This is a genomic window from Gordonia polyisoprenivorans NBRC 16320 = JCM 10675 (assembly GCF_000241325.1).
Lineage (GTDB): Bacteria > Actinomycetota > Actinomycetes > Mycobacteriales > Mycobacteriaceae > Gordonia > Gordonia polyisoprenivorans.
Genome location: NZ_BAEI01000093.1, coordinates 1 through 52,975, shown reverse-complemented (window position 1 = coordinate 52,975; position 52,975 = coordinate 1). Strand labels below are relative to the sequence as shown.

Below are 52,975 nucleotides of genomic sequence, written 5' to 3'. Positions count from 1 at the left end.
TATAGGTGCGTTCGCCGATCTCGAGAACAGATCCCGTGATCAGCCGTCCGTGCTCGGCCAGGAAATTCTCGATGTAGTACCGGTCGACGGGACGTCCACGCGCCGAACCGTATTCGCGACAGATCGGTTGGGTTCGGCGCAGATCACCGAAGCGCACACGGCCGACCCGCGGGCGTTGCCGGCGCTCGTTGAGCACCCGGATGGCACGTCGATAATTGTCCTCGCCGAGTACCGCACGCGCCATCGACGTCCTGGTGGTCTGCTGCACCATCTCCGTGTCCGTTCCATGGGTGTCGGGGCGGAGCCGCGTCGTGGCGGACATGCCACACCGAACCACCCGCCCTGTGAGTTAGGTTAGGGTATCCTGTGAACCACGCGGTGGTGGCGTCGGGCCCGGGATCGGACGAAACACCCGTCGTCGGCACCAAGCCGAGCGAACGCTCCCGCGGCATCCGTGCCGCGCTCTACTGTGTGATGGGAACACCAAGCGCGACCGGGGCGCACGCGGAGTTGGCGTGGACGTGCGCACCCATGATCACAGGGAGAGTGCGTATGACCGCGACCACCGAGCCCCTGCGTTCGCGACGCAACCATTGGAACAACCAGGTCCGCAGGCACGCCTTCATGACCCCCGACCGCCCGGCGCTGCGGTTCCTGGGCCAAACCACCACCTGGCGGCAACTCGATGAGCGTTCCCGGGCCTTCGGTGCGGCGCTGGCCCGGCGGGGCGTCGGCTTCGGCGACCGCGTACTGATGGCACTGCTCAATCGCACCGAGTACGTCGAGGCGGTGTTGGGCGCCAACCTGATCGGCGCGATTCCGGTGCCGGTCAACATCCGGATGAGCCCCGCCGAGGTGGGGTACCTCATCACCGACAGTGGCGCACGGGTGATCGTCACCGAAACCCTGCTCGCGCCCCTGACCCAGGCGGCCGCCGCCTCCACCGGCGGCATCGACCACACGATCGTCGTCGGCGGCAGCGAGGTTCCCGACCACCTCGACTATGCCGATCTGATCGCCGAGGACTCCGCCGATCTCCCCGAGATCGATGTGCCCGAGGACACCGTGGCACTGATCATGTACACCTCGGGAACCACCGGAAAACCCAAGGGCGCCATGCTGACCCATCAGAACCTGCAGGCGCAGGCGGTGACGACGATCGCCGCGGCCCAGGACCATTCCGACGCCGACGTCGCCTCGGTGGTCCCACCCATCTTCCACATCGCCGGCATCGCCGCGTTCGCGCCGGTGTTCTACCGGGGAGTTCCCGCCGTGATCCACCCGCTCGGCGCGTTCGACCCCGACGACATGCTCGACACCCTCGAACGGGAGGGCACGACGTCGGTCTTCATGGTGCCGGCCCAGTGGCAGGCGGTGTGTGCCGCCCAACGTGTACGGCCGCGAAACCTCAAGTTGCGCACCATCAGTTGGGGTGCTGCACCCGCTTCGGACACGGTGCTCAACGCGATGAACGAGTCGTTCCCGCAGGCGCTGAACATGACGGCTTTCGGGCAGACCGAGATGTCGCCGGTCACGTGCGTCCTCGAGGGCAAGGACGCGCTGCGCAAGATCGGGTCGATCGGCAAGGTGGTGCCCGCGGTGACCGCCCGGATCGTCGATCCGATGATGAACGACGTCGCCCCCGGCGAGGTCGGCGAGATCGTCTACCGCGGACCCAATCTGATGAAGGGGTACTGGCAGAACCCGCAGGCAACCGCGGATGCCTTCCGCGGCGGCTGGTTTCACTCCGGAGACCTCGTCCGTCAGGACGAGGACGGCTTCCTCTTTGTCGTCGACCGGGCCAAGGACATGATCATCTCCGGCGGTGAGAACGTGTACTGCGCGGAGGTGGAGAACGTGCTCTATGGCCATGAGAAGATCGCCGAGGCCGCCGTCATCGGCCGCGCCCACGAAAAGTGGGGCGAGGTCCCGGTGGCCGTCGTCGTGCTCGCCGAGGGCGCCGACGACCTCACCCTCGACGAGCTCGAGCCCTATCTGAACGAGAACCTGGCCCGCTTCAAGCAGCCCAAGGACCTCGTCATCGTTGACGAACTACCGCGCAACGCCGGCGGCAAGGTCGTCAAACCGCGCCTGCGTGAGGCCTACGGCAGCAAGGACACCGGCCTGCACTGACCACCGGCTCCTCCGGCGAGCGGGTGGTCAGCCGGCGTAGTCGTAGAAGCCCTTGCCGCTCTTCTTGCCGAGATAGCCGGCCTCGACCATGCGCGAGAGCAGCGGCGGCGGCGCGAGGTGCGGCTCGCGGAACTCCTGATAGAGCGATTCGGCCACGTCGAGAACGACGTCGAGACCGACGGTGTCGCTCAGCGTCAGCGGGCCCATCGGGTGAGCGCAGCCGTTGACCATGCCGGCGTCGATGTCCTCCTTGGAGGCGTAGCCGCTCTCGTACATGCGGATGGCGCTCACCAGGTACGGGATCAGCAGGGCGTTGACGACGAAGCCGCCGCGATCACCGGCCGCGATCGTGCGCTTGCCCAGGTGATCGCGGGCGTAGACGGTGACGGTCTCGATGGCCTGCGGTGAGCTCGCGAGACTCGAGATGATCTCTACCAGGGGCATCACGGGAACCGGATTGAAGAAGTGGACGCCCACCACGCGCGAGGGGTCGGCGACGTCCTTGGCGATCCGGATGATGGGGATCGACGAGGTGTTGGTGGCCAGGATCGCCTCGGGCGCGGTGACCTTGTCGAGTTCGGCGAAGAAGCCGATTTTGAGCGACTCGACCTCGGGAAGCGCTTCGATCACCAGCTCACGATCCGCGAAATCGCCGACGGTGGTCGTCAGGGTCAGTCGGGACAGTGCCGCGGTGGCATCGTCCTCGGAGATCTTGCCCTTGCTGACGCCACGGCCCAGAGACTTCTCGATGCGGGCGCGTGCCGCATCGGCGGCGGTCTCGTCGCGCTCGAGTACGAGTACGTCATCGCCGGCGCGAATCGCGACCTCCGCGATCCCCGCACCCATGGTGCCGCCGCCGACCACTCCGAGCTGTGTCATGAAAACCTCCACGTAGGCAGTAGTGAACCGACGCCAAGCGTAGTGCGATGCGCGCCGGCGCAACGGGCACCCTGCTTCATGCGTCGTGTGGCGGGCGCTGGCAAGCTGGGGGAGGCACCGCCGGAGGAATCGAGCAGAGGGAGAATGCACCGTGGCCACCGTGTCGTACGTCATCGCAGGTTCCGAGGCAACCGGGGGCGCGGGATTGCAGGCAGATCTGCGCACATTCACCCAGCTCGGCACCTACGGCGTCGGGACCATCACGTGCATCGTCTCCTTCGATCCGAAAGCCGGATGGGGACACCGCTTCGTGCCGATCGCCGCACCGGTCATCGCCGACCAGATCGAGGCGGCGACCATTGCTCATGAGCCCGAGGTCGTCAAGATCGGGATGTTGGGCACCCCGGAGACGATCACCACCGTCGCCGAGGGCTTGCGGGCCCGACCCTGGCGACACGTCGTTGTCGACCCGGTCCTGATCTGCAAGGGTCAAGAACCCGGAGCCGCCCTCGACACCGACAACGCGCTACGGGAACACATCCTGCCGCTGGCCACCGTCGTGACCCCCAACCTGTTCGAGGCAGCGACACTGGCCGGGATGGACGAACTCGCCGACGTCGAGGATCTCGCCGAGGCGGCCCGGCGGATCGCCGATCAGGGTCCGGCGGTGGTCATCGTCAAGGGTGGCGTAGGTCTACCCGGCGACGACGCCGTCGATGTGGTCTACGACGGTTCGGAGATCACCGTGCTGCGCGCGCCCAAGGTCGGCGAGGAGCGGGCGTCAGGTGCCGGCTGCGTCTTCGCCGCGGCGACCACGGCCGAATTGGCCAAGGGCGCAGACGTTCTCGATGCGATTCACACCGCCAAGGAGTTCACTCACGCCGGGATCGAAACCCGGATCTCCTCGACCGCCCCGTTCGACGCGGTCTGTCCACGGCTCTAGTCGGCCGGCCGGTGACCCCGAATCTCCGATTCCTCCCATGGAACGGATCGGCCGATTAGTCTCATCGCATGCATTGTGTGGTGATCGGTGGCGGATTGGCGGGACTGGCGTCGTTGGTGTGGCTGAGTGAGGCCGGACACCGGGTGACCCTGCTCGAACGCCGGGGATCGCTGGGCGGACGAACGATCTCGATGCCGGTCGCCGCGGTCGACGACGTCCCGGACAACGGTCAGCACGTCTTCGCCAGTGGCTATGAGCATCTGATGCGCTACCTCGACAGCGTCGGCACCCGTCAGCACGTGGCCTTTCCCCGCCACATGACGATCCGGATGCCCGGTGGCGCGACGCGCCGCTCGGCCTTCGGCGGGATCGCTGGGCTGCGTGCGGCACTGGGTGATCTGCCGGGCGTGCGCGGACTCGACCGGCTCCGGACCGCGCGTGCGCAAGCGCTGCTGATCCGGCAGGCGCTGCGCCAACCCGAGTGGCTCGATCAGATCACCGCCGACGAATGGTTCCGCCGACTGCGGATGCCCACGTCTGCGCGAGAGGCGTTGTGGGACGGCATCGTCATCGGTCTGACCGGCGACAAGCCGGACATCTCCTCGGCCAAGGTGCCCGCCGACCTCCTGGTGACCGGTATCCGCAGGGCGCGGGAAACCCGGACGCCGATCTCCATCGGTTATCCGACGGTGGATCTCGACACCCTGTTCGTCACCGGTGCACAGAAGGTCTTCGCCGATGCCGGCGTCGAGGTCCGCCATCGCGCGGTGGTCCGGACGGTCGAGATCGTTGACGAGGCCGTCACCGGGGTCACGCTCACCGATGGCGAGTTCCTCTCGGCGGACGCGGTCATCTGCGCGGTCCCGGTGTGGAGTATCGGCAGCCTGCTCGATCAAATGCCCGGTCACGACGAGATCTATTCGGCGAGCCGGCATTTGACGCCAGTGCCCATCGTCAGCGTCAACCTCTACCTGGATCGCCCCATCGGCATGGACGATTGGGGCGAGATCCTGCTCGGTGGTGAGGGCGTCCTCGAACAGGTATGGGATCGCCAACGGATGCACGGTCGGGATGCGGCGCGCGGCTATCTGTATTCGACCACCGTCTCGGCAGCCTACGATCTCATCGGCAAGTCCAATGCCGACATCACCGACCTCCAGATGCAGATGCTGCGGCGTTACTACCCGGGCGCCCGGCGCGCCGAACTGATCCTCGGGCACGTGGTGCGGATGCCGAAATCGACGTTCGCCCAACGGCCCGGGACCGCCGACATCCGGCCCGATCAACGCACGTCGGTGCGCGGTCTGGCGTTGGCGGGGGACTGGACGCGCACCGATTGGACGACGACCATGGAGGGCGCATGCCAAAGCGCCGCCCGCGCAGTGGATGTGATTCTCGAACTCGCCGGATCGCACTGACCCGCCCCGCGCGCGGATCGGTCGGTGCACTGTCAGCTGTCGGGGTCGCTTCCCGATCCGTCGCTGCCCGATCGATCGCTGCCGGCTTGGTCGTCGGGGGATTCCTCGTCACCGGATCGGCTGTCGGCGGAGCGTTTGTCGAATCGCACCTGGATCTCCTGAAAACCTTTGTGCCGCTGCGCCTTGGCTTGTGCCACGTAGGCCGCCTTGTCGCCGGAGGTGAGCACCACGTTGTCGGTGAAGGGGGTGAGCATCGAGCGGGGATAGAGCTTGTCGACCCGCACGGCGTTGGCCTCGAGGCAGAACACGACGAGAATCGCCGCGATGTAGAGAAAGGCGAGCAGACCCAGCACCACGGCGAACACACCTGTCGTCGCACTCGCGTTGGCGATGACATGTTGGACGTAGATGCTGCCGAAGCTCTGCAGAGCCTGCCATCCGATCGCGGCGGCGATCGCGCCGGGCAGCACGTCTCGGACACCGAGCTCACGCACCGTACCGATGCGGAAAGCCACCACGAACAGGACCGCGGTCAACACCAGTGATCCCGCGATCGACAGCCATTTCCCCGTGGTGCCGAGATCGACGGCCGCGATCGCGCCGTTGACCACGGTCAACCCGATGATCGCGGTTCCCACCGTCGACAGCAGCAGCATTCCGCGCAAACGCACGCGGATCGGATCGGGACGGTCGTTGCGTGGCACCGCCCACACGACGTTCATCGCGTTCTGAATGGCCACGGCGACGCCCAGCCCACCGTAGAGGGCGCCGACCACACCGATCGTCACCGCGACCGTCCCTCCGCTGAGCTGCCCCGGCTGACCGAGCTCGGAACCGATCACCGGGATCTGCGACATCGCCGAGTCCACGATTCGCTCCCGCAGTTCGGGATTGTCGCGCAGAACAAACTCCAGCACGGTCGTCAACAGCAACAGCAGCGGAAACAGCGAGATGAAACCGTAGTAGGCGAGCAGTGCCGCGAGGTAGCCACCCTGATCGTCGAAGAACTTGTACGCCACCGCGAGGGGATAGCCGCTCAGCGGATGGCGACGCTGGAAACGGTCGATACCGGCGCTCAACGACATCGCACTCCACCTCGCTCGACTGTTCCGGCTCTCATCACTTCGCCCACGATCATCACCGACGGCACGGCAACGGCGACGGAGGACGGGCGAACGACGGCGTGTTGGCCCGTCAGGCCCCGAGCACGGTCGCCACGTATTGACAACGTACAACCAACTGGTTGTATATTGGAGGAGTGATCGAGGACGACGAGGACCGCGCCGATGCGATGTTCCACGCCTTGGCCGACCGCACCCGCCGCGACATCATGCGACGGGTACTCGCCGGCGAACACTCGGTCTCGGCGCTCGCGGCGAACTACGACATGAGTTTCGCCGCAGTGCAAAAGCACGTTGCCGTGCTCGAACGAGCGGGGCTGTTGACCAAGCGACGCCACGGTCGCGAGCAATTGGCCACCGGTGACGTGCACGCGGTGCGCTCGGTGGCGACGATGCTGACCGACCTCGAACAGATCTGGCGCGGCCGGATCGGGCGGATCGATGACCTCATCGCCCACACCGCGGACAGAGAAGTACACACCAATGACACCGAAGTTGTTCGACACCAGGAGGATTGACCCATGCCCGTCACCGACGTCACCCACGACCTCGATTCCCGAACACTGACCATCACCGCGGAGTTCGCCGCACCACCGTCGCGGATCTGGCAGATCTACGCCGATCCCCGTCAGCTGGAACGTATCTGGGGTCCGCCGAGCCATCCGGCCACCTTCGTCGACCACGATTTCACGCCCGGCGGACGGGTCACGTATTTCATGACCGGACCGGAGGGGGAGAAGTACGCCGGTTACTGGATCATCGATTCCCTCGACGAACCGCACGGATTCACCTTCCGCGACGGATTCGCCGACGAGGACTTCACCCCGGTGGACTCGTTGCCGGTGTCGGTCAACGAGTATAGCTTCGCCGAGAAGGACGGTCGTACCGTGGCGACCTTCCTGAGCACATACGAGACCGCCGAGGCGTTGCAGAAGGTCCTCGACATGGGCGTCGTCGAAGGGGCCTCGGGGGCGATCAATCAGATCGACGATTTCCTCGTCGCCAAGTAGTGGGACGCGTCGCATCGAGCATCGCGCACACCTGCTCGTCGGTGAGTTGGGCGAAATCGTCGTAAGCGCCGCCCACACCGCGAAAGTGCTGTGGGGTCATCGGACAGATCACGACATCGGCCTCGGGGAAGTCGCGGGCGACACCTTCGGGGCCGACCGGGACGGCGACGATCAGCTCGGCCGCGCCCTGGCGGCGCAGCGTGCTCAGGGCGGCGCGCATCGTTGCGCCGGTGGCGACGCCGTCGTCGACGAGCACGACCGTCCTGCCCGCCACGTCCACCATGGGCGCACCCCCGCGATAAACGCGCTCTCGGCGGCCGAGTTCTTTTGTCTCCTTGGCGATCACCGCATCGAGATCGCGCGAGGTGGTGTGGGTGCGCGCGATGATCTCGTCGTTGGTGACGATCGTCGAATCGGCGGCGATCGCGCCGGCGGCCAGCTCGGGTTGCCCGGGAACCCCCAGTTTGCGGACCAGGCAGATGTCGAACGGACACCCGAGGTCGGCGGCCACCGGAAGCCCGACGGGGACCCCTCCGCGCGGCAGGGCCAACACCACGAGACCGGTGCGCCCGCGCAGGTGTGACAGCGACGCGCACAAGCGGCGGCCGGCGTCGATGCGGTCACGGTACGGGCGGGCGGATGTCATCGTCCCCAGCATCCACCCACAGCGCCCCGGCGTCCGTCGAACCGGCCGAAATGACCGCAGGCGCAGCGCAGGATGTAACGATGGACGGTGGTGTCGACACGGGTCGGCGCCGGTGACCAGAGGAGCGTGGCCATGACGACGATCACCCGATTGCCTTCCGATCTGTCGCGGCTCGGGCGCGAATTCGACATGCTCGACACCATTGTGACGATGATGGGCGATGAGCGTTTCGAGGCGTCGGCCGACAATGGTCTGCCGCGCCGCGAGGTGATCGCACGACTGGCGCACTCGGGTGTCGAGCTGACCGCGGCGGTATGGGCCGCCCTCGACTCACCGCGCACCGCTGCGCAGCCCGGCACCCACGCCACGGGCGCCGGTGAGAGTCCGGATGAGGTGCGTCGGCGACTGCGGGAGTCCCAGCGCGTGTTCCTCGACGCCGCAACACATCTCGAGGAGTGCTCGCCGGATGCGGTGATCAACTGTCGCAGCGTCGACCTGCGACCGCGGGACGTGGTACCTCAGCGCATCGCAGACATCGTCCTCGCCAACGACGCCGTCAGCTCGGTGTGGTCGCTCGATGAGGCCGATCCCGACTCGGTGCTCGATGCGCTCGACGCCATGGTGCGCCGCCTCGAGATCCGCGCCGATGTCGCGCCCCTGACGATCACCACCATCGAGGGTGACGAGTGGACCGTGCACGGTGGTGGTGCACTCGTACACGGCACCCGCGAATTCGTCGCATCCTGGCTGGCGCGTGGCGCCGACGACGAGGGCTCGCTGCCTCGCGTGCCTCGGTGGGGCTGACGCCCCGTCTTCTTACGTCACTCTTTTCTCGTGTCACCGAAGGTCGGGTAGGCCGATCGCGGCTCGTACCGTGCGGACCACACCGTTCTCGGCATTCGAGGGTGCGAGGTAGGCGGCGGCCGAGAGGATCTCGGGATGGGCATTGGCCATGGCATAGGAATACTCGGCGGTGCCGAGCATGGCCAGATCGTTGAGATAATCGCCGAAAACCATGGTCTGGGCGGGGGTGATCCCCAGTCGCTGCTGCACGGCGCGCACCGCCACCGCCTTGTCCACCCCCGGGGCCATCACGTCGACCCAGTTGCGGCCCGAGACGACCACCTGCATCGCGCCCTCGAGCGAGGTCATCCGTGGCGCGGTGTCCTTCTCGACGTCGACGAAATCGTAGACCGCGACCTTGACGAAGGGGCCATCGACACGGCGGAGATCCTCGACGATCTCATGCGAGTGATAGTAGGGACGCACCTGTGCGAGAAAGGGGTCATCGGATCGCTCGACGAACGCGGTATCGGGTCCGCACAACACCACGCCCAGGTCGATCCCCGCTGTCGCGAGTTCCTGCGCCGCATCGAGGACCTCGCGCACCGCGGACGCGTCCAGTGGTGTGACACTGAGCTTTTCGGACCCTCGCGCGACCACCGCACCGTTCTCCGCGATCACCACCAGCTCGGGTAGGGCGTGACCGAGTTGATCGAGCAACGTTGCCGCCTGCCGCCCGCTCGCCGGGCTGAAGACGATACCGCGGCGATCGAGATCGGTGAGCAACGGCCACAGCGACTCCGGGATGCGCTTGTGCTCGTCGAGAAGTGTGCCGTCCATGTCGGTGACCACCAGCCGGAGGTCGGTGGGCACCGGCGGAAGGTTCGTCGTCACTCGCTCCGGCGAGGCCATGTCGTCTCCGGTCACGCGATACGGTAACCCGCGCCCGGCCGGCGGGCCAAGGCGATACCAGGTGAGCCTTGCACGGTCGGGGCGGACTGGGCTGCGCCCCAATCGGTTCGACCGGTCGGGGCGCAGCATCCACGCTCGGTCTACGACGCCGGAACGACCTTGCCGTCCACCGTGACCTCGACCTTGTCGGTCGCGGAGTCCCAGGTGATCTTGCCGTGTTCGAAGGTGGAGGTCCGAAGCGTGCCGGACTCGCTCTCATCGCTCGTTGCGGTACCGAGCGGCCCCTGCGAGCCACCCTTCCCGTCGGTGGCTGGTTGACCGGCGGCGTTGCGCGGCACATTCCATGCGTCGCGGATCTTGCCCCACGTGATGTACGCCGGCGTACCGGCCTCGGCGTTCTTGGCGCTGATGACCCCGCCGTCGAACTGCTGGAACACCACGCCGTTGGCGCCCGTTCCGGACGCGTCCGCCCCTGTCTTCGGCTTACCCAGGTCGGTCTTCTGTTTGGCGGTCGCGGCCTCGTACTTCGTCGCGATGGGTCCGGTCAGGGTGACCGTCGTGCCGTCGGCTGCGGTCAGTGCGACCGAGGCGCCCTGCGCCTGGGCACCACTGGAGGCGGACGCGCTGCCCTCGGCCATCATCGACGATGCGGCCGACGACGAGGATGTCGCCGAATCGCTGTTGTCGTCACTACATCCTGCTGCGGTCAACACAGCCACGGACACCGCGGCGACACCGACTGCCATTCGCATGGTCTTCTTCATGATTTCCCTTCGGTTCTCACTGTTCTCGGCCAAGCGGATGGGCCCATCGAAAACGACCCATTCGGCAGGCTAACGAAGTTGTCATCATGAATCCAGGGTTCGCGAAGAACAGCATCCGGCGTGTCGACGGGCGATCATCCGGACCCCCGTGCTCGAAGCGGTGGCGCCCGGACGCATTACGCTCGTCTGCACCACCCGAGGAAAGGACGTCGCACGCGTGGCGAAACGACCACAGATCGAGACCCTGACCCTGACCTCCGCGGAGGTGGGCGATACCCACCAACTCGAACCGTATGCGTCTGTCGAACTCGTCCGGCTCACCGACGTCGACCTCTCCGGCCGTGACCTGAGCGGGCTCGAACTGTCCGGGTGCCGGCTGACCTCGGTGTCGCTGGACGACACCGATCTGACCGGCGCCCGACTTGTCGAGACCCGGCTCGAGGGAATCAACGCGCCACGGATGTCGATGCCGCGCAGCTTCATACGGCAGGCCGAGATCTGCGCGAGCCGCGTCGGGGCACTTGATCTCTTCGAATCCCGGATTCGGTCACTGGTGGTCGATTCGGCGAAGATCGAGCTGGCCAACTTCCGCGGCAGCGACGTCCGGGACGTGCTGTTCCGGGGGTGCATCATCGGCGAACTCGACCTCGTCGACGCCACCGTTGCGCGTATGGCATTCGAGGACTGCACGGTGACGACACTCGATGTCCATCAGGCGACGCTGTCCGACGTCGACCTGCGCGGACTCGACATCGGTACGATCCATCACCTCGACGGGCTGCGGGGATGCACCATCGACGGCGAGCAGGCTCTCGGGCTCACCGGACACTTCGCGGCGCACCTCGGCATCGTCATCGACTGACGCACTCGGGTGATACCGTCGCTGCCCGTGCACGGCGACCTCGGGGGAGATCAGTGAGCCATCCGACACAGGGCAATCCACCGGACCCGAATCAGCCGCCTGATCATCAACATTCCGGCTTCGTGCCGCCCGGCTACCAGCAACCGGGCCATCAACAACCGGGGTACCAACAACCAGGGTTCCAACAATCGGAGTATCCGACCCAACCACATTGGTACCCGGGTGCCGTGCCACCGGGTTCGGCGTATCCGGGTCACCCCATGGCGCAGCAACCACAAGCTTGGGACGCCGGAACGCCGGGCGGACCCGGCGGGCCGCCGCGCGGTGGGGGCAGCGGCAAGGCACTCGCGGTCATCGCGGCGGGAGTGATCCTGATCGTCGTCGTGGCCGTCGCTGCGGTGGTGCTGGTGGTGCGCTCCACGCATGACGGTCACGACACCTCCGCAAGCGCAGCGCAGTCGTCGTCGGTACTCCCGAGCACCACCACTCCCACGCCGTCCGGGTCTCCTTCGACAACGGCTCCGGCAGCTGCGCAATGTCCGCCGGCCACCGCCGCCCCCGATACCCCCGCCGGATGGCGCACCGTCGCAGGCAAACGCGGTCTGGCCTATGACGTCCCACCCAACTGGACGGTGGCGAGCTGCGGCACACTCGTCGGCTGGGAGAAACGGTGCAACGACGGTCCTTTCGGCTATTGCGCGATCCGAACCATGAGCGGTGCGGCCACCCTCGACGTACCCGGTTGCGGCGACAACTCGGTCGCGGTCTCCGGGCTGCCGGGTGCATCGAACACCACCGACATCAACGACGCTGTACGTGACGAGGCGGCGCTGGTGGCCGACATCTACACCTCGGACTCCGGACACGTCCCGACGGTACAGCTCAGCCCACCCCGACAACTCACCGTCGGCGGGGCACCCGCGGTGCAGATCGTCGCATCGGTGACCAACATCGCGACCTCGAACTGTGTCGGCCCCACCGCCATTCATTCCATGGTGGCCACGACGGTGCCCGGACAGCAGGGGTGCGTACTCTTCGTCATCTCGGCTCCGCAGGGCGTTCCCGACGCGGTCAGTCCCGCCGTCGTCGCCGAGATGGTCTCGACGCTGCGCCGGGCGAGCTGAGCGGTGTGCTCACCGACCACCGGCGGTGTGGAAGTCGTACGCCGACTCGGCATGTTGTGCGTCGTCGATGCCGTCGACCTCGTGCTGGCGATCGGCACGTAGGCCCATCGTGTACTTGAGTGCGAGACCGATGATCCCGGTGACGACGACGGCGTAGGACAGTACCGCCACCACAGCCACCGCCTGGCGCCACAACTGATCGAATCCGCCCCCGTAGAACAGCCCGTCCACGCCGGCCGGTGCAGAGCTCGAGGCGACCAGGCCGATCATCAGGGTGCCGACGACACCACTGACGAAATGCACCCCGACCACGTCCAGGGAATCGTCATAGCGCCAGCGGAATTTCAGTTCGATGGCGTACGAGCTGAGCGCACCGGCGACCGCACCGATCGCCAGCGCTCCGAGTGGTGTCACCGCCGAACACGAGGGCGTGATCGCCACCAGGCCGGCGATCACCCCGGAGGCCGCACCAAAAGAGGTGGGCCGGCCATGCCGGGCGTATTCGACGACGAGCCACGACACCATCGACGCCGCACCCGCCCCGAGGGTGTTGACCGCGATGATCGCCGCGGACCCGTTGGCCGCCAACGCCGGTCCGGCGTTGAACCCGAACCAGCCGAACCACAACAGGCCGGCACCGAGCATGACGAACGGCAGATTGTGCGGCCGCATCGGATCCTTGGGCCAGCCGCGCCGCCGCCCCAGGAGGATGGCGAGCACCAGCGCCGACGCACCCGAGTTGATCTCGACCGCGGTGCCACCGGCGAAGTCGATGGCCTTGAGGTGGGCGACGATCCAGCCACCGTGCTCTTCGGTCAATCCGGGTGCACTGAACACCCAGTGCGCGATCGGGATGTACACCAGCAGCGACCAAATGGTCGCGAACACCACCCACGAGACGAAGCGCATCCGGTCGGCGACCGCACCGGCGATCAGGGCCACGGTGACCATCGCGAACCCGGCCTGGAACGCGACGAAGAGAATCGCGGGAATGGTGCCGACGAGCGGGATCGTCGTCGGATGTGCCGCATCATGACCGAAGGTGTGTTCGAGGCCCGGGAACGAGCCCAAACTCCCGATCAGTCCTGCGTGATCGTCACCGAAGGCCAACGAGTACCCGACGACGACCCACAGAATCCAGACGATGGGGATCGCCGACAGACACATCATCATCATGTTCAGGACACTCTTGGACCGGACCATCCCGCCGTAGAACAGTGCGAGAGCGGGTGTCATGAGCAGGACGAGCGCGAATGCCACCAGCATCCACGCCGTGTCGGCACCGTCGGGAATACCGTACTTGGGGAACATGGCCGCCTTCCGTTGCGTCCGGGCGACGAAAGTCTATCGGCTCAATATTCTTCGGCAGCAGGGGATTCGACTATCGATGCAAACCGGCATTCCGGACTTTCGAGGCGCCGTCACACCACGTCGTCGACGACCCGGCCCGCCTCCACCCGCCACCGGCGATCGAGGCGGACGGTCGCGATCATCCGCCGGTCGTGGGTCACCAACAGCAACGCCCCGTCATAGGCGTCGAGCGCCTTCTCCAACTGTTCGATCGCGGGCAGGTCGAGATGGTTGGTCGGTTCGTCGAGTACCAGCACGTTGGTGCCCCGCGCCTGCAGGAGCGCCATCGCGGCCCGGGTTCGTTCACCGGGAGAGAGTTCGGTGGCCGGGCGTTCGACGTGGCCGGCCCGTAACCCGAATTTCGCCACCAGCGTTCGGATCTCGGCCACCGAGAAGTCCGGCAACAACTCTTCGAAGCGCTCGACGAGCGCACTGCTGCCCCCACCGAGCTGGGCGCGCGCCTGGTCGATCTCACCGATCGCCACACTCGCGCCCAGCGACGCCCGCCCGGAGTCGGGTTCGACGCGGCCGAGCAGCGCGCGCAGCAGGGTGGATTTGCCCGCCCCATTGGGACCGACGATGCCGATCCGTTCGCCGGCGTCGACCTGCAACGAGACCGGGCCGAGGACGAAATCACCCTGCCGGACCACGACCTCGTCCAAGGTGGCGACCACCGAACTCGACCGCGGTGCCGACCCGATGGAGAAGTCGAGGATCCACTCCTTGCGCGGCTCGGCGACCTCCTCGAGGCGTGCGATGCGGCTCTCCATCTGCCGTACCTTCTGGGCTTGCTTCTCGCTGGAATCGGCGGCCGCCTTGCGGCGCAGCTTGTCGTTGTCGGGCGCCTTCTTGATCGCATTGCGCACACCGTGACTCGACCACTCCCGCTGAACACGCGCACGGGCGACGAGATCGGCCTTCTTGTCAGCGAATTCGTCGTAGGCCTCACGCTTATGGCGACGTAATACCTCCCGCTCCTCGAGGTAGGCGTCGTAGCCGCCACCGTAAATCGTGGTGGTGTGTTGCGCGAGGTCGAGTTCGAGAACTCGGGTCACCGTGCGCGCCAGGAATTCTCGGTCATGACTGACGAGGACGACCGCAGCGCGCAGGCCGTCGACGAAGGTTTCCAGACGTTCGATTCCGTCGAGGTCGAGATCGTTGGTCGGTTCGTCGAGGAGCACGATGTCAAAGCGTGACGCCAGCAGGGCGGCGAGTCCGACTCGCGCCGCCTGTCCGCCGGACAGTGAGGTCATCAGCGTCGACCCGGGGTCGAGGTCCCCGGTGTGCCCGGCGCCGTGCAGACCCAGGTCGGCCAGGATCGCCGGTAGGCGCTCGTCGAGGTCTGCGGCTCCGGTGGCCAACCAATGATCCAGTGCCGCAGCGTAAGTGTCGGCGGGATCGGGTGCACCGGGAGGCCGAGTCGACGACAACATCTCGGCGGCCGTATTCATCGCCTCGGTCGCCTGCGCACATCCCGTGCGGCGCGCCACATACTGCGCGACGGTCTCGCCCGGAACGCGTACATGCTCCTGCGGCAGCCATCCGACGAAACCATCGGCCGGCGCCAGGGACACCTCACCCCCGAGTGGATCGAGATCCCCGGCAAGGATCCGCAGCAGCGTCGTCTTGCCGGCACCGTTGGCGCCGACCACACCCACCACGTCGCCGGGCGCCACGGTGAGGTCGAGTCCCTCGAACAGGGTGCGGGGGCCGTGGCCACCGGCGAGGTCCTTGGCGACGAGAGTTGCGGTCATGCCCTCATGATTCCCCACCCTGCCGGTCCGCGGTCTGCCGGTATCCGGGATGTCGTAACGCCGAACAGTCCGCGATCAGGCCGGTGCCAGGACGATGTCGAAACGTACCTGCGACCAGGGGCCCTCGACCACACGGCCGTCGGGCGTCGGGCTTCCGGCCTCGTGAAACTCGAAGCGTTTGATCAGGGAGTCGGTGACACCGAAGACGCTGTCGGCGTCGAGCAGCGGATCACCGTCGACGAAGATGTGGGTGACCAGTGTCCGCAGCCCGGCGGCTTGGGCCATGAAGTGCAGATGAGACGCTCGCATCGGCGATCGGTGGACCGCGCTGAGCAGTTCGCCGACGGGGCCGTCGTGGGGAATCGGATACGGCGTCGGTGTCAGCGCCCAGAACCGGTATTCGCCGTTGGCGTCGGTCACCAGGAAACCACGCGCCGCGGTCCGGTCGTCGGTGTACTGGACGTCGTAGAACCCGTCGTCGTCGGCTTCCCACACATCGAGTCGCGCGTCGGCAACCGGCGAGCCATCGATGGAGGTGACCCGCCCCTGAACCCAACAGGGCTGTCCGGGAGCGCCGTTGGCGATATCGCCGCCGTTCTCGACGAACGGTGCATCGGCCACGAAGAACGGACCGAACACCGTCGCCTCGGTGGCGTCGGCCCGAGCCTCGTTGTTTACCTGCACCGTCTGCATCGAGATGCCGAACACGTCGGACAAGAGGATGAATTCCTGCCGCCGGTCGTCGGTGATGTGCCCGACGGCGGTGAGGAAGTCGATGGCACGCTGCCACTCGGTCTCGGTGGGTCGGACCTCCCGCACGAACGCATGCAGGTGGCGGGTCAGGGACTGCATGAGGGTGCGCAGCCGCTCGTCGGGGGTGTCGTCGAACGACGCGACGACCCGGTCGACGAGAGCCTGTTCACGGGCGGACTGTTCACGCGCGGACGGTTCGGCGCCGACGCCTGTGGGTTGGGCGCCGGCCGGAATTGGTTGTGTCATGAGAGGTCCTTTCCTATCCAGGCGTCACGCAGCAACGCGCCGATCGCCTCGGGGGTGACGGGGCTGGGGTTCCCCGGCGGCGCGGCCTCGATGATCGGCGCGACGGCTTCGGTGAGACCGGATTCGGGCATTCCGATGTCGCGCAACGCCGTCGGACCGCCGACCGCTTCGCGAAGCGACACGAGCCCGGCCAACGCGGTGCCGGCACCGAGCGCCGCCGCGAGCGCCTTCTCGGCATCGGGCGCGTGCGGTGCGTTGAATGCGACCACATGCGGCAACACGACGGCATGGGTGTCGGCGTGCGGAAGGTCGAACATGCCGCCGAGCACGTGACAGATCTTGTGGTGCAGGCCCGATCCGGCAGAGGCGAATGCCACTGCGGCGAGGTACGCGCCGTAGAGCATGTGTTCGTGGGCAACGGTCGTCGGGTCCGTGGTCATCATGCGCAGACCCTCGTCGAGAGTCCTGAGCGCGTCGCACGCCATCGCCCGGTTGATCGGATCGGTACGGGGCGCCCAGAGCGCGTCGACACAGTGCGCCACGGCGTTGAGCCCCGACGACGTGGCCACCGCGACGGGCAGGCCCGCGACGAGTGTGGTGTCGTAGATGACTGTGCGGGGCAACACCACCGGATCCGTACCCGTGCGTTTGCGGCCCGCGACGGTCATTCCCCACACCGGCGTCGCTTCGGAGCCGGCGTAGGTCGTGGGGATGGCGATGATCGGCAGTCCACTGGTCAATGCCACGGCTTTGGCCAGTCCGGTCGCCGAGCCGCCCCCGACACTGATCAGTCCGTCGGCGCGGTGATCGGCGGCGGCATCACGCGCAGCGACGGCCACGGCCTCGGGGACGTGCATCGCGACCGTGTCGTGGTGATGGATGATCGGCACTGCAGCGCCGATCGCGTCGACGAGGCGCCGATCACGTTGTGAGGCAATCAGCATCGGGGCTGTGATGCCGGCCGCCGCGGATTCCTCGGCGATGGCCTCGACCGCGGTGTCCGGAGCGAACCGGACTCTCTGTGCGAGCCAGTCATGGGTGAATCGCAGCGTCATGAGCCCACCGTCATCCGGCCGAGAAGCCCCGCCAGCGCGTCGCGCAACGCCGCAACGGGGTCGTCGGGGAGTGTCATTGCGCGCCAACCGATGTGCTTGTCGGGGCGGACGAGCACCGCTCCGGACTCGTCGACCTCGCGCAGCCGGGTCCAATCGTCGTAGAGGTCGGTGACCTCGCGGCCGGGGCCGATGACGACGGCCTCGAGCGAAATGGCGAGTTCGTCGGCGACCTGGTGCGCCGCCGATACCCACACGTCACCACCAACTCCGGTGAGCAGCGTGAAGCGGGTCATCGGCGCGACGTCATGGGTCGAGACCCGATGGCCGGTGCGGCCCAGCCAGGCGTGCGGAAGGCGTGATCCGGGAACCGTCGAGGGTTGGTAGTACAACTCGGGATCCCGGTCGGGCGTGGGCCGTTCGGCACCCTCGGCGACGATCGCCGAGGACTGATAGAACTGGCCCAATTCGACGCCGTGCGCATTGAATTCGTAGTTCTTGAGCTCCATGGCCCGGGTGATGGCGGCACGTTTGGCGGCGCCGGTGGGGGAGTTGTCCTTGCGCTCCTCGATCGCGGCGCGCATCGCGTCCTCGCCCACGGCGTCGGAAACACCGAGCGCATCGAAGAGGTCGCCGAACTCGCGGCTGGATTTGTTGGCGCGCTTGACGATCTGCTCGGCGACCGGCGCTCTCTCGGCCGTGTAGGTGTCGAGCAACGTCGGGTCGGCCTGACCCCGCAGTACCGCGGCCGGCTTCCAGCCGAGATTGTAGGAATCCTGAATGGAGGTGTTGGAGCTGAGTCCGTTGCTGGGCGGATGCCGGTGTATCGCATCGCCGACGCAGAACACGCGAACCCTCTGCAGCTCGGTGGCGTACATCTCGTTGTTGCCCCACAACGATGTTCCGGTGATCTCGACGTGGAGATCGGGTACGCCGATGAGGCTTCGGACGATCTCGATCGCAGCTGCCTCGTCGACCACAGGTGGCGGGGAGTCGATGTCGTAGCCCCAGACGATCAGCCACTCGTTCCACGGCCGCACCATCCGCACGAGGCCCGCACCGATGCCCCCGACGTTCGCTCCGGGAGCTATCACCCAGTACAACACCGACTTTCGGTCCTGTACGAGTGCTGCGATGTCAGCCTTGAAGGTGATGTTCATGGAGCCAGCAATGTCCATACGCCCCTCGAAGGGCAGGTTCGCCTCGGCGGCGATCCGTGATCGCGCGCCGTCGGCGCCGATCAGATACCGCGCGCGGATGGTGTAAGTGTGCCCGCTGAGACGGTCGAGAACCAGGGCGTCGACATGATCCTTGTGCTGGGTGTGCGAGACGTACTCGGTGGAGAATCGGGTCTACGCACCCCGTTTGGCCGCATTCGCGACCAGGATCGGTTCCAGCAGCGTCTGCGGGATGTCGACGGTGTAGGCGGGTGAGGCAAGTCGGTGATCGGCCGCTCTGGCCGGATGGGTGCCCCAGGTGAGGATGCGCCCGATCTCCTCACCGGCCAAAGACGTACAGAACACCGTGTCGCCGATGATCTCGTTGGGGGAGGCCTGGCTCATCACCTCCTCCTCGATTCCGGCGTCGCGCAGGATCTCCATCGTGCGCTGGTTGGTGATGTGCGCTCGTGGGGTGTTGGCCGTCCACCGGTACTTGGTGATCATGATGGTGGGCACCCCGAGAGACGCGAGGAACAGCGCGGCGCCACCGCCGGCCGGGCCCGAGCCGACGACGAGGACGTCGGTGGTCACGAGGTCGGACTCGGGGATCGCGGTGGCGGTGTGGCCGTCGTCGAAGGCGGGCATGGCAACTCCTGGAGGACGATATGAGATGAAGTCCTCACCACACTCGCACCGCCACGTGAGCCACGTCACGTGTTGTGCGCGAGGTTGTCCGATCTCCGCATCGGTGGCGGATTTCGGCACGTGTTCGCAGACTCTCAGCTGTTCACCGACTCGTCTGGGCCGATCGTCGGAATTCGGCGGGTCCCATCCCGAACCGCCGCGTGAAGCTTCGCGAGAAGTGCGACGGCGAGGCGATGCCGGCGTGCCGGGCCGCCTGCGACACCGTCATCGTCGCGCCGGCGGGGCTGCCCAGCAGCCGGGCGGCGTGCTCGAGTCGCCGGTCCAGGACGTACTCGGGAACGCTCGTTCCCGCTGCGGCGAACACACGTGAGAGTTGGCGTTCGCTCAGCGCGATCCCGGAGGCGATCGTTGCAGCCGACATCCCGGGATCGGCCAGGTGTGTTTCCACATATGCGCGGGCCGCAGCCAGGTGCGCCGAAGGCGCTCCGACGCCGCCCATCAGTGTTGCGACGAGACCGACGACAGTGGCCTCGGCCGATTCCCGAGTGGTGGGGTCGTCGGTGCTGCGCTCGAGCGTCGTTGACTCGATGATCGCCGCCAGCGCCCGGACGCGGGCTTCCCGTGGTCCGCCCCCGATCACCAGTGGTCGGCGTAGATCGGGTAGGTGGCCGCCGGCGAGCTCGGCGAGTGCGTCACGAGGTACCTGGACGACCAGCTCGTCGAGCCCGGAGTTGAAGCCACGGAAGAAGGGGCGATCGGCGTCGCAGACAACGAGCTGCCCCGGCGCGAGCACGACTGTCCCGTGTTCGTGATGGAAGAAGGACTCACCACCGCGCCCGAGATAGAGGACAACCGATTCCGTTGGGGTACGGCGGATGTCAGCGCCACTGCGTTCAACGAGATGCGGGGTGCCGGTGACCCTGGCCAGCCGGACGCGGCCACGTTCGGCCTGCACCTCGGTGGCCAGAAACGGGCCCGAATCCAGTGTGCGACAACGCAATCCGATCAGGTGCTCGTCCTGGTACTCCTCCCACAGGCCGATCCGGTCGGCCTGCGGGAGATCCGCGGTACTGAACGTCGCCGACGAGTCGTCACCGACTCGTCGACGTCGCTCGAGGGGCGGATCATTCACAGATCGCGCCTCGTGACGCCGAGGTGACCAGCTTGGCGTACTTCGCGAGGACACCACGGGTGTAGCGCGGCGGCAATGGGCTGAATGTTTGTGCACGCGAGGCCAATTCGCCGTCGTCGACGAGTAGGTCGAGGGTGCCCGATCCGACGTCGAGGCGGATCCGGTCCCCGTCGCGCACCAGGGCGATCGGTCCGCCGTCGACGGCCTCGGGAGCCACGTGCCCGACGCAGAGTCCGGTCGTGCCCCCGGAGAAGCGGCCATCGGTCATCAGCAGCACGTCCTTGCCGAGGCCGGCGCCCTTGATCGCGCCGGTGATGGCCAACATCTCGCGCATACCCGGCCCACCCTTGGGGCCCTCGTAGCGGATGACGACAACATCGCCCGCGGTGATGGTGCCGTCCTCGAGGGCGTCCATCGCCGCGCGCTCCCGATCGAAGACGCGTGCCACCCCCTCGAACACATCGGAATCGAATCCTGCGGATTTCACCACCGCCCCGCCCGGCGCCAGAGATCCGTTGAGGATGGTGATCCCGCCTGTGGGATGAATCGGAGAATCCAGGGCGCGCAACACTTTTCCGTCCGGATCCGGCGGTGCGATGTGGGCGAGGTTCTCAGCCATGGTGGCCCCGGTGACGGTGAGACAGTCGCCGTGCATCAATCCGGCGTCGAGGAGTGCCTTCATCACGACCGGGAGGCCGCCGATGCGGTCGACGTCGGTCATGACGTGGCGGCCGAACGGCTTGACGTCGGCGAGATGCGGTACCCGCGAACCGATCCGGGCGAAATCGTCGAGAGAGAGTTCGACGTCGGCCTCGTGTGCGATCGCGAGCAGATGCAGGACGGCGTTGGTCGACCCGCCCAATGCCATCACCACGGCGATCGCGTTCTCGAATGCCTCGCGGGTCATGATGTCGCGCGCGGTGATGCCGCGGCGCAGGAGTTCGACGACCGCGACTCCGCTCTTGCGCGCGAACTCGTCTCGCCGGCGATCCGGTGCCGGTGGGGCAGCGCTGCCCGGCAACGACATCCCGAGGGCTTCGGCGACCGCGGCCATCGTGTTGGCGGTGTACATCCCGCCGCAGGCGCCCTCACCGGGGCAGATGGCACGTTCGATGGTGTCGACGTCGGCGCGACTCATCAGACCGCGCGCACACGCGCCGACCGCCTCGAAGGCGTCGATGATCGTCACCTGATGTTCGGAGCCGTCGGCCAGTATCGCGTAGCCGGGCAGCGTCGAACCGGCGTAGAGGAACACGTTGGCGAGGTCGAGTCGCGCTGCTGCCATCAGCATGCCGGGTAGCGACTTGTCACAGCCGGCGAGCAGCACCGAGCCGTCGAGGCGCTCGGCGCTCATCACCGTCTCCACGCTGTCGGCGATCACCTCACGTGAGACCAGCGAGAAGTGCATGCCCTCGTGGCCCATCGAGATGCCGTCGGAGACCGAGATGGTGCCGAACTGCAGCGGATAGCCACCGGCGGAGAACACGCCCTCCTTCACCGCGGTGGCCAGGCGGTCCAGCGACAGATTGCAGGGGGTGATCTCGTTCCACGAGGAGCCGACCCCGATTTGTGGTTTGACCCAGTCGTCATCGCCCATCCCGACCGCACGCAACATGCCTCGGGCTGCGGTTCTCTCCAAGCCGTCGGTGACGTCGCGGCTGCGGGGCTTGATGTCCACCTCGGGTGTGGACTCGGTCTCGGGACTCATGGTGCCCACCCTAGAACCGTTGGCGTGGCAAGGCGGGTTGTTGGTCGACGAGTCCGGATGTGGTGACGGGATCGCGACTTCAGACCGCCTGGCCACGAGCGGTTTTACGCTGACCGGATGAGCGTGCACACCCACGACACCGCGGTGAGACATCGTGACGACCTGCGCCTCCCGCGGTGGGTGGTCGCGTGGTTCACCGTCACCGCGCTGATCCAGACCTACGACGCCTGCTACGAACTGCTCGGCTCGATCTCACACCGGGGTGGGCCTCTGGCGTGGCTGTGGCCGGGGCACGTCTACTACTCGACCTTCGACCATCGCTATGCCGGGTTCGACGCATTCGGCAGCGCACAGAGCTGGGCCAATCTCCTCGAGGTGATCGCTCTGGTCTGGGTTCTGACACATCGGCGACGATTCTCGGCCGTCGTGGTCGGGCTCGTGGTCAGCGTCGCCACCTTCTGGAAGACCGTGCTGTATTTCCTGGTGGAGATCTGCAGCGGACTCGACATGACCCGACAATCACTGGAGCGCGGCGATCTCGGCGGCTTCCTGATGGTGGCGGTACTGCCGAACCTGATCTGGATCGTCGTTCCGGGAGTGGTCATCGTCGTTCTCGGGAGGCAGGTGCTACGAGTGGGTGCTACACCGCCCCACCCGTAGTCGCCGACCGCGTGTCGGAACTGCGTCTAACCGGTGGTCTCGGCGGCCAGCCGGCCCAGGGTGTCCTCGAGTTGATCGGCCGACACGAGCGGGAACTTGACCTGCTGCAACAGGTCTTTGTCGGTGACCTTCGACCAGTCGTAGGTGTGGCGCACGAGCGTGGCGTCGGGACCCTGGGATTCCAACTCCCACACCCATTCCCATCCGGGAGGCTCGGTGCCGGCGGGTGCGGTCTGCCAGGCCAGCAACTTGTCCTTGGCGTAGCCGGTGACGTGGTTGTCGGTCTTGTACTCACCACCCATGTGCGGGCCGTCCATGTTCATGGTGAACACGTCGCCGACCTGCTGGATACGGTCGGCGTGCTCGACGCCGCGAATGAATCCGGAGCCGTCGAGTTTCTGATGGCGCTGCGGATTGCTCAGGACGTCGAAGACCGTATCCACCGGTGCGTCGATGACCCGTTCCACTGTGACACTCGTTTGTTCACTCATCACTCCACCGTGCCCAAGGGGCGTCGACTTGGCAACCAGCCATCGGGGGACAGCCGTCGGATCGTCGGCTACTGCCCGTAGGTGTGGCGCAGGTTCGCGTTGATCAGGGTACCGATGCGCTGGCACAGGTGACGGAACTGCCGGTCGTCGGGTGCAGGCGGTTCCACCAGCAGGGTCCAGCGCAGATCGGTGCCCCCATCGGCGCGCGCCGTGAGGTCGAAGGCGATCCGGGCGTCGGGGCGCTTGAGCCACAGCGACGACCAGACGACGTGGGAGGACCGCTCGGATTCGAGCACCACCGGCGCGATCTCGTCGTCCTCGAGGTGTAGCCACGGGCGACGTGGCTGACGATCGGGGCCGACCAGATCGTCGAAGATCACCCAGGGCGGTGCCGGCTGAGAACGGCGCTTCGAGGCGATGGCATCCACCCGGTGAGAGTAGATGACCAGCAGTGACGCAGGCACGCATCCGCTGCGACAGAGTGCGACAGCAGGCGACAGGTCACGACAGAGCCACGACAGAACCGCTACCTAGCGTTGTCGGTAATCGAACCCCGGCTGTCCGCTAGGAGGACCTCATGACCAACGTCACCACCGCGCCGACGACCTCGTCGCGCACCTACACCTCACTCGGAGCGGCATGGATACCGCTCGCCGCACTCTGTCTCGCGTTCTTCGTCGAGATGGTCGACAACACTCTGTTGTCGATCGCTCTGCCCACCATCGGCCGCGACCTCGGCAGCGACACCGTCGCGCTGCAATGGGTCACCGGCGCCTACTCGCTGACCTTCGGCGGCCTGCTGCTGACCGCGGGCTCCATCGCCGACAGATTCGGCCGACGGCGAGTGTTGCTCATCGGCCTCACCGTCTTCGGGCTGCTGAGCCTGCTCGTCGTGTTCGTCTCCACGACAGGCGAACTCATCGCCTTACGCGCCGCACTCGGTATCGCCGCCGCCGCGATGGCACCGATCACCAATTCGCTCGTGTTCCGCCTCTTCGACGACGAGACCCTGCGGATGCGTGCGATGACCGTCATGATCGTGGTCGGCATGGCCGGGTTCGTCCTCGGTCCGGTCCTCGGCGGCACCGCCCTGGCACACGTCCGCTGGGAATGGCTGCTCGTCGTCAACGCACCGATCGCACTGATCGCCGGCATCGGTGTCCGGCTCGGCGTCGCCGCCGACCGCTCCGACGGTCTGACCAAAGATCGACTCGACCTGCCGGGCGCACTGTTGAGCACCGTCACGATCGGCCTCGCATGCTGGTCACTGACCAGCGGCGTCGAGCACGGTTGGGTGTCGTGGCCCACCATCGCCTCCATCGGCGGCGCGGTGCTCGCCGCAGCGGCCTTCATCTGGCACGAACTTCGTTCGGCCGCTCCGATGCTCGACGTCCGGCTGTTCAAGGTCGGGACGATCCGCGGTGCCACCATCGCCCAGATCGGCACGTCGATCGCGATGGCCAGCGTGATGTTCGGACTGATCCTGCACTTCCAGTACGCCTACGGCTGGAGTCCGGTCAAGGCCGGTCTGGCCAACCTGCCGATCATCGTCACGATGCTCGTCGCGACGCCGATTTCGGAGTGGTTGGCCGGCCGGTTCGGCCACCGCATCGCCTGCCTCGTCGGCGCAGCCTGCCTGGCCGGATCGCTCGGCGGCCTGGCATGGGGTGTCGAGCACGGCTACCTCGTCATCGCGCTCTCGATGGTCGTGATGACCATCGGCCTGCGCACGGTGATGACCATCTGTGCCATCGCCCTCGTCGAGGCGATGCCGGCCAACCGCACGTCCATCGGCACCGCGCTCAACGACACCGCCCAGGAGGTCGGCACGAGCCTGGGGACCGCCGTCATCGGCACCATCATCGCCGCGGTGGTCACCACTCAGCTCCCGGTCGGCACCTGGGGCGCCGACCTCGTCGAGTCGTTCTTCCACGGAGAGCGGCTGACCTACGGCATCCTCGCGGTCGTCGTGGGGGTCGTCACCGCGGTCGGCGCGATGGCGCTGACCAACTCACGTAGCACGCAGGAGTGATGGCTCGACGCTTCGAGGGCACCGCATGCCCGGCCCTCCAGGCCGGGCATGCGGTGTTTTCAGATCATGTTCTTGCGGGTCATCCAGTGCATCACCGGCCACCCGATGAAGACCGGTAACCAACAGGTCAGGACCCGATAGAGCAGCACCGCGGGTACCGCCACCGCCGAGGGAAGGCCGAAGGCGGCCAGTCCACCGATCAGCGCGGCCTCGACGGCGCCGACACCGCCGGGCGTCGGGGCGGCCGATGCCAGGGTTCCGCCGATCATCGTCACCACGGTGACGGTGACGAACGAGGTCTGCCCACCAAAGGCGTACACGCTGGCCCACAGTGCCAGCGCTCCGCCGAGAGTCGTGGTGGCACAACCCAAGACGATGGTGCCGAGCCGCTTGGGCTCACGTGCCACGTCGAGGATGTCGGTCAGCAACTCGATCACCTTGGGCCGCAACGACGTTCCCAGCCAATGCCGAAGCTTCGGAACGAGGAGGAACACACCGACGACGCCGAGTAGAGCGCCGGCGACCAGGTAGAGCACCGTCGTGGAGGGAACGAAATGTTCGAGGTTGGTCGATGTGCCGGCCAGCGTGGTGAATACGATCAAGAGCGCTACATGGACGATCACCTGCACACTCTGTTGCAGGGCGACCGCCGTGGTCGCGCGGACTCCGCCGAGACCGCCCTTCTGCAGGAACCGGGTACTCAGGGCGAGCCCGCCGACACCCGCCGGGGTGGTGGTGGCGGCAAAGGTGTTGCCGAACTGCATGATCACGAGGTTGCGGAAGCTGACCACGCCGTCGGCGCACGCCCACAACGCCGCGGCCGCACCGACATAGGTGAGCATCGACACGACCAAACCCATCAGCGCCCACCACCAGTCGAGGCTGCGCAGTTCACCGAAGAACGTCGGGACGGTGCTGATGAACGGGTAGGCCACGTACACGAGGGCGACCAGCAGTACGAGTTGGATGACCTGGCTGCGGGTGAACCGGGTGATCGGGGCGGCCTGGATTTCACCGCCGGTTTGCGAGACGATCTCCTCCCGCGCCTGCGACAGCGTGGATTTCGCGTCGGCGAGACCATCCCGGATGCGGGAGGGCAGAGCGGTTTTGGTGAGACGGCGGGAGGCGACAAGGACCCGGTCCTCACCGAGCACATCGATGGCCGCGGTGACCGCGGCCTCGGCGCCGTACAACTCGGTGGTGCTCGCGAGCATCTGGGCGATGTCGGACTCCATCCGATTCTCGTTGGCGCCGTACTCGGCGTGGGTGAACCCACCGAACAGGACTGTCCCATCGAGAACGGTGATCCGACTTGCCCGGAGATCACCGTGCGCGATGCCGTGTGAATGCAGTTCCTGCAGGGCCTCCCACAGCGCCCGCGGTGTGGTCTGGGTGATCGCGGCGTCCAGGTCGCAGCCGCGACGCGTGCGGTGGGCATACATCGTCCATCCCCGGTCGAGGGAAGCGACCGCGACGGGAGCGGAGTCGGCGAGCCCGACATCGCCGACGGCGATCGCCATCAGCCCGCGATGCTCGACCATCCGGCTGACCGAGAGCTGCAGCGGCCCGGTCTCCTGGGTCCGCAGTCGGATCTTGCGGACGAACTGCCGGAGCAGTCCGGCACTGTGCTGATTGGGGCCGTAGAGGTCGATGACCACGTGACCGCAGTCGTCCGAGTCCGACGTAGACTCGTCCGTCGTCGAGTCCGCCTCCAGCCCGAGAGGCCCGGTACCGGCCGGGGTGACGATCGACAACGCGGTCACCTCGATTCCCCGTTGCCCCAGCACCCGGACCGCGCTCTCCAGCGGTACCACCAGAGCCGGCGTGCCCACCACCCAGACGACGATCGACCCGACCAACCAGCCGGTCGACAACCCGAAGACCGCTCCGGCCGGAACGACGGAGCTGACCACGAGATGGATCGGGATGAAGGCCAACAACAGCGTCCACCACCAGCGCCGCCAACGGGCGGGCAACCACGGCCCGGACACGGTCAACACCGCGGCGAGCATCGCGATCCATCGCGGGTCGTCGAGGAATTGCGAGACAAGCGAATTGAATCGCTGGTGTCGGTCGAAGTGCCAGTTGGGTGCGCTGACACCGTTCTCGCTGATGGACAACGACAGGAAAGTGATCGCCGCCGCGGCGCCGTAGGCCCACAACATGCGCCACTGACGTGCGGCGAGCAGTTCCAGCAGGATCACGAACGGTAACGCGAGGATCGCGAGACCGTAGGCGAGGTAGACGAGATCGGCCTGGGTGGGGGACAGGACCCCGATGATGCGGGAGATGGACTGCTCGAGATCGACCCAATTGTTGCGGGTGATGAGCGAGCCGACCACGACCACCACGAGCATCAGCGTTGCGGCCACCACCCGCAGGATGTCGGTGGTGCGACGCCACAGCGGTTGCAGCAGGCTCCCCGATACGGTGATCTGCCGACCGTCGACGTCCATCTGCCCCGAATCTCCGCTGACTATGTGCCGCCCCGTGCGCCGGTACGCGCCGGAGCCGTCGAGCTTCCCATAAACATAGTCGGCGCCGGAGCGTCCGAGGGTCGCGGCGGTCCGGCGGTGTGGGGCAGGACCGCGACAGCCGGCAACGCGGTCCTCACGACTGGGCGTCGATGTCACCGATCCCCGGCGTCCCGTCGGCTCGCGCGTACTGCAGGTAAACCGTTCCGCCGGGCGAGGCCGTCGGCGGCTCGAGAAGAGTCAGAACGGTGGGCAGTGTGCCCTGATCGAACACCTTCTTGCCCACGCCCAGCACGATCGGGTGCACCCACAGATCGAGCCGATCGAACAGCTTCTCCCGCACGAGTGTCTGTACCAGATTCAGGCTGCCGACCACGGTCACGTGCTCGTGCACGTTCCGGAGTTCACCGACGGCGGACACCAGGTCTGGTCCGAGAAGATGTGAGCCCGACCAGGTCAGCTCCGGATCACCGGTTGACGCAACATACTTGGGAATGCTGTTGAAGAGCTTGGCGAACGGCGACGACTGGGGATCCTGATTCGGCCAGTACCGGGCGAAGATGTCATACGTCCGACGACCGAGGAGTAGAGCATCGGTGTGCTCGTAGGCGGCGACGACCTGCGCGCCGCTGACCTCGTTGAGCAGCGGTACCTGCCACCCGCCGTACGGGAAGCCGTCGGGATCCTCGTCCGGGCCGCCGGGTGATTGGCCGACGAGATCCAGCGTGGAGAACAGTTCGATCTGAATGATGCCCATGGCAGACCTCCGGGAGAGTGTGGCGAGCAGTGTCGGAGATATCGACACGCCGGCCGTATAGAACTCATCGCCCCGGAAGGGTCTCAGCCGAGATAAGCACCCAGCGCATCGAGCAGGCCCCGCGTGCCCTTCTCCCGGTTGGGGCCGTCGGCCCAGAACCGGTCGAAGAACACCCCGTGCTCGGCGTGAGTGAATCGGGTTCCCGCATCCACCGACTCGAACTCCAGCGATGCCACGGACGTGGACATGTGGATGCCGTCGATCCACATGTCGTAGGTCGTGACGATGCGGTTGTGCGCGACGATGTCGGTATAGGTGGCCACATACCGCGAGACCGGGCCGTCGTGGAATCTGCCTTCGGCGACGTCACGACCACCGACCCGGAAGTCGAAGGCCCACTCGATGGGATCCACCGAGTCGCCCCCGCCCCACCAGGAGAGCTTCTCCTGTTCATCGGCAAAGGCATCCCAGACGCGGTGCACCGGCGCGGGATAGTCGCGGGTCAGGGTGAATTCGGCGCGCGCGAGTCGACGTTCGATGCTCATCTGTGTCCTATCGGGTGAAGGTGACGTGGATGGTGCCGCTCTCGGCGCCCTCGGTGGTCACCTTGTGGGTGCGGTCGAGGGCGGGCAGGTCGTCCCACAGCCGCATTCCTCGGCCGAGGACGATCGGGGCGACCATGAGATGTAGGTGGTCGACGAGTCCTGCGCGCAGGAACTCGCGGGCGGTGCGCACCCCACCGCCGACGCGCACGTCGAGTCCAGCAGCCGCGGCGGACGCTTCGGCGAGCACGTCGTCGACTGCGCCGCTGCGGAAATGGAAGGTGGTCCCGCCCTGCATCTCGATCGAGGGACGTGGTGCGGTGTGGCTCAGGACGTAGACGGGCGTACCGAACGGCGGTTCGTCACCCCACCAGCCCTTCCAGTCCGGGTCATCGGGATAGGTGTGCAGCCCGAACATCGATGCCCCGATGATCTCGGCGCCGATCCCCTCGAAATGTGCTGCGGCATAAGTGTCGTCGACGCCGGTGGTGCCTGCGCCGCTGGTGTCGCCGAAGACTCGTTCGTGAAAGGTGCGGGTGGCCGCGTAGGACGCGGTGAGCCGCCCCCAGTCCTCGCCCATCGGGTTGTCGGCGGATTCGCCGCCCATGGAGGTGTATCCGTCCAGTGAAACGAACATGTCGATGCGAACGCGGGTCATGTCAGGTCTCCTTGTGAGTCGTGCGGGTCAGGTGGATGCCGAGCCGATCGGCCTGGTGTTCTGCAGGGTGCGCTGCTCGCCGAGCCAGACATGCAACACATCGAGTGAACCCGGGCGCAGGCTGACGGTGCGAACCCGTCCAACCTTGTGCGACACGATGATTCCGGCTTCTTCGAGTACCCGCAGATGTTGCATGAACGACGGCAACGCCATCGGGAACGGTGCCGCGAGTTCGGATACGACGGCCGGCGAGATTGCCAACCGTTCGACGACGGCGCGACGAGTCGGGTCCGCGAGAGCGCGGAGCACCGTGTCGACATCGTCGTGATACTTAGTCACACGCCTAAGTGTTGCCGACTTGCAGGTCGGCGTCAAGGGCGCGTGTCAGTTCGATTCACACGTCCAGCGCCAGCTCCGTGAGAAGAAGACCCGACTCGACGCCCGGGTCATAGCTGATCTGCAATAGATGACCGCCCTTCCCGGTGGAGGTGTAAACCTGCTCGCTCCGTTCGAGATTCGGTCGGTTGACCTCCTCGTGAAACGTCCCGTCGTCAACGATGACCAATGTGCGATCCAGTTCTTCGCTGACCTCAGACCTACCCAGCAACGCGTCGCGGGTATCGGCGGATGTGGTGCGCACTACGACCTTGCCTCCCGAATCGGGGAACCCGCCATCCCATTCGCATGCGACGACGTGGTCATCGCGAGACAGACGAAGGCCTAACTTCTCCGCAAAGGGAAGGGACAAGTCGCACGGATCGGGATGAAGTATCCGCACTGCTCCGATCGCCGCCACGGCAACAACGGCGATCGAGACGACGCCCCCGCACAGCCACCACGCAACGCCCCTCCGAGCCCGCTCGCGCATGCCGGCATCGTATCGATGCCTCGCATCGCACAGGCTGAACGCGCGGATACCGGTCCGAACACCACCCTGTCGCACACATGTGCGAGTATGGTTCCGTGAGTTCACGCAAAGGGGACGGTCTGACGTCCGACGACCTGACAGCGCTGTCCGCCGGACTCGCCACGGGTAAGAGGGTCACGGTCTATCTGCGCGACCCCATGCCCTCCCTCAACCTCGACGCCGGGACCTCGGCTCGCGTGGTGTCCATCGAGGGATCGGTCGTGACGGTGCGCCCGAAAGGCATCGACGATCAGTTGCCCTTCGAGGCGAATGAATTGCAGAGGTCGCAGGCCTCAACGGGGTCCGCATCTCCGGCACAGAAGCGAGCCGCGAGGCCTGCACCTGCGAAGGTTGCTGCACAGCCACCCGTCCCGGCCGCGCCGCCGGTCCCGTCGAACTCGACAACCCGGAAATCCGAATCCAGGCCCGGGGGAGCAGGCACCGCAGCCCCGACGCCACGAACCGTGAACACGAGTCCGCAGAGTTCGAGCGCTGCTCCGAAGGCGCCACGGCGAGCGAAGACCACGACAGCCGCCGTGAGCGTCACGCTCACCTCAACCCCCGCAGGAAGCTGGGCCGTCTCGGTGTCGCAGGGCAGCAAGAAAACCGTCAGGGCGACCGAGGTGACCGCTGATCGCGTGGCGCGGGCGATGCGCGAACTCGGCAACGACGCCGCCATCGCAGCTGTCGACGAGGTCATCAGCGCAGCGCGCGAGGCAGCGCAACGCAGGATCGACGAACTCAGTCACGAACTCCAAACCGCGCGTGCGGCATTGGCGCATCTCGAGGATCAGGCGTCGGATAGCTGAGCGTTACTATGCGCTGTCGGTGCTGCCGCTGTCGAGATCTCGTAAGTACTGCGCGTTACCTCTGATCGCCGCCTCGTAGCGCGGGATGTCTCCGTCCCTCATCTCGTCGGCCACGAACTCGAGCACCATCGCGAGGGAAGTCGCGGCCCGGCCGTCGGCATGGACACTGAGGGCGTGAAAGACACGCAACGCGTGCGATCTCGGAAAGCGTTGGCACGCGTCAGCGAAAACGGCAAGAGACTCGTCAAGCCGCCCGAGGTTGCGCAGGGTGCTTCCGTATTGGAGTAGGCAGCGCGCCAGGCGGTCACCGGATAGCCCGGCCGCCAAGGCTTCCCGATACAACGCCTCCGCCCGGACCCCATCGCCGGCCGTGTCGTAGGAGCCCGCCAACTCGTACAAGACGGCAGCGTGTCCGGGGTGACGCGCGAGCAGATCCTCGAAGTACGCGATCGTCGGCTGCATGTTCGCGCGGTCCCGCTGGTCGAATCCGTGGGCAATGGCTGCTTCGAGTTCGTGATCGTCGAGTGCGTCATCGTCGGTATTCACGGTTTCGATCTCCTACTGTTCGGCGGTGAGCCAGGTACGGGTGACTCCCAGGACGCGCTCGCCATCGAGATCGGCCAGCGATATACCGGCGAAAATCGTTGCGGTGTCCGAACTCTGCCACCGGAACCGGAAACTCTCCGTCATCGCAGCGTCAGCGATGGCGAGCGCCGCGCTCTGAGCAGTCTGCGCGTTGGCGAACGCACCGGCGGTTCGGCTGAGATAGGCATCGAGCAGCGGACCGTAAGCGTCGGCGCCTTCGGGACGCTCAGCGTTGGAGACGAAGTCGCTCGCCACGGCGGCCGGTTCGATCACCGCGACATGCACGTTGAAGTTCTCGGCGACCACCGCCAGGGACTGCATGAATCCTTCGACGGCGAACTTCGCGCCGCAATAGGCGTCGGCGAATGGTTGTCCGACGACGCCACCCACACTCGTGACCGTCAGGATGCTGCCGCTGCGGCGTTCCCGCATACCCGGCAGGACGAGCTTCGTGAGATTCACCGGGGCAAGGTAATTCACATCCAGCTGCGCCTGGATGTCCGACATCGACAACTGCTCGGCGGTCGCCACACAGCCCTGACCCGCGTTGTTTACCAAAACATCGATCGCGCCGTGGTCACTGACCACCTCGGCGACCAGGCGGGCGGCGGCAGTGTGATCGACCACGTCCAGCGCTCGGATGTCGAGCTCCACGCCGGCGTCGGCCGCAGCGTCACGCAATCGACCGGATCGACCGGTGTCGCGCATGGTGGCGACGACCCGCACGCCGCGGCGAGCGAGCTCGACCGCCGCGTACATGCCCATGCCGGAGGAGGTGCCGGTGACGAGTGCTACTTGTGTCATGCCCACACCGTAATCGTGGCGGTGTCGGGTCCGGATGGCATTGCGTCGGCCGCAGCGTTGCACGGCGATGATGTCTCGTCCGCGTTGGTTGTCGGCGGTGGCGACTAGTGTCTGCGACGAGCACGCCCACTCATCCGTCGGCCGACCAGGAGGAAACAGTCAATGGCCAGTGGTTACCGATCATCAGCCGACTGGACTGCGGTGGCACGAGTCATCGCCGAGGCCACCGACCGGGGGATCGGCGCGGCACGCACTCATGAGCTCGAAGAATTACGCGACGTTGTCGAGGAACTCGCGATCCACGCCGACGCCGCCCGTGACGTACACGGCCACTTGGTGCGCGAGCTGCTGGAAACCTCGTATCAGGACGGGCTCGACGGCGACGATATCGCCGAAGTCCTCAACCGCACCGTGAGTGCCGCCGGATGCTGGAACGCACAGGTGGACCCCACCGCCGTCGCGGTGGTGCTCACCGGCGCGCTCGGCGTAGCAGAGCGGCCCGAGGACGGAACGACGTCGGTGCCCACACCGAACGAAGTCGTCGTCGCGGCGCTCCTGGTGGCTGCCGATCTGGCGTCGGCGGCCGCTGTCGATCACGGCCCGTATGTGACTCGTGCAGTCGAGGAGCTACGCCGCGCGCAGACAGTCGAGATGCCCTGAGCGGCTCGGTGGCACGAGGTGGCCGACGCGCCACAACCATTGGTGGACACCGCGGCGGTACTCACCGGGCATGCCAGCCGAGGACCCGCCGACTCTGCCGTGCCGTGGCCAGCAACCGTCCCGACTCATCTCGCAAGGTCGTGTCATCGACCGACCACCCTCCCGACGTCGACACATTCCGCGTGTGGACGAGGACGGGCGCGGGCGACGGGTCGTCGAGCGCGGCGGCCGCGTGCATCGAGAACGCCACAGTCGGGACGGCCAGGGGAGCCGACAGCGTCGGAAAGACCCCCGGCGGAAGGCAATCGGCGAGAAGCGCGAGATAGGCGAAATCCATCGACATCGGTGTTCTCGTCGAGATCCACGCCCGCATCCAGGCATCCTCCGAACCGGTCAGCGGGAGCGCGCCGTCGGTGGGACGTAGGTCGAGATGTCCACCCATCGGGACGATCTCGGGCGGGATCATGAATGGTTCGCAGTCCTCGGGACGCGCGACGACATCCGCCGACACATCCACGATGTCGGCTGGGGACGCCGGCCCCTCCCGGCCCAGGGTCACCGTGGCGGCCGCGACATCGCGACCGCCCTGGGTGATGCCGACATCGACAATGCGCGTGCTGCCGCCGATCTTCTTCTCAAGGAGAGTCAGGACGAGTTCACCGTCGGCAGGTCGTCCAAGGAATCGGAGGTCGAGCGCTCGCACCGATCGATCCGGTACGGCCGCCGCTGCCACGTGGCCAGCCAGAGCCGCGATCACCCCGCCATGCGGACCGGACCAGCCCCACCATGAGCGATCGATGTCGGCCGACCACGTGCCCTCACCAATCGGCTTGACCGAGAACTCATCGACCAGCGCCTGCCTACCGAGTTGTTTCACGAAACCGAGGAAATCATAGTGCGTTGCTTCACGCAACTCAGTCGGCATTCGGCCTCAGACCTCCCCGATCGGGGGAGTGCGCACTCCACCTGCCGATCATCCGAGCAGCGCCGATCCCGGCATCATCATCGATACCGCGCAGCGGCGCCACATCACGCACATCAGGCACATGACGCTCGTCGAACCCCGTCGAATTCGCTTACGACGAACCTCTTTCCGACGCCGACCTGTCGTCGTTGATCATGCCCACCCACGTCGGTGCCGGCGCAGCACCGGCGCTACGCATGACACTGTTGAGGCGACTCGGCTCTCCGGTTATCGCAAACACCAACGGCACCAGTGAGTTCGGGATCGCCAGTATTCTCGCCGGCCCCGACTTCGCCCTGGGTTCGCCACGCTTGGCCACCGCCGGATGACCCCGCCCCGACATCGGCCCGCGACTCGTCGACGACACCGGCACTTTCGTCGGTGACGACCAGTCCGGGTTCATCGAGGTACACACACCGGAGCAGGCATACGCTCACAGCGTCAGCCCACCTCGGTGCCACGGCCCCGGATTTCGCCGGAACCCCGCTCGTCATCGTGGACCACGATGATGGGTCCCCCCATCACCGGTGGGCGTGGCGGTAGTGCGCTGGGCTCTGGCCATGTATCGATTTGAATGCGTTACTGAACGAGTACGCCGACCCGTATCCGACTCGGCGAGCGATCGTTTCGAGCCCGTCGTCCGTGGCGATGAGGGCGTCGGCCGCCAGCGTCATTCGCCAGCGCGTGAGGTATCGCGCCGGTGTTTCGCCAACACCATCACGGAATTTGGCGGCCAGCCCGGACCTGGAAACGTGCATTGCGGCGGCCAATGACGCTACAGTCCAAGGCTTCTCGGGTGATTCGTGCATCAGGTCCAGTGCGCCGGCGACGGTCGGGTCGACAGTGCCGGACAGCCATCCCGGCCCGGCCAGTGGCGCGGCAGCGCGGATCACCGAGGCAACGACGACGTCGAGGAGACGATCGATGACAAGGCTGTGCCCGGGTTTCGGATCGGCGAGTTCGCTACGAAGCAGGGCAAGTAGTGTTTCGTCGACGCTCCCGGGTGGTGGGACCGTGATGTCCCGCAACTGCTCGGTCAGGTGGTGGCCGACTTGTGATGCGCGGGCGTAGGTGCCCACCAGCAACTGATCGGCTCCGTCGTCGTCATTTCCCCATGTGAGCAGACCTCGGTGCGCAGTGGACCGCATCGTCTCGGAGAGCGGAACACACACTCCGCCTTCGATGATGCGCACCGTCGGAGGGCGTTGCGGTGCGTCGGCGACAACGTAGCGCGGTCCGTGTGCGACCAACGCCACCTGGCCAGCCACCAGACGCACCAGCCGTCCTGGACCCGCGAGCCATACCGCTCCGCGATCCACTGCGATCACCGTGAGCGGGGCGCCGTCATCGATGTCGACCGACCATGGCGCGGTCATCGACAGTCGCAGCGCAAACAGGCCTTGTGCCCGCAGGCTCGACAGCATTCGACACAACGGGTCCACGACCTCAGATTAGACGTTTACGTATGAATGCTGAACGTCTCGGCATGGAGAACGCCAGACGTTCGACCGATGCTTGGTCCCATGATTATGAAGACAGTGATCGGATCAGCCTCGATCCTCAGCGCGACTCTGGCAGGTTTCTACTTTGCTTACGCCACAGTGATCACCGCTCAGGGCGGAGTCGACGGCGCGGACGCAATGCGCAGGATGAACTCGGCTGTCGAGCGTCCACCGTTTCTCGCGCTCTTCTTTCTCGCCCCGCTGCTCGCGGTGGCCACGGCGGTCTGGATCGTCGTCGCCGGCCCGCGGGACGCTCGTGGGCTCGCCGCGGTATTCGGTGCAGTGTGCGCGATCGCCGCTTGCGTGACAACGGTCGCGATCAACGTACCCCTCAATCAGCGATTGGCCGCCGGCTCGGTGGAATGGGCCACGTTCACCCGCACGTGGGGAACGTGGAACGTGCTACGCCTGTGGTTGTCGTTGCTCGGCGCAATCGGGATGGGGCTGGCCGCGCTCCGCTGACCGCGGGTGGAGTGCCTGGTGAATGGCCGACGCTGGCTCAACCCCCCAAACCGAACCCAGAACTGTACCTGCGTGCATTCGAGCTGCTGTCTGCGTCGCCACAATCCGGTGTCGCGCTGGAGGACTCGTCCACGGGTGTCGCCGCCGCGCGCAGTGCAGGCGCCTACCTGATCACCATTCCGTCCCAGGCCGGGAAATCGCTCGACGGTGACCTCGTCGCCACGGCTCTCGACGATCCTCGCATCGTCGAATGGGCGCGAACTGTGGTCCCGTTCTGACTGCGTAGCCTCGCTGGACGTGAGGTTATGGCACGTTCACCTTCATGTTCATAGGTAAATGGTTGCGCAGCAGTCCATTACGCGACCCAGAGCACCGCCGCAAGGGAGTAGCCGAGAGTTTTCCCAGGCGCGACTCTCGGATCTTCAGTAGGCCAAGCGCGCCGGGGCAGAAGGCTCCGCTTCACACTCGTTCGACGGGCTGCCTGAGGATGGTGCGCAGCTTCGCGGGCTCGACCTTGCGGAAGTCGTTGAAGTAGATCTCGTGGTGTTTGCCGGTTGGCTTCAGCCCCGCACTCGGGATGAAGGTGCGGTGCAGCTCAGCCAGCGTGCCGGCCTCGTCGTCGTAGGAGCCGATGTGGAGCCGCTGAACGGAGAGTCCCTCGTGGAGCGTCTCCAATCGCACCCGGTCGAGGCTCGCTGGCGGGTTCTTGTTGGCGGCCTTGGCTATCGCAGCGTCGAACATCTCGGGGGTGATCCAGTCGGGCACCATGATCATGGCAGTCCAGTCCCATTGGGATTTGTCGCGACTGTCGGTGAAGGTGTCCATGTCCTCGGCCGACCAGAGCGATTCGAGGGGCATGACGACGTAATACTTGCCGAGCTCTTTCTTGCTCGCGAACTTGAGTTTGTAGGCGACGGAATACAGTGCGGCGACGGCGTCGGTGTATTCCTGGGCGGTGTTGGGGTTGCCGTGGCCGTCGACCATGAGGTACTGCAGTGGTGGAACCTCCACGATCTCGAACGCCTTGGAGCTCGCGCGGTAGGAGGCCAGCTCCTTTTTGAAATCTGTCTTTGACATTGGTTCTGCACCTGTGCGGCTGGCGGTTTCCAGCCACATCTTACGTGCCTCAAGGAGGCTGAGTGAATAGGAAAGGACTGCTCCTGCCGCCGCAGGAACTGGCCGTTTTGCGCGCCGAAAGTCCATCTCGTCGTCGCTGAGCAGTGGCATGTTGGCGAGCGCCACGAGGCACGAGCCGGTACTCGTGGTGTGGTGCTCATGACCACAGCTGAAGGGCGAGCTGGACCGAATACAGATCGGGTGGGCCATTGTCCTGGTCCTCATCGAGAACCCAGTTCTGATGCCACAGGGAGGCCCGGAAATGGTATGTGCCAGGTGGGATGTCAAGAGTTCCGAACACGGGGTGGTCTCCGGGCCCGGCCTCGCTCACCCCGCCGCGCCACAACCGGGGTGGCGTGGTGAACGTGAGTACCGCCTCGGCCGTGTACACGCGAGTTGTCTCATCTGGGGCCAGGGGGTGGACGGCAACGAGCGGATGTTTCGGCTGGATGGGAGGTGGCGCTCCGGTGAGAAGCTCGATGCGTAGGCCGAGGTGCGCTACGTCGCGGCGGAGCGCGACCCACGCCGTTTCGACTCCGATCGTCAGGATCTTGTAGTCGAAAGAGGTGGTCGGCTGTGGTTCGAGCATCTCGTCGAAGTCGAAATCCCCACGAAGGAAGACGCCGCCGTCGGCATAAACGGGGAACGACCCGACCCATGTCCCGGTTGGTGCGTGCTCCCCGCTCATATCACGTCCGGAAGGCTTCGTTGGATATCACTTGATACGCGTTCAACATCCCGCCGATCCTTTCGCCCTGTTTGAATTCCTCCTGGACCGCCGGATGCGCACCCTTTCTATTGCCAGCGAACAGATACTTGTCGCATGGCCGTGCATCGGGGGCGATCATCTCCCAACCTCAGTTGTCTATAAGCGAACGGAATCCGAGATGGTCCGAAAGATACGAACGAATGCGAACCAGTCGGCAGCGTAGCGTACGACGAAGGTAGTACGCACAGTAGATTCGCAGCAATGCGGGCAGTCACCTGATCGTCGACGATCCGCGGCATTCCGCCCTCCATTTTTTCGACGAGAGAATAGAGAGCCAACCAGTCGACCGCGTGCCGTGGTCAAGTGCCGACTACTAGTGCTGCGACCTGCGTTGAGACGAATAGTATTCACAGTTCAAACGGGGCTTCAGGGCGGGAACTTGCCCAAATCTGTTGACACGGCCCCGACGTAAGTCGATACTTACCGTTCGTGACAACTTACGAACAGGGTGCTGTTGCCTGGGGCCTGCTCAGTGATGCTTCACGGCGAGACATCCTGGCGTTGCTGGCTCGCACGCCCTTGGCCGTGGGGGAGTTGGCTGAGCAACTGCCCATCAGCCGACCCGCAGTGTCCCAGCATCTGAAGGTCCTCAAAGAGGCCGGGGTAGTGGTCGACGAGGAGCGGGGCACTCGCCGCATCTACTCGGTCGACGAAACTGCATTGATCGCGTTGAAGGACCAGCTTGATACCTTCTGGGGACGCGCATTGACCGGGTTTGCAGCATCTCTCGACACCCAGGCGGGCGTCGACCCGACTATCGGAGGCCGCCGGTGACTCAGCTCGACCCGACAGTCCGTCGCTCGATCGTGGTGCCTGTCACTCCGCCCGCCGCGTTCTCGGCGTTCACCGAGCGGCTCGGCGACTTCAAGCCGCCCGAGCACAATCTCCTGTCGTCGCCGATTGTCGAGACGGTGCTCGAACCCTGGGAGGGCGGCGCGATCATCGACCGCGGCGAGGACGGATCGGAATGCCGGTGGGCCCGCGTGGTCGTCTTCGACCGCCCCTGGCGGCTCGTATTCACCTGGGATATCAGCCCTACGTGGCAGATCGAGTCTGACCCGACCCGCACCAGCGAGGTCGAGATCCGTTTCTTGCCCGAGGGGGAGTCCTTCACCCGCGTGGAACTCGAACACCGCCACCTCGACCGCCACGGCCCCGGCTGGGAAGCGGTCCGCGACGGAGTGGACGACGACGCAGGCTGGCCGCTCTACCTCCAGCGTTACCGCGACATCACGGTGTCGCTCCGAGACGACGCATGAACCATGCCTAAGCCTGCGGTCCTCATGGCGCGCGACGAACGCAGCGACCTACTCGACTTCCTGCGCACGTTGACACCAGAGCAGTGGAACGCCCCGAGCCTGTGCCGCGGCTGGTCGGTCAAAGACGTAGCCGCGCACATGATCAGCTACGACGACCTCGGGATCGTCGGCATGACCAAGAGGCTCGTCAAGGGCCGTCTCATCTGGGCTAACGAGGCAGGAGTTGAGGAGTACCGCCATCTGTCGGCGACCGAACTGCTTGAGACGTTCGAACAGCGCCTCACGCCAGCGGGCCTGACCGCCGGACTGGGCGGCATGATCGGTCTCGTCGACGGGACCATCCATCACCAGGACATTCGCCGCGCCCTCGACCAACCGCGCACTATCCCCAGCGAACGCCTTGCGACGGTGATCGCCGCAGTCCCGTCCAATCCGCGGCTCGGCGCCCACAAGCGGATCAAGGGACTCCGGCTCGTGGCCACCGACCTCGACTGGGCCCACGGACAAGGACAAGAAGTCCGTGGACCCGCCGAGGCGATCATGATGGCAATCAGCGGCCGGGCGGACGCCCTATCCGACCTCGCCGGGGCCGGACACTCTACCCTTGCCGCACGCGTTGAAATAGACGCCGCGAAGCACGATCAATAAGCGTATTACGTTGTCGGGAAAGCGTTTTCCGCTCGTTTAGACTCGTCCCAGTTCACGTGCATTGAGACGACTGATGGTGAGGAGAATAGCTGCTATGGCCACCGGCGCATTGCGCTGGTGGTCCTTGGTCTTGTTCGTTGACTCGTGCCGCGACGAACCCGTCATGGAAGAGCGGGCGGGCATGGGCGATCGGGATGTTGTTTGGAAGTGAGTCTGGCGGTGGGGATTACCGTCGCCGCTGTGTGAGGATGAGGGTGCAAGGCTGCGGATCAGCTCGGCCTCGCGAACCCCAGGCGGCCTACCGTCTTCGAGACGCCGCCTCACGACAGCGACAGGAAGCTCCAGAATGGCGAAGACCACTTGATCTTCACTAGCGGCCGCCTGTTGAGCCAGTACCTTGAGCGCATTGAGGACTGTGTGCAGTATCGCTGTCTGGTCGGCGGCAGCCCGGTCGTCGGCTGACCAGTCATCGGGTCCAAAGGTTCGCATCCCGGCGCGCAGCACCTGCGCTTGGTCGAGGTTGCTGCGACACCACTCGACGAACCAGACAGCGGTGTCGATGGTCGGCTCTCCCAACCGGGCGAGGTAGCCGGTCTCGAATCGCCGGACGGTCCGTAACCCGACGCCTGGGTGGCACCACTGGCGGGGTGTCCTACATCGCGCGCTTGGCCTTCTCCAACGCGCCGAGCATACGCAGCACAGAATCCCGCTTCGCTGTCAGGTCAGATGCCTTGGCCTTACCGCTCAGACCGGTGTCCTCCAGCGCGACCTCGAGTCGGCCCTCGATCTCGGCGAGCTGCGCCAAGAGGCTCTCGGCCCGACTCATGAGTTCAGTGGCGCCAGGCCGGGAAATGCCGGTCGAGTCGGCCCCGGAACCGACCTTCCGCGCCGCGCCGGTTGACTTACCATTCACTTTCGCGACGACTGGCGCGGACGTGGTGCCGCCGGCTCGCCGCACCGCGGAAGGTTTACGCGTCTTCGGGGTCTCTGTCCGGATCCGCCTCAGCTCTGCGGACGCCTCGCGGAAAGCGACCCGATGCTCCCGCTCTTCGTCATCCTCGGACTCCAGGGACGCACCCAGAGGACGCAGACCGTATAAGCGGATGAAGTGACGGGCCTCGGCAACAGTTTGTTCCGCGGCGCGGCAGCGCCCGCACCGTGGTTCATGGCGATAAACCGCAACGTCTTCAAGGGACGAGCACCACACACATCGGGACACAGCGACGTCGGTCATGAGAGCACCAGCAGCGAGAAGAGACACGGGTGAAGAGATTACGACACAAGCTCTTTCACTTCGAATCCGGGTTGACGTCACAGTGCTTCGAGCGCGAGTTCGTTCTTGTAGTGATGGTGCGCCGGAGGTGACGATAGTCGTCACCCTTGACTGGTAAGCACTCGTATCACTTTGTCTCGAGTTCCCACGAGCAGCATGTGGTAGATCTTACGGAAGTGGCACCCACCAAAGTCGCGGCATGCGAGTGAGAGCCCCCTTGGCAGATCGGACAGGCGTTGCGTATCGGTCACTCTGGGTGTGACGTGCGGACCAACGTCCCTCGACAGTGCTGCCCCGCCGAGAGCAAGCTGGAATCATGAGCATCAGGTTGTGCAGGCAAGCGCGAGAAGGGTTGCGGTGACGATGTACGACAACGGCTACATGTGGGGCAATAGCTGGGGCTGGGGCGGCTGGATCCTGATGGCGAGCATGATGGTGCTCTTCTGGGCGGCCGTGATCACGGCCGTCGTGCTGGCGATCCGCTATTTCTCGGGGCCGCGCCACCACTCCGGCGGAGTGCCCGGACCCGGCCAGCCCGGCCCTGGACCGTCGAGGGCCGAAGACGTGCTCGGCGAACGGTTCGCGCGCGGCGAGATCGATGAAGACGAATACCGCAAGCGCATGACAGCGCTGCGAGAACACCGCTGACCGCGATGGGCTCACGTCGTCGGCTGTGGACCATCTTCGGCATCGTGATCGCATCGCTGGTGCTCGGAATCGGAACCACGGCAGTCATCTACGCTGTCCGACCGGACAACACCACCACGTCGCCGGCCTTCACCGGTCCATATCCGAGCGGAGCGTATGGCGCCGGCTTGGGCCAGGGCATGATGGGCGGGTACCCGGGCACGTCATCGTCGTCGTGTAGCGTGCCGGGCTTGCCCGGCACTGTGGTCGACGTCACCCTCGCCGACATGGGCGGCATGATGGGCCGGGGCGGGAACGGCGGGTACGGGCCGGTGCAGGGTCAGTTCCAGTGGCCGAACATGGGCATCATGGGCCGTCCGGGGATGATGCATGTCGCGGTCAATCCGACTTCCGTTCCTGCGGGTGAGGTGTTGTTCCGAGTGCTCAACTCCGGCTGGCTGACCCACGAGCTGGTGGTGCTCCCGCTCGCCGACGGGCAGCAGCCCGGTCAGCGCACCATCGGGTCGGACGGCAAGGTCGATGAGGCCGGCAGTCTGGGGGAGGCCTCCCGGTCGTGTGGCGCTGGGCAAGGGGACGGCATCACAGCCGGCGAGACCGGCTGGACCACGATCAACCTGCCCGCCGGACGTTATGAGTTGGTCTGCAACATCGCCGGCCACTACGGCGCGGGAATGTACGCCGAACTCGACGTCACCAACGCGTCACCGTCGACGACTCCTCCTGCTGGGTGACCCGCGTCCGCTCGGCGGGTGATGACCGTGTCGGTGCTCACGTGTATCTGACGGTGGTCATCATCCCCACCTCGGCGTGATAGATGTTGTGGCAGTGGAAGGCCCAGTCGCCGGGGTTGTCGGCCTGGAAGTCGGCCACGATCGTCTCCATCGGCCGGATCAGCACGGTGTCCTTACGTAGCCCGCCACTGGCCGGCAGCGCCCAGCTGTGCCCGTGGATGTGCATCGGATGCACCATCGCTGTCATGTTGGTCATGCGCATCCGCACCCGCTGGTCGGCGTGAACGGTCATCGGGGTGTCCGCGCCATACTTCTTACCGTTGATACCCCAGGCATACGGCGTCATCTGTCCGTCCAGCTGAACGATGAGTGTGCCGTCGGGATTCTTTGCGGGCAGCTGGGCCGAGTCGGCCGCGGTGAGATCACTCGCCCCCAGCAGTGCCGCCGAGTCGAGTTCGGTGGGGTGCACCATGGCCGATGGCGCTGTGCCGGCGGCGGTGCGTAGCAGAGCGAGGGCCTGGCCGCTTTTTCCCTCGGCGTCGGCGACGAGCGGGAACACGCCGTCGCCGGCGGTGACGATGACGTCGTACCGTTCGCCCATCGCGATGTAGAGCGAGCGGGTCGTGCGCGGCACCACGGGGTAGCCGTCGGAGTGGGTCACCGTCATCTGATGACCGCCCAAGGCGACCTTGAAGATCGTGTCCGCGCCGGCGTTGATCAACCGAATCCGGATGCGGCGACCCGGTTTCGACGAGAACGACGTCGGTGCGGTGGGGACGCGACCGTTGATCAGGTAGTACGGGTAGTCGACGTCGCCCGCGTCGCCAAGCGGCGAACTCGACGAACCACCCATCCCGGGCATGGAGCCACCACCCATCCCGCCCATGCCGGAGAGCGTTCCGTTCTGCGCTTGGTAGCCGGCGAGGATGTCGTCGGGGTTTTGCCCGACGCCGTCGGTCCAGTCATCGAGCACGACGATCCACTCGTCGTCGTAGTCGCCGCGTTCGCCCGGGTCGTCGATGATCAGAGGCGCATACAGGCCTCGGTCGATCTGCACGCCGACGTGCGGGTGGAAGAAATGGGTGCCGGCATTGGGCGCGGTGAACTCATAGACGAACGTGTCACCGGAGGCGATCGGGTCCTGGGTAACACCCGGAACCCCGTCGGCAGGATTGCGCAACTGCACCCCATGCCAATGGATCGTGGTGTCGGCCGGCAACCGGTTGGTCACCTTCGCGCGGATGAAGTCACCCGCATTCGCGCGAACGACCTTACCCGGCACGACACCGCCGTAGGCCCAGGTCCGCGCGGTCACCCCCGAGCCGAGATCAACGGTCGTCTCGGTCGCGGTCAAGGACGCGTCGACCACCCGCTGCCCGGCTGCCGCGTTCATCGGGCGCGGCGCCCCAAACGACCCGGATACGGCCGATGACGTCGCGGAGCCCCCCGACCTGATGCCACACGACGCGAGAACTCCCGCCCCCATCAGTCCGAGCCCACCCACCAGAACATCCCTGCGGGAAGTCTTGTTCACCTTCACGTCCTTTCCGCCGAGACTATCGGCATGTAGATACGGTACCCCCCTAGGGTACATATCAGATCTGAGTGAAACTCTCAGTGGCAGCGACGATGACGTCACCGACATTTCCCGTCGCTCACCACCACTGCGGCGGCGACCCTCCGCTGCGCCACGTCTGTTCACTCCACATGGTGCTCAGCGCTCATATGCGTTGACCGGGTTGTCCCATGAAGATCCGATGAAGAAGTCGTCCGGCGGCGAGAAGACGGAATCTCGTCGGGAGAGCCAGGTGGGGGAGCGCACGATCTCAGGATCGGGTGGGAATCGGCTCCGGGGCCCGACGAGTCACCGGTTGCGCTTCAGGCGGGGACGGCAGATGCAGTCGCTTGAGCATCAGGGCGTTCACCGCGACGATCAGACTCGATCCGGACATCGACAACGCGGCGATTTCGGGGCGCAGCACCAGCCCGACGACAGGTTCGAACACGCCGGCGGCGATCGGCAACGCGATGGTGTTGTAGCCGACGGCCCACCCGAGATTCTGCCGCATCTTGCGCAGTGTGCCCCGGCCGATGCGCAACGCGAGCGGGACGTCGAGAGGATCCGAACGCATCAGCACCAGGTCGGCGGTTTCGATCGCGACGTCGGTGCCGGCGCCGATGGCGATGCCCAGATCCGCTTGCGCGAGCGCCGGGGCGTCGTTGACGCCGTCACCGACCATCGCGACCTTCTTCCCGAGACGCTGCAGACCGGCGATCTTGTCCGCCTTGTCACCGGGCAGCACCTCGGCGATGACCGTGTCGATGCCCAACTGCCCGGCGATACGTCGGGCGGTCGCCTCGTTGTCTCCGGAGAGCATGACCACCTCCACACCGAGTTCGTGGAGCGTGCGCACCGCCTCGGCGGAGGTCTCGCGCGCCGCGTCGGCGAGGGCGATGACCCCGACGCCGCGGCCGTCGACGGCGACCAGGACCGCGGTGCGCCCACTCGAGGCCAACTCGGCGCGCCGAGTCATCAACGCGCCGACATCGACTCCCTCGGTGGTCATCAGCGTCCGATTGCCGACGGCGATGTGGCGCCCGCTTACCTCCGCGATCGCACCCTGCCCCGGGATGGTGCGGAAGTGCTCCAGCCGAACCGTGGCAACGTCGCGGAGGGCCGCGTAGCGAACGATCGCGGCGGCGAGGGGATGTTCGGATTCACGTTCGACCGCCGCTACGAGGGTCAGCAACTCGTCCTCTCCGATCCCGTCGACAACCACGTCGGTCACTTCCGGTTCACCCTTGGTCAGGGTGCCGGTCTTGTCCATCACCACCGTGTCGACGTGGGCGGAGGTCTCGAGTGCGCCGGCGTTCTTGAACAGAACCCCCCGTTTCGCGCCCAACCCGGTGCCGACCATGATCGCGGTCGGGGTGGCCAGGCCGAGCGCGTCCGGGCAGGTGATGACGACGACGGTGATCGCGAACAGCAGCGCCACCTGAACGTCGCCGTCGACCGCCCACCACACGACGAAGGTGCCCAATCCGCCGATCAGCGCGACGAGCACCAGCCAGAACGCCGCCCTGTCGGCAAGACGCTGGCCGGGAGCCTTGGAGTTCTGGGCTTCCTGTACGAGCGCGACGATCTGGGCCAACGCGGTGTCGGAACCCACCCGGGTTGCGCGCACCCGCAGCGTGCCGGTGGTGTTGATCGATGCTCCGATCACCTCCGACCCCTCGGCCTTGGCCACCGGCAGGCTCTCCCCGGTGACCATCGATTCGTCGACCTCGGAGTTGCCGTCCTCGACGATCCCGTCAACCGGAACCTTGGCGCCCGGCCGGATCATCAGCAGATCCCCGACCACGACCTCGGCGGTGGGTACCTCCACGAGTTCGCCGTCGCGCAGCACCACCGCCTTGGGCGGTGCGAGCTCGAGCAGTGTGCGGATGGCGTCGTTGGCCCCACCGCGGGCACGCATCTCGAACCAGTGTCCGAGAAGCACGAACGTCGCCAGCATCGACGCGGCTTCGTAGAACACGTCGCCACCGCCGGTCAGGGTCACCCCGACGCTGTAGAGCCAACCGGTGCCGATCGCCACGGCCACGAGCACCATCATGTCCAGGGTTCGGGCCTTCAGCGCCCGATAGGCGCCGTCGAAAAAGATCCACGACGAGTAGAAGATCACTGGAAGACTGAGCACCAGGGTGAACACGTCATCACGGAGCCCGAACGGTGCGGACACCGTGAACCCCAGCATGTCCCGCCCCATCGGCGACCACAGCATGATCGGGATCGACAGCACCAGCGCGACCAGGAAACGGTTGCGCATGTCACGGACCATCGCATCCATCGACATGCCGGCATGCCCACCGTGGCCCATCATCTCCTGCGGGGCGCGCTCGCCGTGCACCTCGGGTCCGGCGTCGAGGGAGTGCTCGGGGTGTCCGGTCCGCTGGCCTTCGCCGTGTGCCGTCGACAGAGCAGTGCCCGGACTCGGTTCGCCCATCGGGTCGCACACATGCTCAGGAACCGAGCGGCCGGCGCAATGGTAGCCGCACTCACGCACCCACTCCGACAGTTGTGATACCGAGGTGCGGTCGGGGTCGTAGGTCACCGTGGCGGTCTGATTCATCGCGTTCGCCGTCACCGAGACCACCCCCGGACGGCGGCCCAGCACCGATTCGATGGTGGCCGTCGATGTCGCCCAGTGCAGTCCACCGACCTCGACCACGGTGGTGTTGGCCATCTCCGTTTCCCTTCTTCCTCGGCGCCGAATGGCGCTGCCTTCGGGATCGCGGTCAATGCGGCGGGCGAAGAACCCGATAGCGTGCCCAGTACTCGTCGGCGTCGATCTCTCCCCGGGCGAAGCGGTCGTCGAGAATCCACAGCGGGTCATCGGCGCTGTCCGCGGGAACATCGTCGCGGCGGCGCCCCGGTCGAAACAACGCCCTGATTCCGACCACCACCAGCACCCAGAAAGCGGCGACGGCCAGTACCATCACCAGCCAGCCACCCCCCGCCATCAAGCCCGATCCCACCATCGCGCCGGCTCCTCTCCTCGACGATCGTGTCCGAGTCTGGTCGCCGGACCCGACGCCGAGGACAGGGTTTTGATGAAGGTTCGCTGAAGAACATGCCGTCAGCCGCGACTCTCGCCACGATGGGGACATGGCGTCCGACTCCGATCAGCCTCGTCCAGCCCCGCCCCCCATCGCGGCGACCGCGCCAACGGGGTTGCGGGCGATGGTGGTCGAAGACGAGGTGCCTCTCGCGGCGTTGATGGGCAGTTATCTCGAGCGCAGCGGGTTCGACGTCACGATCGTGCACGACGGCCTCGACGCCGTCGAGCGCGCACGGCAGGTCGATCCCGACGTGGTCGTGCTGGATCTGGGTCTGCCTCGGCTGGATGGGATCGAGGTGTGTCGACGGCTACGCACCTTCTCCGATGCCTATGTCATCATGCTCACCGCCCGCGCCGAGGAGGTCGACACCCTGGTCGGGTTGTCGGTCGGCGCCGACGATTACATGACCAAACCGTTCAGTCCGCGAGAACTCGTCGCCCGCATCCAGGCCATGCTGCGTCGGCCTCGAACCTCGAGTGACCTCGCTGCGTCGGCCGTAGCGCCGAAGCGCCGCGTGTTCGGGCCCCTGACGATCGACCCGGCGGGCCGCGAGGTGCGGATCGACGAAACCTTGATTGCGTTGACCCGCACCGAATTCGACGTCCTTGCCACGTTGTCCGAGCATCCGAATGTGGTGTTCAGCAGGGCCCAGTTGATAGCCGCGGTGTGGGGGCCGAGCTGGATCGGCGACGAACACCTGGTCGACGTGCACATCGGGCATTTGCGGCGCAAACTCGGCGACGACGCCACTCGCGGAATCTTCGTGCGCACCGTGCGCGGTGTCGGATATCGGATGGGGACGGGGCAGTGACCACGACGCCTCCCGCACCCGCACCCACACGCGTGCGCCGTGGGTCCGGGTTCGGTACCCGCCTGCTGGTGTCGCAGGCAATCGTTGTCGTGGGGGGTGCGGTGAGCGCCTGGCTGGTCGCGGCCGCGGTGGCACCGAGATTGTTCCACAAGCACCTGCAGCAGGCCGGCATCGCGCACGCCCAGACCGAGACAGCCCACGTCGAGCGGGCGTTCACCTCAGCGATGATCCTCTCTCTGGCCATCGCGCTGATGGTTTCGGTGTTGATCGCACTGGCGGTGAGCTGGTACTTCACGCGCCGTGTCCAACGGTCGATCACCGAGGTCGCCGCGTCGGCGTCCGAGATCGCCAGCGGCCAATACACGGCGAGACTGACCGGTGTCGGCCTCGGCCGAGAGTTCGACCAGCTCGCCGAAACGTTCAACCAACTCGCTGACCGACTGGACTCGGTGGAGACCACCCGCCGACGTATGCTCTCCGACCTGGCCCACGAGATGCGAACACCCCTGGCAACTCTCGATGCCCACCTCGAAGCCCTCGAGGACGGTCTGCGCCTGCCCGACACTCAGACCTTCGCAATCCTGCGGTCGAGCACGGCCCGACTCGCTCGGCTCGCCGAGGACATCACCGCCGTCTCACGAGCACAAGAAGGCAGACTTGCAAACAACCCCGTGCACACCGACACCCGCGCCCTCGTCGACGCCGCAGTCCGCAGCCACTCCGATCGCTACGCTGCCGCGCACGTCGCACTGATCTGTGACGACGCCGATACAGCCCCCGTCACCGTCGACCCGGACCGGATCGGACAGGTCCTCGGAAACCTGCTCGACAACGCTCTGCGCCACACTCCCGCCGGGGGCACCGTCACCGTCGCCTCCACCAATACTCCAGATGGATGGACCGCGATCACCGTCACCGATACCGGCGAAGGCGTTCCCCCAGAGCATCTCGCGCACCTGTTCGACCGCTTCTACCGCGCAGACACCGCCCGCGGCCGTCAGGAAGGCGGCAGCGGAATCGGACTGACCATCGCCCGCACCCTCGTCGAAGCCCACGGCGGCACCCTCACCGCACACAGCGACGGTCCCGGCACAGGCGCGCGGTTTACCATGAAGCTGCCCACCACCACACACGATGCCAGCGATCGACCCGAGTGACGGTCATGCAGACGCACCGGGAACTCTTTCCACACAACGGCTTTGCTCAGCCGAATCCGTAGAGGGTCACCCGGTGTCGACGAGAACGACGCCAGTGGGGAAGGGACCGTCGATCAGGTAGCGCACCTGGAAGCTCAAACCGACCAAGCACGGTGTTCGACCCTGCACACCGCGCGGTAATCGCTTGAACCGCAATGTATTATGCCTCGCTGTTGACCAGATGAACTGTCGGCGTTGCATCGATGCTGATGTGGTGGCGCAGGCCTCCGCAGCCCACAGCGGCAGATGGTGCGGTTTTCGCGGTGTCAGGCAGCGCCGGTGCCGGGGTTCGCGACGGTGGTTGTCTGCGCGGTCAGGGCTATCGCGGCCGCGAGGCCGGCGAGCACCGCGCCGAGGGTGAGCAGCCCGGTGTTGAGCGTGGCGGCGGTGGCGGTGATGCCGACGAGAAGCGGGCCGCCCGCGTCGCCGAGTTCGCGGCCGAGTTCGGCGGCTCCCATGGTCTGCCCGAGCCGTTCGGGTGGGCTCGTCGCGGCCAAGTGGGCGAATCCGAGGGGGGTGATGAGTCCCGTACCGGCCCCCATCATGACGGCCGCGCACACCGTGCCGACTGTTGCCGGCACGGCTGCTGCGACCTCGATCCCGATCGCGGCCAGCAGCAGCCCGGCTGCCATCCCGGATCGATCCTTCAGCCGTCCGGCGTCGCGGGCGCGGCCAACGCGTGGTTGAACGACCGCTGCGGTGGCGGCGAGCAGCGACACGACAGCTCCAGTGGCCAGCGGGCCCAGGCCGTGGCGGGAACCGATCGCAGGCAGGAACCCGACTCCAACCGCGAGCGCGGCAGTGGCTCCGGCCAACGCCGCAGTCGGGCGAAGGAACCAACCACTGGTCAGGCGGCGTGCCAGATCCACCACGGTCTGACGGGTCTTCGGCAGCACCTCGACAGCAGGCACGACCAACGCCGCCCACAGTGCGACCGAGGCGGCGAGCACGGCGAGCGCGGTGAACAGCAGTCGGTAGCCGCCGAGGGCGACGAGGACACCGCCCAGCAGCGGGCCGAGGGTGTATCCCAACCCTTTCCACGCGCCATAGCTGCCGAACACGCGCCCGTGTCCGCCCGCCGGGGTCAGCCGGGCGAGCATCGCCCCGGCGGCCGGGGAGAACGCGGCAGCGGCGGCACCTTGGCCGAACCGCGCGACACCGACCAGGCCCGGATTGCCGACCACCACGAATGCCGTGGACGCGAGCGTGAACGCCACCAGTCCGCCCAGCAGCACCGGCCGTGCGCCGACGCGGTCGGACAGCGTCCCGAAGACGGGTTTGAGTAGCACCTCCGCCCCGTCGTAAACGGCCAACAGCACACCCAGGGTGAGCAGGCTCGCGTGCTGTTCCCCGGTGTATCCGGCGAGGCTGGCCGCGATGCTGTGGGCGCCGAACGCGGTCACGAACCCCGCCGCATACAGCGGTAGTAGCCGCGCCCGACCGCCACCGGTGCGGGCATCGGGGACAGCGCTCATCACGACTCTCGCCGTGCGGTGCCAGGCTCAGCGGCGGTGCTGGTGAACAGAATGCTCAATGGAGTACCGCAGAGCAGGGCCAGCAGCCGCGAAAGAAGCGGCCGGGCGAGGTAGAACCCGAGCAGACTGACCGCGGCCCCGAGCACGAGACCCGCCAACACGTCTTGGGGGTAGTGCGCGCCGATGTACACCCGCGCGAACGCCATCACGACCGCAGCCACGGCGGCGATCACCGCGAGTCGCCGGTGCACCAGCCACAGCCCCGCCGTCACCGCGCCGGCCATGACCGCGTGGTCGCTGGGGAACCCGGCATCGGTATTGCAATGCAGAACCACGATGTCGTGCAACGCGTTACAGGGACGGGTCTCGTCGACCGCGGCGGCGATCGGCTGGTTGATCGCCACCGCGATCAACACGCCCAGCGGCGCCCACACCGCCGCCACCATCCGCACACGATCGCCGTCGCGCCGCGCGGTCCACCATCCTGCCAGCAGTAGTATTGCGAACAGCACTAGACCGTATGTGGCGTAGCCGGACACGATCGGATGCAGCCACGGGGTAGCGCGGGCAAAGTCGTTGATGTCGTCGAAAACTCGTGTATCCAAGTTCATGGAGGCTCCCTCGGGTTCGTTGGCAGTCGGTTACATCTGGTGCAGGGCCTGAAAGACCCGCTCGGTGTAGTCGGCCAGCCGGTCAGCGCAGTGTTTGAGCTGCTGCTCGGCCTCGGCGGCCACGGGTGCACCAAACACGTCGCGGGCCGTGATGTCGCGATGCCAGCGCCGCAGCCGTTCCAGGCTCTGCTCCTCTTCCTCGAGTTCGGCCATCGTGAACTTGGCTTTGGCGATCTCCTTGTCGATCTCGGCATCGAACCCGGCACAATCGGCCAGGAACTCCGCCCACTCCTCATCACGCTCGGCGGTGAACAGCGCCTGCAACCGTGCGGTGTCGGTGTCGGCATGGCCCGTGGCATCGAGCACCAGCACCTCACCCTCGCCTCGCCGCGCCAGCTCGATCACCCGCGCGACGCCGTCGGCGAACACCGGAACATCAGGCACCACCCACACGCCCTGGCCGACCTGCAACGCGCCCACACGACGCAGTTCACGCCACACCGCCACCCGATGCCGCGACGGCTCGGTCGGCACCCGAACCATCAGCACCAGCCATCGAGCCGACGTCTGAACTTCTGTCACGACTGTGAATGTAACAGACGTTACTTCTGTACCTGTAGCAAGTGCCAGGCAGGCTCGGCAAATCGTGGACCCTGTCGCCAGCGGACTGAACAGAACAGGAAATTCTTGAGGGGCCGAACGCGCGAACCTGCGCGAGATCGAAACGATGGGGTTCCCAACCAGACTGATTGCGCATGTCGACTCCGCCGGTTCGCGCTAGGTAGTTCAACGTGCCAAACGGGACCGCGTTCACTGAAAAGGCTATGCCTCAGTTCGGGTACATCAGGTACATACCAAGTCCGCGGAACGTACCTAGTGGTCCGGGGTTGAATTTCTTTTTACTTTTGATTTTGTCGAGTATCCGAGCGTCTCTCGCTGTGATCGGAGGGAGGCGCGCATCGATCCCAGCGGACGACCACACCTGGGGCCACGGACAGGAAACGCCAAATGACCTGTCCAGCAAGCAACGTGCAACAACACGAAACGTCACAGTGACGAATATCGAACCCACGGGGGACAGAGCGCTGGGGTGCACAACCGAACAGACATTGAGGC

At 66.2% G+C, this 52,975-nt stretch carries 57 protein-coding genes and 2 pseudogenes; 22 read left to right on the top strand and 37 right to left on the bottom strand.

Annotated features, from left to right (window positions below; all coding sequences use genetic code 11):
• Nucleotides 1-271 (bottom strand): annotated as a pseudogene (locus GOPIP_RS26685) (methyltransferase domain-containing protein); the annotation flags it as partial.
• Nucleotides 272-552: 281 nt separating this feature from the next.
• Between GOPIP_RS26685 and fadD5 the strand changes: the two are divergent.
• A complete protein-coding gene (fadD5, locus tag GOPIP_RS26680) occupies nt 553-2,133 on the top strand; it encodes a fatty-acid--CoA ligase FadD5 (RefSeq protein WP_244421233.1) in 1,581 nt (526 codons plus the stop codon).
• A 27-nt stretch (nt 2,134-2,160) separates the two neighbouring features.
• Here fadD5 and GOPIP_RS26675 read toward each other — a convergent pair whose 3' ends face one another.
• A complete protein-coding gene (locus tag GOPIP_RS26675; RefSeq protein ID WP_006373004.1) occupies nt 2,161-3,012 on the bottom strand; it encodes a 3-hydroxybutyryl-CoA dehydrogenase in 852 nt (283 codons plus the stop codon).
• Nucleotides 3,013-3,163: 151 nt separating this feature from the next.
• Between GOPIP_RS26675 and GOPIP_RS26670 the strand changes: the two genes are divergently transcribed.
• Nucleotides 3,164-3,955, top strand: coding sequence for a hydroxymethylpyrimidine/phosphomethylpyrimidine kinase (locus GOPIP_RS26670; RefSeq protein ID WP_006373003.1), 792 nt, complete (start codon nt 3,164-3,166; stop codon nt 3,953-3,955).
• A 68-nt stretch (nt 3,956-4,023) separates the two neighbouring features.
• Complete coding sequence (locus GOPIP_RS26665; protein ID WP_006373002.1) at nt 4,024-5,373, top strand: hydroxysqualene dehydroxylase; 1,350 nt, start codon at nt 4,024-4,026, stop codon at nt 5,371-5,373.
• 32 nt (nt 5,374-5,405) lie between these two features.
• Here GOPIP_RS26665 and GOPIP_RS26660 read toward each other — a convergent pair whose 3' ends face one another.
• Complete coding sequence (locus GOPIP_RS26660) at nt 5,406-6,458, bottom strand: YihY/virulence factor BrkB family protein (protein ID WP_006373001.1); 1,053 nt, start codon at nt 6,456-6,458, stop codon at nt 5,406-5,408.
• A gap of 173 nt (nt 6,459-6,631) precedes the next feature.
• On the opposite strand from GOPIP_RS26660, the gene GOPIP_RS26655 reads away from it, so the two are divergent.
• Nucleotides 6,632-7,012 (top strand): ArsR/SmtB family transcription factor, encoded by a 381-nt coding sequence (locus tag GOPIP_RS26655; RefSeq protein WP_006373000.1) that lies wholly within the window; start codon nt 6,632-6,634, stop codon nt 7,010-7,012.
• Nucleotides 7,013-7,015: 3 nt separating this feature from the next.
• Nucleotides 7,016-7,504: an SRPBCC family protein gene (locus tag GOPIP_RS26650; RefSeq protein ID WP_006372999.1), complete on the top strand. Its 489-nt coding sequence runs from the start codon at nt 7,016-7,018 to the stop codon at nt 7,502-7,504.
• Here GOPIP_RS26650 and GOPIP_RS26645 read toward each other — a convergent pair.
• Complete coding sequence (locus GOPIP_RS26645) at nt 7,470-8,162, bottom strand: phosphoribosyltransferase (RefSeq protein ID WP_006372998.1); 693 nt, start codon at nt 8,160-8,162, stop codon at nt 7,470-7,472. The two genes, GOPIP_RS26650 and GOPIP_RS26645, sit on opposite strands and share 35 nt — an antisense overlap.
• 120 nt (nt 8,163-8,282) lie before the next feature.
• On the opposite strand from GOPIP_RS26645, the gene GOPIP_RS26640 reads away from it, so the two are divergent.
• Nucleotides 8,283-8,954, top strand: a complete 672-nt coding sequence (locus GOPIP_RS26640) for a hypothetical protein (RefSeq protein ID WP_006372997.1) — start codon at nt 8,283-8,285, stop codon at nt 8,952-8,954.
• Between the two features lie 33 nt (nt 8,955-8,987).
• Here the strand turns inward: GOPIP_RS26640 and GOPIP_RS26635 are convergent, their stop codons facing one another.
• Nucleotides 8,988-9,860, bottom strand: coding sequence for a Cof-type HAD-IIB family hydrolase (locus GOPIP_RS26635; RefSeq protein ID WP_035728902.1), 873 nt, complete (start codon nt 9,858-9,860; stop codon nt 8,988-8,990).
• Nucleotides 9,861-9,985: 125 nt separating this feature from the next.
• Nucleotides 9,986-10,609: an LGFP repeat-containing protein gene (locus GOPIP_RS26630; RefSeq protein ID WP_035728901.1), complete on the bottom strand. Its 624-nt coding sequence runs from the start codon at nt 10,607-10,609 to the stop codon at nt 9,986-9,988.
• A gap of 217 nt (nt 10,610-10,826) precedes the next feature.
• Here GOPIP_RS26630 and GOPIP_RS26625 point away from each other — a divergent pair, with 217 nt between their 5' ends.
• On the top strand, nt 10,827-11,471 hold the full coding sequence (locus GOPIP_RS26625; protein WP_006372994.1) for a pentapeptide repeat-containing protein: 645 nt from the start codon (nt 10,827-10,829) through the stop codon (nt 11,469-11,471).
• 260 nt (nt 11,472-11,731) lie between these two features.
• On the top strand, nt 11,732-12,595 hold the full coding sequence (locus tag GOPIP_RS26620; RefSeq protein ID WP_006372993.1) for a DUF8017 domain-containing protein: 864 nt from the start codon (nt 11,732-11,734) through the stop codon (nt 12,593-12,595).
• A gap of 9 nt (nt 12,596-12,604) precedes the next feature.
• Here GOPIP_RS26620 and GOPIP_RS26615 read toward each other — a convergent pair whose 3' ends face one another.
• From GOPIP_RS26615 to ilvD, 8 genes and pseudogenes are all read right to left on the bottom strand, one after another.
• Entirely contained in the window at nt 12,605-13,906 is a 1,302-nt protein-coding gene (locus GOPIP_RS26615; RefSeq protein WP_006372992.1) for an ammonium transporter, read from the bottom strand.
• Nucleotides 13,907-14,016: 110 nt separating this feature from the next.
• The gene (locus GOPIP_RS26610) at nt 14,017-15,699 is read right to left on the bottom strand and encodes an ABC-F family ATP-binding cassette domain-containing protein (RefSeq protein WP_006372991.1); all 1,683 of its coding nucleotides are present in this window, start codon (nt 15,697-15,699) and stop codon (nt 14,017-14,019) included.
• 75 nt (nt 15,700-15,774) lie between these two features.
• Nucleotides 15,775-16,698 (bottom strand): hydroxyquinol 1,2-dioxygenase, encoded by a 924-nt coding sequence (locus GOPIP_RS26605; RefSeq protein WP_006372990.1) that lies wholly within the window; start codon nt 16,696-16,698, stop codon nt 15,775-15,777.
• Nucleotides 16,695-17,753 (bottom strand): maleylacetate reductase, encoded by a 1,059-nt coding sequence (locus GOPIP_RS26600; RefSeq protein ID WP_006372989.1) that lies wholly within the window; start codon nt 17,751-17,753, stop codon nt 16,695-16,697. The genes GOPIP_RS26605 and GOPIP_RS26600 overlap by 4 nt, the downstream gene beginning before the upstream one ends.
• Nucleotides 17,750-18,259, bottom strand: coding sequence for an aromatic-ring hydroxylase C-terminal domain-containing protein (locus GOPIP_RS29980; protein ID WP_435529034.1), 510 nt, complete (start codon nt 18,257-18,259; stop codon nt 17,750-17,752). The genes GOPIP_RS26600 and GOPIP_RS29980 overlap by 4 nt, the downstream gene beginning before the upstream one ends.
• A 159-nt stretch (nt 18,260-18,418) precedes the next feature.
• Nucleotides 18,419-19,555: pseudogene (locus tag GOPIP_RS29975) on the bottom strand (FAD-dependent oxidoreductase); the annotation flags it as partial.
• Between the two features lie 142 nt (nt 19,556-19,697).
• Nucleotides 19,698-20,687: an AraC family transcriptional regulator gene (locus GOPIP_RS26590; protein WP_006372986.1), complete on the bottom strand. Its 990-nt coding sequence runs from the start codon at nt 20,685-20,687 to the stop codon at nt 19,698-19,700.
• Nucleotides 20,680-22,395 carry a dihydroxy-acid dehydratase gene (ilvD, locus tag GOPIP_RS26585; RefSeq protein WP_081482572.1) on the bottom strand — a complete coding sequence of 572 codons (1,716 nt, stop codon included), beginning with the start codon at nt 22,393-22,395 and terminating at the stop codon, nt 20,680-20,682. Before ilvD ends, GOPIP_RS26590 begins: the two co-directional genes overlap by 8 nt.
• A gap of 117 nt (nt 22,396-22,512) precedes the next feature.
• On the opposite strand from ilvD, the gene GOPIP_RS26580 reads away from it, so the two are divergent.
• Nucleotides 22,513-23,055, top strand: a complete 543-nt coding sequence (locus GOPIP_RS26580; protein ID WP_006372984.1) for a hypothetical protein — start codon at nt 22,513-22,515, stop codon at nt 23,053-23,055.
• A 26-nt stretch (nt 23,056-23,081) separates the two neighbouring features.
• On the opposite strand, the gene GOPIP_RS26575 is transcribed toward GOPIP_RS26580, so the two are convergent.
• Nucleotides 23,082-23,546 carry an SRPBCC family protein gene (locus tag GOPIP_RS26575; RefSeq protein WP_020171273.1) on the bottom strand — a complete coding sequence of 155 codons (465 nt, stop codon included), beginning with the start codon at nt 23,544-23,546 and terminating at the stop codon, nt 23,082-23,084.
• Between the two features lie 68 nt (nt 23,547-23,614).
• Nucleotides 23,615-23,974: a hypothetical protein gene (locus GOPIP_RS26570; RefSeq protein WP_240523933.1), complete on the bottom strand. Its 360-nt coding sequence runs from the start codon at nt 23,972-23,974 to the stop codon at nt 23,615-23,617.
• A gap of 149 nt (nt 23,975-24,123) precedes the next feature.
• Here GOPIP_RS26570 and GOPIP_RS26565 point away from each other — a divergent pair, with 149 nt between their 5' ends.
• Nucleotides 24,124-25,578: an MFS transporter gene (locus GOPIP_RS26565; protein ID WP_006372981.1), complete on the top strand. Its 1,455-nt coding sequence runs from the start codon at nt 24,124-24,126 to the stop codon at nt 25,576-25,578.
• A 59-nt stretch (nt 25,579-25,637) separates the two neighbouring features.
• Here GOPIP_RS26565 and GOPIP_RS26560 read toward each other — a convergent pair whose 3' ends face one another.
• The 6 genes from GOPIP_RS26560 to GOPIP_RS26535 all read right to left on the bottom strand — a co-directional run bounded on the left by GOPIP_RS26560 (nt 25,638) and on the right by GOPIP_RS26535 (nt 30,877).
• Nucleotides 25,638-28,034, bottom strand: coding sequence for a lysylphosphatidylglycerol synthase transmembrane domain-containing protein (locus GOPIP_RS26560; protein ID WP_006372979.1), 2,397 nt, complete (start codon nt 28,032-28,034; stop codon nt 25,638-25,640).
• 154 nt (nt 28,035-28,188) lie between these two features.
• Nucleotides 28,189-28,809, bottom strand: a complete 621-nt coding sequence (locus GOPIP_RS26555) for a dihydrofolate reductase family protein (RefSeq protein WP_006372978.1) — start codon at nt 28,807-28,809, stop codon at nt 28,189-28,191.
• A gap of 83 nt (nt 28,810-28,892) precedes the next feature.
• Entirely contained in the window at nt 28,893-29,354 is a 462-nt protein-coding gene (locus GOPIP_RS26550; RefSeq protein WP_006372977.1) for an SRPBCC domain-containing protein, read from the bottom strand.
• Nucleotides 29,355-29,361: 7 nt separating this feature from the next.
• Complete coding sequence (locus tag GOPIP_RS26545; protein WP_006372975.1) at nt 29,362-30,009, bottom strand: dihydrofolate reductase family protein; 648 nt, start codon at nt 30,007-30,009, stop codon at nt 29,362-29,364.
• A gap of 27 nt (nt 30,010-30,036) precedes the next feature.
• Nucleotides 30,037-30,348, bottom strand: coding sequence for an ArsR/SmtB family transcription factor (locus GOPIP_RS26540; RefSeq protein ID WP_373278864.1), 312 nt, complete (start codon nt 30,346-30,348; stop codon nt 30,037-30,039).
• A 55-nt stretch (nt 30,349-30,403) separates the two neighbouring features.
• Nucleotides 30,404-30,877 carry a hypothetical protein gene (locus GOPIP_RS26535; protein ID WP_006372972.1) on the bottom strand — a complete coding sequence of 158 codons (474 nt, stop codon included), beginning with the start codon at nt 30,875-30,877 and terminating at the stop codon, nt 30,404-30,406.
• A 77-nt stretch (nt 30,878-30,954) separates the two neighbouring features.
• Here GOPIP_RS26535 and GOPIP_RS26530 point away from each other — a divergent pair, with 77 nt between their 5' ends.
• Nucleotides 30,955-31,725 carry a DUF6319 family protein gene (locus GOPIP_RS26530; protein ID WP_006372970.1) on the top strand — a complete coding sequence of 257 codons (771 nt, stop codon included), beginning with the start codon at nt 30,955-30,957 and terminating at the stop codon, nt 31,723-31,725.
• Between the two features lie 6 nt (nt 31,726-31,731).
• Here the strand turns inward: GOPIP_RS26530 and GOPIP_RS26525 are convergent, their stop codons facing one another.
• Nucleotides 31,732-32,271, bottom strand: a complete 540-nt coding sequence (locus GOPIP_RS26525; RefSeq protein WP_006372968.1) for a tetratricopeptide repeat protein — start codon at nt 32,269-32,271, stop codon at nt 31,732-31,734.
• Between the two features lie 12 nt (nt 32,272-32,283).
• A complete protein-coding gene (locus GOPIP_RS26520) occupies nt 32,284-33,114 on the bottom strand; it encodes an SDR family NAD(P)-dependent oxidoreductase (RefSeq protein WP_210739859.1) in 831 nt (276 codons plus the stop codon).
• Between the two features lie 162 nt (nt 33,115-33,276).
• Here GOPIP_RS26520 and GOPIP_RS26515 point away from each other — a divergent pair, with 162 nt between their 5' ends.
• Entirely contained in the window at nt 33,277-33,774 is a 498-nt protein-coding gene (locus tag GOPIP_RS26515; RefSeq protein ID WP_006372963.1) for a hypothetical protein, read from the top strand.
• A 61-nt stretch (nt 33,775-33,835) separates the two neighbouring features.
• On the opposite strand, the gene GOPIP_RS26510 is transcribed toward GOPIP_RS26515, so the two are convergent.
• Nucleotides 33,836-34,699: an acyl-CoA thioesterase gene (locus GOPIP_RS26510; protein ID WP_006372961.1), complete on the bottom strand. Its 864-nt coding sequence runs from the start codon at nt 34,697-34,699 to the stop codon at nt 33,836-33,838.
• Nucleotides 34,700-34,893: 194 nt separating this feature from the next.
• Between GOPIP_RS26510 and GOPIP_RS29230 the strand changes: the two genes are divergently transcribed.
• On the top strand, nt 34,894-35,067 hold the full coding sequence (locus GOPIP_RS29230; protein ID WP_020171261.1) for a hypothetical protein: 174 nt from the start codon (nt 34,894-34,896) through the stop codon (nt 35,065-35,067).
• A gap of 192 nt (nt 35,068-35,259) precedes the next feature.
• Here GOPIP_RS29230 and GOPIP_RS26505 read toward each other — a convergent pair whose 3' ends face one another.
• A complete protein-coding gene (locus tag GOPIP_RS26505) occupies nt 35,260-36,180 on the bottom strand; it encodes an AraC family transcriptional regulator (RefSeq protein WP_026920113.1) in 921 nt (306 codons plus the stop codon).
• 81 nt (nt 36,181-36,261) lie between these two features.
• On the opposite strand from GOPIP_RS26505, the gene GOPIP_RS26500 reads away from it, so the two are divergent.
• Nucleotides 36,262-36,702, top strand: coding sequence for an anthrone oxygenase family protein (locus GOPIP_RS26500; protein ID WP_231386665.1), 441 nt, complete (start codon nt 36,262-36,264; stop codon nt 36,700-36,702).
• An 11-nt stretch (nt 36,703-36,713) separates the two neighbouring features.
• Entirely contained in the window at nt 36,714-36,980 is a 267-nt protein-coding gene (locus GOPIP_RS26495) for an HAD-IA family hydrolase (protein WP_006372958.1), read from the top strand.
• Between the two features lie 181 nt (nt 36,981-37,161).
• On the opposite strand, the gene GOPIP_RS26490 is transcribed toward GOPIP_RS26495, so the two are convergent.
• The 3 genes from GOPIP_RS26490 to GOPIP_RS29225 all read right to left on the bottom strand — a co-directional run bounded on the left by GOPIP_RS26490 (nt 37,162) and on the right by GOPIP_RS29225 (nt 38,666).
• Nucleotides 37,162-37,779 (bottom strand): GyrI-like domain-containing protein, encoded by a 618-nt coding sequence (locus tag GOPIP_RS26490; protein ID WP_006372957.1) that lies wholly within the window; start codon nt 37,777-37,779, stop codon nt 37,162-37,164.
• Between the two features lie 196 nt (nt 37,780-37,975).
• Nucleotides 37,976-38,506, bottom strand: a complete 531-nt coding sequence (locus GOPIP_RS26485) for a hypothetical protein (protein ID WP_006372956.1) — start codon at nt 38,504-38,506, stop codon at nt 37,976-37,978.
• 1 nt (nt 38,507) lies between these two features.
• Nucleotides 38,508-38,666, bottom strand: coding sequence for a hypothetical protein (locus tag GOPIP_RS29225; protein ID WP_155828363.1), 159 nt, complete (start codon nt 38,664-38,666; stop codon nt 38,508-38,510).
• A gap of 350 nt (nt 38,667-39,016) precedes the next feature.
• Between GOPIP_RS29225 and GOPIP_RS26480 the strand changes: the two genes are divergently transcribed.
• Genes GOPIP_RS26480 through GOPIP_RS26470 form a run of 3 tightly spaced genes read left to right on the top strand, consistent with a single transcriptional unit; the run spans nt 39,017 to nt 40,494 of the window.
• Nucleotides 39,017-39,361, top strand: a complete 345-nt coding sequence (locus GOPIP_RS26480) for an ArsR/SmtB family transcription factor (protein ID WP_006372955.1) — start codon at nt 39,017-39,019, stop codon at nt 39,359-39,361.
• A complete protein-coding gene (locus GOPIP_RS26475) occupies nt 39,358-39,846 on the top strand; it encodes an SRPBCC family protein (RefSeq protein ID WP_006372954.1) in 489 nt (162 codons plus the stop codon). The genes GOPIP_RS26480 and GOPIP_RS26475 overlap by 4 nt, the downstream gene beginning before the upstream one ends.
• 3 nt (nt 39,847-39,849) lie before the next feature.
• Nucleotides 39,850-40,494, top strand: coding sequence for a maleylpyruvate isomerase family mycothiol-dependent enzyme (locus GOPIP_RS26470; RefSeq protein WP_006372953.1), 645 nt, complete (start codon nt 39,850-39,852; stop codon nt 40,492-40,494).
• A gap of 36 nt (nt 40,495-40,530) precedes the next feature.
• Here the strand turns inward: GOPIP_RS26470 and GOPIP_RS28930 are convergent, their stop codons facing one another.
• Together GOPIP_RS28930 and GOPIP_RS26465 are read right to left on the bottom strand one after the other, a co-directional pair.
• Nucleotides 40,531-41,070 carry a hypothetical protein gene (locus GOPIP_RS28930; RefSeq protein WP_006372952.1) on the bottom strand — a complete coding sequence of 180 codons (540 nt, stop codon included), beginning with the start codon at nt 41,068-41,070 and terminating at the stop codon, nt 40,531-40,533.
• 76 nt (nt 41,071-41,146) lie between these two features.
• Nucleotides 41,147-41,728, bottom strand: coding sequence for a hypothetical protein (locus GOPIP_RS26465; RefSeq protein ID WP_006372951.1), 582 nt, complete (start codon nt 41,726-41,728; stop codon nt 41,147-41,149).
• A gap of 402 nt (nt 41,729-42,130) precedes the next feature.
• On the opposite strand from GOPIP_RS26465, the gene GOPIP_RS26460 reads away from it, so the two are divergent.
• Nucleotides 42,131-42,415, top strand: coding sequence for an SHOCT domain-containing protein (locus tag GOPIP_RS26460; protein WP_006372950.1), 285 nt, complete (start codon nt 42,131-42,133; stop codon nt 42,413-42,415).
• 5 nt (nt 42,416-42,420) lie between these two features.
• A complete protein-coding gene (locus GOPIP_RS26455; RefSeq protein WP_006372949.1) occupies nt 42,421-43,146 on the top strand; it encodes a sulfocyanin-like copper-binding protein in 726 nt (241 codons plus the stop codon).
• 37 nt (nt 43,147-43,183) lie between these two features.
• Here GOPIP_RS26455 and GOPIP_RS26450 read toward each other — a convergent pair whose 3' ends face one another.
• From GOPIP_RS26450 to GOPIP_RS26440, 3 genes are all read right to left on the bottom strand, one after another.
• On the bottom strand, nt 43,184-44,632 hold the full coding sequence (locus tag GOPIP_RS26450) for a multicopper oxidase family protein (protein ID WP_247609003.1): 1,449 nt from the start codon (nt 44,630-44,632) through the stop codon (nt 43,184-43,186).
• A gap of 340 nt (nt 44,633-44,972) precedes the next feature.
• Entirely contained in the window at nt 44,973-47,390 is a 2,418-nt protein-coding gene (locus tag GOPIP_RS26445; protein WP_006372947.1) for a heavy metal translocating P-type ATPase, read from the bottom strand.
• Between the two features lie 52 nt (nt 47,391-47,442).
• A complete protein-coding gene (locus GOPIP_RS26440) occupies nt 47,443-47,685 on the bottom strand; it encodes an SHOCT domain-containing protein (protein ID WP_006372946.1) in 243 nt (80 codons plus the stop codon).
• Nucleotides 47,686-47,887: 202 nt separating this feature from the next.
• Here GOPIP_RS26440 and GOPIP_RS26435 point away from each other — a divergent pair, with 202 nt between their 5' ends.
• Complete coding sequence (locus GOPIP_RS26435; RefSeq protein WP_006372945.1) at nt 47,888-48,577, top strand: response regulator; 690 nt, start codon at nt 47,888-47,890, stop codon at nt 48,575-48,577.
• Nucleotides 48,574-49,734: a sensor histidine kinase gene (locus GOPIP_RS26430; protein WP_006372944.1), complete on the top strand. Its 1,161-nt coding sequence runs from the start codon at nt 48,574-48,576 to the stop codon at nt 49,732-49,734. Before GOPIP_RS26435 ends, GOPIP_RS26430 begins: the two co-directional genes overlap by 4 nt.
• Before the next feature lie 305 nt (nt 49,735-50,039).
• On the opposite strand, the gene GOPIP_RS26425 is transcribed toward GOPIP_RS26430, so the two are convergent.
• Genes GOPIP_RS26425 through GOPIP_RS26415 form a run of 3 tightly spaced genes read right to left on the bottom strand, consistent with a single transcriptional unit; the run spans nt 50,040 to nt 52,402 of the window.
• Nucleotides 50,040-51,248 carry an MFS transporter gene (locus GOPIP_RS26425; protein WP_006372943.1) on the bottom strand — a complete coding sequence of 403 codons (1,209 nt, stop codon included), beginning with the start codon at nt 51,246-51,248 and terminating at the stop codon, nt 50,040-50,042.
• Nucleotides 51,248-51,859 carry a phosphatase PAP2 family protein gene (locus tag GOPIP_RS26420; protein ID WP_006372942.1) on the bottom strand — a complete coding sequence of 204 codons (612 nt, stop codon included), beginning with the start codon at nt 51,857-51,859 and terminating at the stop codon, nt 51,248-51,250. The genes GOPIP_RS26425 and GOPIP_RS26420 overlap by 1 nt, the downstream gene beginning before the upstream one ends.
• Before the next feature lie 30 nt (nt 51,860-51,889).
• On the bottom strand, nt 51,890-52,402 hold the full coding sequence (locus GOPIP_RS26415; RefSeq protein ID WP_006372941.1) for a Chromate resistance protein ChrB: 513 nt from the start codon (nt 52,400-52,402) through the stop codon (nt 51,890-51,892).
• Nucleotides 52,403-52,975: the final 573 nt, after the last annotated feature.

What these genes read in the sequence shown, in the direction of transcription:
- GOPIP_RS26675 (WP_006373004.1), bottom strand. Translation starts at nt 3,012, where the DNA reads ATGACACAGCTCGGAGTGGTCGGCGGCGGCACCATGGGTGCGGGGATC.
- GOPIP_RS26615 (WP_006372992.1), bottom strand. Translation starts at nt 13,906, where the DNA reads ATGTTCCCCAAGTACGGTATTCCCGACGGTGCCGACACGGCGTGGATG.
- GOPIP_RS26565 (WP_006372981.1), top strand. Translation starts at nt 24,124, where the DNA reads ATGACCAACGTCACCACCGCGCCGACGACCTCGTCGCGCACCTACACC.
- GOPIP_RS29980 (WP_435529034.1), bottom strand. Translation starts at nt 18,259, where the DNA reads ATGGAGCTCAAGAACTACGAATTCAATGCGCACGGCGTCGAATTGGGC.
- GOPIP_RS26485 (WP_006372956.1), bottom strand. Translation starts at nt 38,506, where the DNA reads ATGAGCGGGGAGCACGCACCAACCGGGACATGGGTCGGGTCGTTCCCC.
- GOPIP_RS26450 (WP_247609003.1), bottom strand. Translation starts at nt 44,632, where the DNA reads ATGGGGGCGGGAGTTCTCGCGTCGTGTGGCATCAGGTCGGGGGGCTCC.
- GOPIP_RS26515 (WP_006372963.1), top strand. Translation starts at nt 33,277, where the DNA reads ATGGCCAGTGGTTACCGATCATCAGCCGACTGGACTGCGGTGGCACGA.
- GOPIP_RS26630 (WP_035728901.1), bottom strand. Translation starts at nt 10,609, where the DNA reads ATGAAGAAGACCATGCGAATGGCAGTCGGTGTCGCCGCGGTGTCCGTG.
- GOPIP_RS26575 (WP_020171273.1), bottom strand. Translation starts at nt 23,546, where the DNA reads ATGAGTGAACAAACGAGTGTCACAGTGGAACGGGTCATCGACGCACCG.
- GOPIP_RS26445 (WP_006372947.1), bottom strand. Translation starts at nt 47,390, where the DNA reads ATGGCCAACACCACCGTGGTCGAGGTCGGTGGACTGCACTGGGCGACA.
- GOPIP_RS29225 (WP_155828363.1), bottom strand. Translation starts at nt 38,666, where the DNA reads ATGATCGCCCCCGATGCACGGCCATGCGACAAGTATCTGTTCGCTGGC.
- GOPIP_RS26620 (WP_006372993.1), top strand. Translation starts at nt 11,732, where the DNA reads ATGGCGCAGCAACCACAAGCTTGGGACGCCGGAACGCCGGGCGGACCC.
- GOPIP_RS26650 (WP_006372999.1), top strand. Translation starts at nt 7,016, where the DNA reads ATGCCCGTCACCGACGTCACCCACGACCTCGATTCCCGAACACTGACC.
- GOPIP_RS26550 (WP_006372977.1), bottom strand. Translation starts at nt 29,354, where the DNA reads ATGAGCATCGAACGTCGACTCGCGCGCGCCGAATTCACCCTGACCCGC.
- GOPIP_RS26455 (WP_006372949.1), top strand. Translation starts at nt 42,421, where the DNA reads ATGGGCTCACGTCGTCGGCTGTGGACCATCTTCGGCATCGTGATCGCA.
- GOPIP_RS26470 (WP_006372953.1), top strand. Translation starts at nt 39,850, where the DNA reads ATGCCTAAGCCTGCGGTCCTCATGGCGCGCGACGAACGCAGCGACCTA.
- GOPIP_RS26500 (WP_231386665.1), top strand. Translation starts at nt 36,262, where the DNA reads ATGATTATGAAGACAGTGATCGGATCAGCCTCGATCCTCAGCGCGACT.
- GOPIP_RS26640 (WP_006372997.1), top strand. Translation starts at nt 8,283, where the DNA reads ATGACGACGATCACCCGATTGCCTTCCGATCTGTCGCGGCTCGGGCGC.
- GOPIP_RS26440 (WP_006372946.1), bottom strand. Translation starts at nt 47,685, where the DNA reads ATGGTGGGATCGGGCTTGATGGCGGGGGGTGGCTGGCTGGTGATGGTA.
- GOPIP_RS26660 (WP_006373001.1), bottom strand. Translation starts at nt 6,458, where the DNA reads ATGTCGTTGAGCGCCGGTATCGACCGTTTCCAGCGTCGCCATCCGCTG.
- GOPIP_RS26465 (WP_006372951.1), bottom strand. Translation starts at nt 41,728, where the DNA reads ATGACCGACGTCGCTGTGTCCCGATGTGTGTGGTGCTCGTCCCTTGAA.
- GOPIP_RS26460 (WP_006372950.1), top strand. Translation starts at nt 42,131, where the DNA reads ATGTACGACAACGGCTACATGTGGGGCAATAGCTGGGGCTGGGGCGGC.
- GOPIP_RS26555 (WP_006372978.1), bottom strand. Translation starts at nt 28,809, where the DNA reads ATGGGCATCATTCAGATCGAACTGTTCTCCACGCTGGATCTCGTCGGC.
- fadD5 (WP_244421233.1), top strand. Translation starts at nt 553, where the DNA reads ATGACCGCGACCACCGAGCCCCTGCGTTCGCGACGCAACCATTGGAAC.
- GOPIP_RS26600 (WP_006372989.1), bottom strand. Translation starts at nt 17,753, where the DNA reads ATGACGCTGCGATTCACCCATGACTGGCTCGCACAGAGAGTCCGGTTC.
- GOPIP_RS29230 (WP_020171261.1), top strand. Translation starts at nt 34,894, where the DNA reads ATGCCCACCCACGTCGGTGCCGGCGCAGCACCGGCGCTACGCATGACA.
- GOPIP_RS26510 (WP_006372961.1), bottom strand. Translation starts at nt 34,699, where the DNA reads ATGCCGACTGAGTTGCGTGAAGCAACGCACTATGATTTCCTCGGTTTC.
- GOPIP_RS26645 (WP_006372998.1), bottom strand. Translation starts at nt 8,162, where the DNA reads ATGCTGGGGACGATGACATCCGCCCGCCCGTACCGTGACCGCATCGAC.
- GOPIP_RS26425 (WP_006372943.1), bottom strand. Translation starts at nt 51,248, where the DNA reads ATGAGCGCTGTCCCCGATGCCCGCACCGGTGGCGGTCGGGCGCGGCTA.
- GOPIP_RS26610 (WP_006372991.1), bottom strand. Translation starts at nt 15,699, where the DNA reads ATGACCGCAACTCTCGTCGCCAAGGACCTCGCCGGTGGCCACGGCCCC.
- GOPIP_RS26560 (WP_006372979.1), bottom strand. Translation starts at nt 28,034, where the DNA reads ATGGACGTCGACGGTCGGCAGATCACCGTATCGGGGAGCCTGCTGCAA.
- GOPIP_RS26435 (WP_006372945.1), top strand. Translation starts at nt 47,888, where the DNA reads ATGGTGGTCGAAGACGAGGTGCCTCTCGCGGCGTTGATGGGCAGTTAT.
- GOPIP_RS26415 (WP_006372941.1), bottom strand. Translation starts at nt 52,402, where the DNA reads ATGGTTCGGGTGCCGACCGAGCCGTCGCGGCATCGGGTGGCGGTGTGG.
- GOPIP_RS26490 (WP_006372957.1), bottom strand. Translation starts at nt 37,779, where the DNA reads ATGTCAAAGACAGATTTCAAAAAGGAGCTGGCCTCCTACCGCGCGAGC.
- GOPIP_RS26665 (WP_006373002.1), top strand. Translation starts at nt 4,024, where the DNA reads ATGCATTGTGTGGTGATCGGTGGCGGATTGGCGGGACTGGCGTCGTTG.
- ilvD (WP_081482572.1), bottom strand. Translation starts at nt 22,395, where the DNA reads ATGAGTCCCGAGACCGAGTCCACACCCGAGGTGGACATCAAGCCCCGC.
- GOPIP_RS26520 (WP_210739859.1), bottom strand. Translation starts at nt 33,114, where the DNA reads ATGACACAAGTAGCACTCGTCACCGGCACCTCCTCCGGCATGGGCATG.
- GOPIP_RS26580 (WP_006372984.1), top strand. Translation starts at nt 22,513, where the DNA reads ATGAGCGTGCACACCCACGACACCGCGGTGAGACATCGTGACGACCTG.
- GOPIP_RS26545 (WP_006372975.1), bottom strand. Translation starts at nt 30,009, where the DNA reads ATGACCCGCGTTCGCATCGACATGTTCGTTTCACTGGACGGATACACC.
- GOPIP_RS26535 (WP_006372972.1), bottom strand. Translation starts at nt 30,877, where the DNA reads ATGCGCGAGCGGGCTCGGAGGGGCGTTGCGTGGTGGCTGTGCGGGGGC.
- GOPIP_RS26420 (WP_006372942.1), bottom strand. Translation starts at nt 51,859, where the DNA reads ATGAACTTGGATACACGAGTTTTCGACGACATCAACGACTTTGCCCGC.
- GOPIP_RS26605 (WP_006372990.1), bottom strand. Translation starts at nt 16,698, where the DNA reads ATGACACAACCAATTCCGGCCGGCGCCCAACCCACAGGCGTCGGCGCC.
- GOPIP_RS26530 (WP_006372970.1), top strand. Translation starts at nt 30,955, where the DNA reads ATGTGCGAGTATGGTTCCGTGAGTTCACGCAAAGGGGACGGTCTGACG.